This is a genomic window from Cedecea selenatireducens (assembly GCF_042138895.1).
GTDB lineage: Bacteria > Pseudomonadota > Gammaproteobacteria > Enterobacterales > Enterobacteriaceae > Cedecea > Cedecea selenatireducens.
The window spans coordinates 451735-509405 of record NZ_JBHIKW010000003.1 but is presented as its reverse complement, the minus strand read 5'-3'; the positions used below and the strand labels follow the sequence as shown (position 1 = coordinate 509405).

Annotated in this window: 48 protein-coding genes and 1 riboswitch (1 of these 49 running past the window's edge); of the genes, 31 read left to right on the top strand and 17 right to left on the bottom strand. The window is 55.8% G+C overall.

Going from position 1 to position 57671, the window contains the following annotated elements; translation table 11 throughout:
- The first annotated feature begins 46 nt into the window (after positions 1-46).
- Genes aceB through aceK form a run of 3 tightly spaced genes read left to right on the top strand, consistent with a single transcriptional unit; the run spans position 47 to position 4783 of the window.
- On the top strand, positions 47-1645 hold the full coding sequence (gene aceB, locus ACE38U_RS07845; RefSeq protein ID WP_375529438.1) for a malate synthase A: 1599 nt from the start codon (positions 47-49) through the stop codon (positions 1643-1645).
- A gap of 30 nt (positions 1646-1675) precedes the next feature.
- Entirely contained in the window at positions 1676-2983 is a 1308-nt protein-coding gene (gene aceA / locus ACE38U_RS07840) for an isocitrate lyase (RefSeq protein WP_038476747.1), read from the top strand.
- A 57-nt stretch (positions 2984-3040) separates the two neighbouring features.
- Positions 3041-4783, top strand: coding sequence for a bifunctional isocitrate dehydrogenase kinase/phosphatase (gene aceK, locus ACE38U_RS07835; RefSeq protein ID WP_375529437.1), 1743 nt, complete (start codon positions 3041-3043; stop codon positions 4781-4783).
- On the opposite strand, the gene iclR is transcribed toward aceK, so the two are convergent.
- Positions 4780-5613, bottom strand: coding sequence for a glyoxylate bypass operon transcriptional repressor IclR (gene iclR, locus ACE38U_RS07830; RefSeq protein WP_038476742.1), 834 nt, complete (start codon positions 5611-5613; stop codon positions 4780-4782). The two genes, aceK and iclR, sit on opposite strands and share 4 nt — an antisense overlap.
- Positions 5614-5804: 191 nt before the next feature.
- Here iclR and metH point away from each other — a divergent pair, with 191 nt between their 5' ends.
- Together metH and ACE38U_RS07820 are read left to right on the top strand one after the other, a co-directional pair.
- A complete protein-coding gene (metH, locus tag ACE38U_RS07825) occupies positions 5805-9488 on the top strand; it encodes a methionine synthase (protein WP_375529436.1) in 3684 nt (1227 codons plus the stop codon).
- Positions 9489-9630: 142 nt separating this feature from the next.
- A complete protein-coding gene (locus ACE38U_RS07820; protein WP_038476740.1) occupies positions 9631-11262 on the top strand; it encodes a Na/Pi cotransporter family protein in 1632 nt (543 codons plus the stop codon).
- A 28-nt stretch (positions 11263-11290) separates the two neighbouring features.
- Here the strand turns inward: ACE38U_RS07820 and ACE38U_RS07815 are convergent, their stop codons facing one another.
- Positions 11291-11566: an addiction module antidote protein gene (locus tag ACE38U_RS07815; RefSeq protein WP_038476738.1), complete on the bottom strand. Its 276-nt coding sequence runs from the start codon at positions 11564-11566 to the stop codon at positions 11291-11293.
- Positions 11559-11876 (bottom strand): type II toxin-antitoxin system RelE/ParE family toxin, encoded by a 318-nt coding sequence (locus tag ACE38U_RS07810; RefSeq protein WP_375529435.1) that lies wholly within the window; start codon positions 11874-11876, stop codon positions 11559-11561. Before ACE38U_RS07810 ends, ACE38U_RS07815 begins: the two co-directional genes overlap by 8 nt.
- A 207-nt stretch (positions 11877-12083) precedes the next feature.
- Between ACE38U_RS07810 and rluF the strand changes: the two genes are divergently transcribed.
- On the top strand, positions 12084-12962 hold the full coding sequence (gene rluF, locus ACE38U_RS07805; protein WP_375529434.1) for a 23S rRNA pseudouridine(2604) synthase RluF: 879 nt from the start codon (positions 12084-12086) through the stop codon (positions 12960-12962).
- 1 nt (position 12963) lies between these two features.
- Here rluF and ACE38U_RS07800 read toward each other — a convergent pair whose 3' ends face one another.
- The 3 genes from ACE38U_RS07800 to lysC all read right to left on the bottom strand — a co-directional run bounded on the left by ACE38U_RS07800 (position 12964) and on the right by lysC (position 15704).
- Positions 12964-13236, bottom strand: a complete 273-nt coding sequence (locus ACE38U_RS07800) for a YjbD family protein (protein ID WP_038483020.1) — start codon at positions 13234-13236, stop codon at positions 12964-12966.
- 92 nt (positions 13237-13328) lie between these two features.
- Positions 13329-14261: a ketopantoate/pantoate/pantothenate transporter PanS gene (gene panS, locus ACE38U_RS07795; protein ID WP_176983101.1), complete on the bottom strand. Its 933-nt coding sequence runs from the start codon at positions 14259-14261 to the stop codon at positions 13329-13331.
- 93 nt (positions 14262-14354) lie between these two features.
- Positions 14355-15704, bottom strand: a complete 1350-nt coding sequence (gene lysC, locus ACE38U_RS07790) for a lysine-sensitive aspartokinase 3 (protein WP_375529433.1) — start codon at positions 15702-15704, stop codon at positions 14355-14357.
- Positions 15705-15808: 104 nt separating this feature from the next.
- Positions 15809-16030: riboswitch (Lysine riboswitch) on the bottom strand.
- A 239-nt stretch (positions 16031-16269) separates the two neighbouring features.
- Between lysC and pgi the strand changes: the two genes are divergently transcribed.
- The 6 genes from pgi to psiE all read left to right on the top strand — a co-directional run bounded on the left by pgi (position 16270) and on the right by psiE (position 22563).
- Positions 16270-17919, top strand: coding sequence for a glucose-6-phosphate isomerase (pgi, locus tag ACE38U_RS07785; protein WP_375529432.1), 1650 nt, complete (start codon positions 16270-16272; stop codon positions 17917-17919).
- Between the two features lie 368 nt (positions 17920-18287).
- Positions 18288-18539, top strand: a complete 252-nt coding sequence (gene yjbE, locus ACE38U_RS07780) for an exopolysaccharide production protein YjbE (protein ID WP_038476726.1) — start codon at positions 18288-18290, stop codon at positions 18537-18539.
- A 62-nt stretch (positions 18540-18601) separates the two neighbouring features.
- Positions 18602-19240, top strand: coding sequence for a YjbF family lipoprotein (locus ACE38U_RS07775; protein ID WP_375529431.1), 639 nt, complete (start codon positions 18602-18604; stop codon positions 19238-19240).
- Positions 19237-19974, top strand: a complete 738-nt coding sequence (locus ACE38U_RS07770; protein ID WP_375529430.1) for a capsule biosynthesis GfcC family protein — start codon at positions 19237-19239, stop codon at positions 19972-19974. The genes ACE38U_RS07775 and ACE38U_RS07770 overlap by 4 nt, the downstream gene beginning before the upstream one ends.
- A complete protein-coding gene (locus ACE38U_RS07765; RefSeq protein WP_176981242.1) occupies positions 19974-22070 on the top strand; it encodes a YjbH domain-containing protein in 2097 nt (698 codons plus the stop codon). Before ACE38U_RS07770 ends, ACE38U_RS07765 begins: the two co-directional genes overlap by 1 nt.
- An 85-nt stretch (positions 22071-22155) precedes the next feature.
- A complete protein-coding gene (gene psiE / locus ACE38U_RS07760) occupies positions 22156-22563 on the top strand; it encodes a phosphate-starvation-inducible protein PsiE (RefSeq protein WP_038476718.1) in 408 nt (135 codons plus the stop codon).
- 103 nt (positions 22564-22666) lie between these two features.
- On the opposite strand, the gene malG is transcribed toward psiE, so the two are convergent.
- From malG to malE, 3 genes are all read right to left on the bottom strand, one after another.
- Positions 22667-23557, bottom strand: coding sequence for a maltose ABC transporter permease MalG (gene malG / locus ACE38U_RS07755; RefSeq protein ID WP_038476716.1), 891 nt, complete (start codon positions 23555-23557; stop codon positions 22667-22669).
- 12 nt (positions 23558-23569) lie between these two features.
- Positions 23570-25114, bottom strand: coding sequence for a maltose ABC transporter permease MalF (gene malF / locus ACE38U_RS07750; RefSeq protein WP_038476714.1), 1545 nt, complete (start codon positions 25112-25114; stop codon positions 23570-23572).
- A gap of 181 nt (positions 25115-25295) precedes the next feature.
- Positions 25296-26486: a maltose/maltodextrin ABC transporter substrate-binding protein MalE gene (malE, locus tag ACE38U_RS07745; protein WP_038476712.1), complete on the bottom strand. Its 1191-nt coding sequence runs from the start codon at positions 26484-26486 to the stop codon at positions 25296-25298.
- A 373-nt stretch (positions 26487-26859) separates the two neighbouring features.
- Here malE and malK point away from each other — a divergent pair, with 373 nt between their 5' ends.
- The 5 genes from malK to ubiA all read left to right on the top strand — a co-directional run bounded on the left by malK (position 26860) and on the right by ubiA (position 31988).
- Positions 26860-27969, top strand: a complete 1110-nt coding sequence (malK, locus tag ACE38U_RS07740; protein WP_038476710.1) for a maltose/maltodextrin ABC transporter ATP-binding protein MalK — start codon at positions 26860-26862, stop codon at positions 27967-27969.
- Positions 27970-28011: 42 nt separating this feature from the next.
- Positions 28012-29334: a maltoporin gene (locus tag ACE38U_RS07735; protein WP_038476708.1), complete on the top strand. Its 1323-nt coding sequence runs from the start codon at positions 28012-28014 to the stop codon at positions 29332-29334.
- Between the two features lie 99 nt (positions 29335-29433).
- Positions 29434-30384: a maltose operon protein MalM gene (gene malM, locus ACE38U_RS07730; RefSeq protein WP_038476706.1), complete on the top strand. Its 951-nt coding sequence runs from the start codon at positions 29434-29436 to the stop codon at positions 30382-30384.
- Positions 30385-30606: 222 nt separating this feature from the next.
- Positions 30607-31116, top strand: a complete 510-nt coding sequence (ubiC, locus tag ACE38U_RS07725; RefSeq protein WP_038476704.1) for a chorismate lyase — start codon at positions 30607-30609, stop codon at positions 31114-31116.
- Positions 31116-31988 carry a 4-hydroxybenzoate octaprenyltransferase gene (gene ubiA / locus ACE38U_RS07720; RefSeq protein ID WP_038476703.1) on the top strand — a complete coding sequence of 291 codons (873 nt, stop codon included), beginning with the start codon at positions 31116-31118 and terminating at the stop codon, positions 31986-31988. Before ubiC ends, ubiA begins: the two co-directional genes overlap by 1 nt.
- 66 nt (positions 31989-32054) lie before the next feature.
- Here ubiA and plsB read toward each other — a convergent pair whose 3' ends face one another.
- Positions 32055-34484 carry a glycerol-3-phosphate 1-O-acyltransferase PlsB gene (plsB, locus tag ACE38U_RS07715; protein WP_375529429.1) on the bottom strand — a complete coding sequence of 810 codons (2430 nt, stop codon included), beginning with the start codon at positions 34482-34484 and terminating at the stop codon, positions 32055-32057.
- Positions 34485-34615: 131 nt separating this feature from the next.
- Between plsB and ACE38U_RS07710 the strand changes: the two genes are divergently transcribed.
- The 4 genes from ACE38U_RS07710 (at position 34616) to ACE38U_RS07695 (ending at position 37557) form a co-directional block, all read left to right on the top strand.
- Positions 34616-34984 carry a diacylglycerol kinase gene (locus ACE38U_RS07710; RefSeq protein WP_038483017.1) on the top strand — a complete coding sequence of 123 codons (369 nt, stop codon included), beginning with the start codon at positions 34616-34618 and terminating at the stop codon, positions 34982-34984.
- A 109-nt stretch (positions 34985-35093) separates the two neighbouring features.
- The gene (lexA, locus tag ACE38U_RS07705) at positions 35094-35702 is read left to right on the top strand and encodes a transcriptional repressor LexA (RefSeq protein ID WP_038476699.1); all 609 of its coding nucleotides are present in this window, start codon (positions 35094-35096) and stop codon (positions 35700-35702) included.
- A gap of 75 nt (positions 35703-35777) precedes the next feature.
- A complete protein-coding gene (gene dinF, locus ACE38U_RS07700; protein ID WP_176981237.1) occupies positions 35778-37112 on the top strand; it encodes an MATE family efflux transporter DinF in 1335 nt (444 codons plus the stop codon).
- 235 nt (positions 37113-37347) lie between these two features.
- Positions 37348-37557 (top strand): CsbD family protein, encoded by a 210-nt coding sequence (locus ACE38U_RS07695; RefSeq protein ID WP_038476694.1) that lies wholly within the window; start codon positions 37348-37350, stop codon positions 37555-37557.
- Between the two features lie 71 nt (positions 37558-37628).
- On the opposite strand, the gene zur is transcribed toward ACE38U_RS07695, so the two are convergent.
- Positions 37629-38141 carry a zinc uptake transcriptional repressor Zur gene (gene zur, locus ACE38U_RS07690; protein ID WP_038476691.1) on the bottom strand — a complete coding sequence of 171 codons (513 nt, stop codon included), beginning with the start codon at positions 38139-38141 and terminating at the stop codon, positions 37629-37631.
- Between the two features lie 95 nt (positions 38142-38236).
- Here zur and ACE38U_RS07685 point away from each other — a divergent pair, with 95 nt between their 5' ends.
- From ACE38U_RS07685 to dusA, 3 genes are all read left to right on the top strand, one after another.
- Complete coding sequence (locus tag ACE38U_RS07685) at positions 38237-38740, top strand: cupin domain-containing protein (protein WP_176981236.1); 504 nt, start codon at positions 38237-38239, stop codon at positions 38738-38740.
- A 171-nt stretch (positions 38741-38911) separates the two neighbouring features.
- Entirely contained in the window at positions 38912-40219 is a 1308-nt protein-coding gene (locus tag ACE38U_RS07680; protein WP_176981235.1) for a conjugal transfer protein TraF, read from the top strand.
- An 85-nt stretch (positions 40220-40304) separates the two neighbouring features.
- Entirely contained in the window at positions 40305-41309 is a 1005-nt protein-coding gene (gene dusA, locus ACE38U_RS07675) for a tRNA dihydrouridine(20/20a) synthase DusA (protein ID WP_038476682.1), read from the top strand.
- A 209-nt stretch (positions 41310-41518) separates the two neighbouring features.
- Here the strand turns inward: dusA and ACE38U_RS07670 are convergent, their stop codons facing one another.
- Positions 41519-42502 carry a quinone oxidoreductase gene (locus ACE38U_RS07670; RefSeq protein ID WP_038476679.1) on the bottom strand — a complete coding sequence of 328 codons (984 nt, stop codon included), beginning with the start codon at positions 42500-42502 and terminating at the stop codon, positions 41519-41521.
- Positions 42503-42581: 79 nt separating this feature from the next.
- On the opposite strand from ACE38U_RS07670, the gene dnaB reads away from it, so the two are divergent.
- The 5 genes from dnaB to ACE38U_RS07645 all read left to right on the top strand — a co-directional run bounded on the left by dnaB (position 42582) and on the right by ACE38U_RS07645 (position 47836).
- Entirely contained in the window at positions 42582-43988 is a 1407-nt protein-coding gene (dnaB, locus tag ACE38U_RS07665; RefSeq protein WP_038476676.1) for a replicative DNA helicase, read from the top strand.
- Positions 43989-44080: 92 nt separating this feature from the next.
- Entirely contained in the window at positions 44081-45160 is a 1080-nt protein-coding gene (gene alr, locus ACE38U_RS07660; protein ID WP_038476673.1) for an alanine racemase, read from the top strand.
- Between the two features lie 58 nt (positions 45161-45218).
- Positions 45219-46412 (top strand): amino acid aminotransferase, encoded by a 1194-nt coding sequence (locus ACE38U_RS07655; RefSeq protein ID WP_375529428.1) that lies wholly within the window; start codon positions 45219-45221, stop codon positions 46410-46412.
- A 216-nt stretch (positions 46413-46628) separates the two neighbouring features.
- Positions 46629-47342, top strand: a complete 714-nt coding sequence (gene aphA / locus ACE38U_RS07650; RefSeq protein ID WP_038476667.1) for an acid phosphatase AphA — start codon at positions 46629-46631, stop codon at positions 47340-47342.
- Positions 47343-47482: 140 nt separating this feature from the next.
- The gene (locus ACE38U_RS07645; RefSeq protein ID WP_038476663.1) at positions 47483-47836 is read left to right on the top strand and encodes an MmcQ/YjbR family DNA-binding protein; all 354 of its coding nucleotides are present in this window, start codon (positions 47483-47485) and stop codon (positions 47834-47836) included.
- Here the strand turns inward: ACE38U_RS07645 and uvrA are convergent, their stop codons facing one another.
- Entirely contained in the window at positions 47837-50668 is a 2832-nt protein-coding gene (gene uvrA, locus ACE38U_RS07640; protein WP_038476660.1) for an excinuclease ABC subunit UvrA, read from the bottom strand.
- 235 nt (positions 50669-50903) lie between these two features.
- On the opposite strand from uvrA, the gene ssb1 reads away from it, so the two are divergent.
- Positions 50904-51434 carry a single-stranded DNA-binding protein SSB1 gene (gene ssb1 / locus ACE38U_RS07635; RefSeq protein WP_038476657.1) on the top strand — a complete coding sequence of 177 codons (531 nt, stop codon included), beginning with the start codon at positions 50904-50906 and terminating at the stop codon, positions 51432-51434.
- Between the two features lie 48 nt (positions 51435-51482).
- Here the strand turns inward: ssb1 and ACE38U_RS07630 are convergent, their stop codons facing one another.
- Positions 51483-52385: a LysR family transcriptional regulator gene (locus ACE38U_RS07630; protein WP_375529427.1), complete on the bottom strand. Its 903-nt coding sequence runs from the start codon at positions 52383-52385 to the stop codon at positions 51483-51485.
- 144 nt (positions 52386-52529) lie between these two features.
- Here ACE38U_RS07630 and ACE38U_RS07625 point away from each other — a divergent pair, with 144 nt between their 5' ends.
- Complete coding sequence (locus ACE38U_RS07625; RefSeq protein WP_038476651.1) at positions 52530-53465, top strand: aromatic alcohol reductase; 936 nt, start codon at positions 52530-52532, stop codon at positions 53463-53465.
- Between the two features lie 192 nt (positions 53466-53657).
- Here the strand turns inward: ACE38U_RS07625 and ACE38U_RS07620 are convergent, their stop codons facing one another.
- The 3 genes from ACE38U_RS07620 to ACE38U_RS07610 form a co-directional block, all read right to left on the bottom strand.
- Positions 53658-55130, bottom strand: coding sequence for a pyridoxal phosphate-dependent decarboxylase family protein (locus tag ACE38U_RS07620; protein ID WP_375529426.1), 1473 nt, complete (start codon positions 55128-55130; stop codon positions 53658-53660).
- 14 nt (positions 55131-55144) lie between these two features.
- Complete coding sequence (locus tag ACE38U_RS07615) at positions 55145-56530, bottom strand: diaminobutyrate--2-oxoglutarate transaminase (protein WP_375529425.1); 1386 nt, start codon at positions 56528-56530, stop codon at positions 55145-55147.
- Between the two features lie 414 nt (positions 56531-56944).
- Positions 56945-57671 carry the 3' portion of a LysR substrate-binding domain-containing protein gene (locus ACE38U_RS07610; RefSeq protein WP_375529424.1) on the bottom strand. The gene runs 134 nt beyond the window's last position, so the window shows 727 of its 861 coding nt (coding positions 135-861); the start codon falls outside the window, past its right edge; it ends in the stop codon at positions 56945-56947.

Here is a 57671-nt window from a genome sequence, read left to right as displayed (position 1 = left end):
ATTCACTTTTGGCCGTCTCGACGGGATAAGACGAAGGAGTAACCGAATGACACAACAGACAGTTAGCGAAGAGCTGGCCTTTAGCCAGCCGTTTGGTGACCAGGAGAGACAGATTCTCACCCCTGAAGCCGTTGATTTCCTCAGCGACCTGGTAGCCCGCTTTACCCCACAGCGCAATAAGCTGCTGGCGGCTCGTATTGCGGAGCAGCAGGCTATTGATGCAGGAAAGCTGCCTGATTTTAATTCGGAAACCGATTCCATTCGAAAGAGTGACTGGCAAATTCGCGGCATTCCACAGGATCTTCTCGACCGGCGGGTTGAAATTACCGGGCCGGTTGAACGCAAAATGGTTATCAATGCCCTGAATGCTAACGTAAAAGTATTTATGGCCGACTTTGAGGATTCCCTGGCACCGAGCTGGAGCAAGGTTATCGATGGCCAGATCAACCTGCGCGATGCGGTTAATGGCACCATCAGCTGGACCAACGAAGCGGGAAAAATTTATCAGCTAAAGCCCGACCCGGCGGTACTGGTTTGCCGCGTACGCGGCCTGCACCTGCCTGAAAAACACGTGACCTGGCGTGGGGAAGCCATTCCGGGCAGCCTGTTCGACTTCGGGCTCTATTTCTTCCACAACGTTGATGCCTTGTTGGCCAAAGGCAGCGGCCCTTACTTCTACCTGCCGAAAACGCAGTCGTGGCAGGAAGCCGCCTGGTGGAGCGAAGTATTCAGCTTTACGGAAGATCGCTTCGATTTGCCGCGGGGCACCATCAAGGCCACTCTGCTGATCGAAACGTTACCGGCAGTCTTCCAGATGGACGAGATCCTGCACGCGCTGAAAGATCACATTGTCGGCCTGAACTGTGGGCGCTGGGACTACATCTTCAGCTACATCAAAACCCTGAAAAACCATCCGGATCGCGTCCTGCCCGACAGACAGTCCGTGACGATGGACAAACCGTTCCTGAATGCTTACTCGCGCCTGCTGATTAAAACATGCCATCGCCGGGGCGCTTTTGCGATGGGCGGTATGGCGGCCTTTATCCCAAGCAAAGACAGCGCGCGTAATGAATGGGTGCTGAATAAAGTCAAAGCGGACAAAGAGATGGAGGCCAACAACGGCCACGACGGCACCTGGATTGCTCACCCAGGCCTTGCGGACACGGTTGTCGAGGTATTTGGCAAAGCGCTGGGTGAGCGTCAGAACCAGCTGGACATCAGCCGCAGCGAAGATGTTCCCATTACCGCGGCCCAGCTGCTTGAGCCTTGCCCTGGGGAGCGTACCGAAGAAGGCATGCGCGCCAACATCCGCGTTGCAGTGCAGTACATCGAGGCGTGGATCTCCGGCAACGGCTGCGTGCCTATCTATGGGCTGATGGAGGATGCCGCGACCGCTGAAATTTCCCGTACTTCCATCTGGCAATGGATCCATCACCAGAAGACGCTGAGCAACGGCCAGACCGTCACTAAATCGCTGTTTCGCCAGATGCTTGCCGAAGAGATGTTGGTGATTCAGGCCGAGCTGGGGGACCAGCGTTATAGCCAGGGGCGCTTCGATGAAGCCGCACGGCTGATGGAACAAATTACCACCTCAGAAGAGTTAATCGACTTCCTGACGCTGCCGGGCTACCGCCTGCTTGCCTGAACCTAACCCTATAAAAATGGAGCATCTGCAATGAAAACCTCTCGTAGCCAACAGATTCAACAAGTACAACAAGAATGGACACAACCGCGTTGGGAAGGCATTGAGCGTACCTACAGCGCAGAAGACGTGGTGAAACTGCGCGGTTCGCTGAACCCGGAATGCACGCTGGCGCAGCACGGGGCGGCGAAGCTCTGGCGTCTGCTGCACGGCGAGTCGAAAAAAGGCTACGTAAACAGTCTGGGGGCGTTAACCGGTGGCCAGGCTTTGCAGCAGGCTAAAGCGGGTATCGAAGCTATCTACTTATCCGGCTGGCAGGTGGCGGCGGATGCTAACCTGGCCTCCAGCATGTATCCGGATCAGTCGCTCTACCCGGCTAACTCCGTTCCTGCGGTAGTCGACAGGATCAACAACAGCTTCCAGCGCGCGGATCAGATCCAGTGGGCGTCGAATATTGAGCCGGGCGACCCGCGCCACGTTGACTACTTCCTGCCGATCGTTGCCGACGCTGAGGCAGGCTTTGGTGGCGTGCTAAACGCCTTCGAGCTGATGAAGTCGATGATTCAGGCCGGTGCAGCGGCGGTACACTTTGAAGACCAGCTTGCCTCGGTGAAAAAGTGCGGTCATATGGGCGGCAAAGTATTGGTCCCGACCCAGGAGGCTATCCAGAAATTAATCGCCGCTCGTCTGGCGGCGGACGTGATGGGCGTTCCTACACTGCTGATTGCCCGTACCGATGCCGATGCGGCAGATCTGATCACCTCCGACTGCGACGAATATGACCGCGAGTTCGTCACCGGCGAACGTACGCAGGAAGGTTTCTATCGCACTCGGGCTGGCATTGAGCAGGCTATCAGCCGTGGCCTGGCCTATGCCCCTTATGCCGACCTGGTCTGGTGTGAAACCTCTAAACCCGATCTGGACCAGGCCCGTCGCTTTGCCGAAGCGATCCACGCTCGCTTCCCTGGCAAGCTGCTGGCCTACAACTGTTCGCCATCGTTCAACTGGAAGAAAAATCTCGATGACAAAACCATCGCTTCCTTCCAGCAAGAACTGTCGGACATGGGCTACAAGTACCAGTTCATCACCCTGGCGGGGATCCACAGCATGTGGTTCAACATGTTCGACCTGGCGCACTCTTATGCTCAGGGCGAGGGGATGCGCCACTATGTTGAGAAGGTACAGCAGCCTGAGTTTGCTGCGGCTTCCGAAGGTTATACCTTCGTCTCTCATCAGCAGGAAGTGGGTACCGGCTACTTCGACCGCGTCACTACCATCATTCAGGGCGGCGCCTCTTCCGTAACCGCGTTGACTGGTTCTACCGAAGAAGAACAGTTCTGAACAAACTTTATTTTCCCCCTCTCCTTTGGGAGAGGGCCGGGGTGAGGGGAGAAATAAATGTCACACAGGCTGGAGCTGTTAATTGCCCACACCATCCTGCAAGGGTTCGATGCGCAATACGGTCGATTTCTTGAGGTCACCGCGGGTGCGCAGCAGCGCTTTGAACAGGCCGACTGGCACGCCGTTCAGCAGGCGATGAAAAGCCGTATCAATCTTTACGATCATCACGTAGGGCTCGTCGTAGAGCAGCTTCGCTGTATTACCGGCGGCCAGAATACCGATGCGGCCTTTTTGCTGCGCGTGAAAGAGCAGTACACCAGGCTTTTGCCGGATTATCCGCGTTTTGAAATTGCCGAAAGCTTTTTTAATTCCGTCTATTGTCGGCTCTTCGATCACCGCTCGCTTACTCCCGAGCGGCTTTTTATCTTTAGCTCGCAGGCTGGCAAACAGCTCCGGCCGCTGCCTCGTCCGCTGGCTAAAACCTTTTTCCCGGAGCAGGGCTGGACGACATTGCTCACCACCTTGCTCTCCGATCTCCCGCTGCGTCTTCCCTGGCAGGATATTGCGCGGGACGTTGGTTTTATTCTTGCCCATCTCCATGAAACGTTCGGCGCAGAAGCATTGCGTACGGCCACGCTCGAAGTCGCCAACGAGCTGTTTTATCGCAATAAAGCCGCCTGGCTGGTTGGCAAACTGGTACTGCAGGGGAGAACAATTCCATTTTTGCTGCCGATCCACCGCACAGATGATGGCCGCTTAATGGTGGATACCTGCCTGACCAGTTCACCTGAAGCCAGCATCGTTTTTGGCTTCGCCCGTTCTTACTTTATGGTTTATGCCCCTTTTCCCGCCGCGCTCGTCGAGTGGCTGCGCGAGATTTTACCGGGCAAAACCACCGCCGAACTGTATATGGCAATCGGCTGCCAGAAGCACGGCAAAACCGAAAGCTATCGCGAATATCTGACCTACATTAACAACACGCCCGAGCAGTTTATTGAGGCGCCGGGCATTCGTGGCATGGTGATGCTAGTCTTCACGCTGCCGGGCTTCGATCGTGTTTTTAAGGTGATAAAGGACAGGTTCGCGCCGCAGAAAGAAGTCACCGCCGAAAGGGTTCGTGCCTGCTACCAGCTGGTAAAAGAGCACGATCGCGTGGGGCGCATGGCGGATACCCAGGAGTTTGAAAACTTCGTGCTGGATAAGCAGCAAATTAGCCCTGAACTGATGGCGCTGCTGCGTGAAGAAGTCCCGGAAAAACTCACCGATCTTGGCGACCGCATTGCCATAAGTCATCTTTATATAGAACGGCGAATGGTGCCGCTCAACCTGTGGCTTGAGCAGGTTGAAGGTCAGCAGTTGAGGGATGCGGTGGAAGAGTACGGCAACGCCATTCGCCAACTGGCGGCGGCTAATATTTTCCCCGGTGACATGCTCTTTAAAAACTTTGGCGTGACGCGCCACGGGCGAGTGGTGTTCTACGATTACGATGAAATTTGCTATATGACCGAGGTAAATTTCCGGGATATTCCGCCGCCACGTTACCCAGAGGATGAGTTGTCCTCCGAGCCCTGGTACAGCATCTCGCCGGGCGATGTCTTCCCGGAGGAATTCAGGCACTATCTTTGCGCGGACAGGCGTATTCGCCCGCTATTCGATGAAATGCACGCTGACCTGTTCCGCGCCGACTTTTGGCGAGCTTTGCAAACCCGCATCCGCGAGGGCTATGTCGAAGATGTCTTCGCCTACCGCCGCCGCCAGCGTTTCAGCCAGCGGTTTGGCGAAGTGAAGCGGGCGGGTTAGCGCCCGCCGCCGTATGCCAGCGTTATTTCCTTCGCTGCCTTAATGACCAGTGCGCCAATCTCCGTCACCCGGTCATCGGTGATGCGCGAAATCGGGCCAGAAATGGAGATGGCAGCAAACGCCTCGTGGTGCTCGTCGTAGATGCAGGAGGCCACGCAGCGTAGCCCCAGCGCATGTTCTTCATCGTCAAACGAGTAACCCCGCTTGCGCGTTTGCGCTAAATCTTCTTTTAAATGCAGCGGTGAAGTCAGCGTTGCGGGCGTGTAGCTGTGTAAGCCCTTGCGGTGCAGCAGGCCCGCCAGTTCGTCATCGTTGAGATGAGCCAGAAACGCCTTGCCTGCGCCGGAAGCGTGCATAGGCAACTTGCCGCCAATGGGGGCCGACATGCGCATCAACTGCGTGCACTGAACCTGGTCGATAATAATCGCCTGATGATCGCTCTTGTCGAGCACCGCGAGGTTAACGGTTTCGCCGGAGGCTTCCATCAGCTTGCGCAGAATTGGGTGCACGATAGCCAGCAGGTTGCGGCTTTGCAGGAAGCTGCTGCCGACGACAAAAGCGTGAGCGCCAATCGTCCAGTGGCCCAAATCGCCTACCTGGTGAACGAAGCCTAACTGCTGCATCGTGGTCAGCAGACGGTGGGTCGTGGAGTTTGGCAGGCCGGCCTGCTGGGCAAGCTCGGTCAACGCCACGCTGCCGTGAGATTCGGCAATCCACTCCAGCAGTTTGAGGCCGCGAGTGAGTGATTGAACCTGCCCGGTGACCTGCGGGGCAGCAGCGGCTGCGGCGCGGGGTTTCTTACCTCGTTTAGCGGGGACTGTAGCAACCATACCGGACTCCTTTTTCGTATCGTGGAAATCATTTTCGTTTTATTTGGCGAATTTGCAACCGCTCACGGACTGATCGGATGAGTGATGCTGAACATCTCTCATGTTCCTGACGTGCGGCTTTTACGACCCTGTAGTTTGTGCAAGTATGGGGCTGCAGGTCCGTCAGTCAGGGAAAAAAGGTGGGAGTGAGCGTGAGTAACAACGTAGAGAAGCTGAAGCAACAACTGAGTGAACGCATTCTGGTGCTGGACGGTGGCATGGGGACCATGATCCAGAGCTATCGTCTTGATGAGAACGACTTCCGCGGGGAGCGTTTTGCCGACTGGCCGTGCGACCTCAAGGGCAACAATGACCTGCTGGTGCTCAGCAAGCCGGAAATCATCACCGCGATTCACTACGCCTACTTTGAGGCTGGCGCAGACATCGTTGAAACCAACACCTTCAACTCCACCACGATTGCGATGGCTGACTACCAAATGGAATCGCTGTCGGCGGAAATTAACTACGAAGCCGCGAAGCTGGCTCGTGCCTGTGCCGATGAATGGACGGCACGTACGCCGGAAAAACCACGCTATGTCGCCGGTGTGTTAGGCCCAACCAACCGCACGGCTTCAATCTCCCCGGACGTGAACGACCCGGCTTTCCGCAACATCACTTTTGATCAACTGGTCGCCGCTTACCGTGAATCGTCCAGGGCGCTGGTGGAAGGCGGGGCCGACCTGATCATGATCGAAACGGTGTTCGACACCCTGAACGCCAAAGCCGCCATCTTCGCCGTAAAGGCTGAGTTTGAAGCGCTCGGCGTTGACCTGCCGATTATGATTTCCGGCACGATTACCGATGCGTCAGGCCGCACGCTTTCCGGTCAGACGACGGAAGCTTTCTATAACTCCCTGCGCCATGCCGATGCGCTCTCCTTCGGGCTTAACTGCGCGCTGGGGCCGGACGAGCTGCGCCAGTACGTGGCTGAGCTGTCGCGTATTGCCGAGTGCTACGTAACCGCTCACCCTAACGCTGGTCTGCCAAATGCTTTCGGCGAGTACGATCTCGATGCGAAAGTGATGGCCCAGCAGATTGGCGAATGGGCGCAGGCCGGATTCCTGAACATTGTTGGCGGCTGCTGCGGGACAACGCCTGCGCACATTGCTGCGATGAGCAAAGCGGTGGCTGGCGTTGCGCCGCGTAAGCTCCCCGAACTGCCGGTTGCCTGCCGCCTGGCCGGACTTGAGCCGCTGAACATTAGCGCGGACAGCCTGTTTGTGAACGTAGGCGAACGCACCAACGTCACCGGCTCGGCTAAATTCAAGCGGCTGATAAAAGAAGAAAAATACAGCGAGGCGCTGGACGTTGCGCTGCAGCAGGTCGCCAGCGGCGCGCAGATAATTGACATCAACATGGACGAGGGGATGCTCGACGCCGAAGCGGCGATGGTGCGCTTCCTCAACCTGATTGCCGGCGAGCCGGATATCGCCCGCGTGCCAATCATGATCGACTCCTCGAAATGGGACGTCATCGAGAAAGGGCTGAAGTGCATTCAGGGCAAAGGCATCGTCAACTCCATCTCGATGAAGGAAGGCATTGAGCCGTTTATTCATCACGCGAAGCTGGTGCGTCGCTACGGTGCGGCGATGGTGGTGATGGCGTTCGACGAAGCGGGCCAGGCGGATACCCGCGAGCGAAAAATCGAGATTTGCCGGCGGGCCTACAAAATTCTTACCGAAGAGGTGGGCTTCCCGCCGGAAGACATCATCTTTGACCCGAACATCTTCGCGGTGGCGACCGGCATCGAAGAGCACAACAACTACGCGCAGGACTTTATCGGCGCCTGCGAAGACATTAAGCGCGAGCTGCCGCACGCGATGATTTCCGGCGGCGTGTCTAACGTCTCCTTCTCCTTCCGCGGCAACGATCCGGTACGCGAAGCCATTCACGCGGTATTCCTCTATTACGCGATCCGCAACGGCATGGACATGGGGATCGTGAACGCCGGGCAGCTGGCGATTTACGACGACCTTCCGGCCGAGCTGCGTGATGCTGTAGAAGACGTCATTCTTAACCGGCGTGATGACAGCACCGAACGGCTGTTAGAGCTGGCTGAAAAATATCGCGCCAGCAAAAGTGATGAAGCCGCCAATGCGCAACAGGCCGAGTGGCGCAGCTGGGACGTCGTTAAGCGGCTTGAATATTCGCTGGTGAAAGGGATCACAGAATTCATCGAAGCAGATACCGAAGAGGCTCGCCAGCAGTCGGCTCGCCCAATCGAAGTGATTGAAGGCCCGCTGATGGCGGGGATGAACGTGGTGGGCGATCTGTTTGGCGAGGGGAAAATGTTCCTGCCGCAGGTGGTCAAATCGGCCCGCGTCATGAAACAGGCGGTGGCTTATCTTGAGCCTTATATCGAAGCCAGCAAGGAAAAAGGGTCGACTAACGGCAAGATCGTCCTCGCGACGGTGAAAGGTGACGTGCACGACATCGGCAAGAACATCGTCGGCGTGGTACTGCAGTGTAACAACTACGAAATTATCGACCTTGGCGTGATGGTGCCCGGCGAGAAAATTTTGAAAACTGCCCGCGAAGTGGGCGCGGATATTATCGGCCTCTCTGGCCTTATTACGCCTTCGCTGGATGAAATGGTCAACGTCGCCAAAGAGATGGAGCGCCAGGGCTTTACGCTGCCGCTGCTGATTGGCGGAGCGACGACTTCCAAAGCCCATACCGCGGTGAAAATCGAGCAGAACTACAGCGGCCCAACGGTATATGTGCAAAACGCCTCCCGTACCGTAGGCGTTGTCTCTGCCCTGCTTTCAGAAACCCAGCATGATGAATTTGTGGCCCGTACCCGCAAAGAGTACGAAGTGGTTCGCACCCAGCACGCACGCAAAAAACCTCGCACGCCGCCTGTTACGCTGGAGATAGCGCGGGATAACGACCTTCCTTTTGACTGGGAAAGTTACACGCCTCCGGTTCCGCATCGGCCTGGCGTGCAGGAGGTTACCGCCAGCATTGAGACGCTGCGAAATTACATCGACTGGACGCCGTTCTTCATGACCTGGTCGCTGGCCGGCAAATACCCACGCATTCTGGAAGATGAGGTTGTTGGCGAGGAAGCAAAACGGCTGTTTAAAGACGCCAACGATATGCTCGATATGCTCCACCGCACGAAGACGATGACGCCGCGCGGCGTAGTAGGCCTGTTCCCGGCGAACCGTGTTGACGACGACGTAGAGGTTTATACCGATGAAACGCGGACCCAGGTTAAAGCCGTCAGCCGTCATCTACGCCAGCAAACCGAAAAAAGCGGCTTCCCGAACTACTGTATTGCCGACTTTGTCGCGCCTAAACACAGCGGTAAAGCGGACTACATCGGCGCTTTTGCGGTCACCGGCGGTATTGAAGAAGACGCGCTGGCGGATGCCTACGATGCGCAGCACGATGATTACAACAAAATCATGGTGAAAGCCGTTGCCGATCGCCTGGCCGAAGCTTTTGCTGAATACCTCCACGAGCGCGTACGTAAAGTCTACTGGGGCTATGCGGCGACGGAAAACCTCAGTAACGAGGAGCTTATTCGCGAAAATTACCAGGGGATTCGTCCGGCGCCGGGTTATCCGGCCTGCCCGGAGCACACCGAAAAGGCGGCTATCTGGGCGCTGCTGGACGTAGAAAACGTGATTGGCATGAAGCTCACCGAATCTTACGCCATGTGGCCCGGCGCGTCGGTTTCCGGCTGGTACTTCAGCCACCCCGACAGCAAGTATTTCGCGGTCGCACAAATTCAGCGCGACCAGGTCGAGGACTATGAGAGGCGCAAAGGTATGCCGGTAAGCGAGGTTGAACGCTGGCTGGCGCCAAACCTGGGTTATGACGCCGACTAGCCGCTAAAAATAACCTTTCCTTACAACTTACAAGGCGCTCCGTGAGCGCCTTGTCTCTTTATTGAAGTTAACCCCTTATACTGAAGAAGGGTGACTATTTTTGCCTCAGGAACCCTAAAAACGATAAGGAGAATAAAAATCCGTGCTGACCTTGTTACACCTGCTTTCCGCCGTTTCACTGCTGGTCTGGGGCACGCACATCGTGCGTACCGGTATCATGCGCGTTTACGGCGCCAACCTGCGCAGCGTACTTAGCCGCAGCGTAGAAAAGAAACCTCTCGCCTTCTGCGCCGGGATCGGCGTGACCGCTCTGGTGCAGAGCAGTAATGCCACCACGATGCTGGTCACGTCCTTCGTTGCTCAGGACCTGGTGGCGCTTACCCCTGCGCTGGTGATTGTGCTGGGGGCCGACGTGGGTACGGCGCTGATGGCGCGTATCCTGACCTTCGATCTTTCGTGGCTTTCGCCGCTGCTGATTTTTATCGGCGTTATCTTCTTCCTCAGCCGCAAGCAAACGCGCGCCGGGCAGCTTGGCCGCGTGGGGATTGGCCTTGGCCTTATTCTGCTTGCGCTTGAGCTGATTGTCGGGGCCGTCACGCCGATTACCCAGGCGAACGGTGTCCAGGTCATCTTCGCTTCTCTGACCGGCGATATCATGCTCGATGCGCTGATTGGCGCGATGTTCGCCATCATCAGCTACTCCAGCCTGGCGGCCGTTTTACTGACGGCCACGCTGACGTCCACTGGAGTAATTTCGTTTGATGTGGCGCTATGCCTGGTGATTGGCGCTAACCTCGGCTCCGGTCTGCTGGCGATGATCAACAACAGCGCCGCGAATGCCGCAGCGCGCCGTGTGGCGCTTGGCAGCCTGCTGTTTAAGCTGGTGGGTAGCCTGCTGGTGCTGCCGTTTGTGCACATTCTTGCCCGACTGATGCACCACCTGCCGCTGCCTGAGTCAGAGCTGGTTATCTACTTCCACGTGTTCTACAACCTGATCCGCTGCCTGGTGATGGTGCCTTTTGCCGAGCCGATGGCGCGCTTCTGCCGCCGGGTTATCAGCGAAGTGCCCGAAGTCGATGCCCGCATGAAGCCGAAGCACCTCGACCCTACGGCGCTGGATACGCCTGCGCTGGGGTTATCTAATGCGGCGCGCGAAACCCTCAGAATGGGGGACGTGCTGGAGCAGATGCTGGAAACCTGGAGCAAGGTAATGCACGGCGAGCCGCGTCAGGAAAAAGAGCTGCGCAAGCTGGCCGACGACGTGGACGTGCTGTATACCGCCATCAAGCTTTATCTGGCGCAGATGCCAAAAGAAGATCTGGCGGAAATGGAGTCCCGCCGCTGGGCGGAAATCATCGAAATGTCGCTTAACCTGGAACAGGCGGCAGACATCATCGAGCGTATGGGCAGCGAAGTGGCGGATAAATCGCTCGCCGCGCGCCGGGCTTTCTCGCCGGATGGCCTGACCGAGCTGGACAACCTGCTTCAGCAGCTGATAAGCAACCTGCAGCTCAGCCTGTCGGTATTCTTCTCAAGCGACCTGGGCAGCGCCCGCCGCCTGCGCCGCAACAAGCACCGTTTCCGCATTATGAACCGCCGCTACTCTCACGCTCACGTTGACCGTCTGCACCAGCAAAACGTGCAGAGCATCGAAACCAGTTCGCTGCACCTTGGGCTGCTGGGGGATATGAAGCGCCTCAACTCGTTGTTCTGTTCCGTCGCCTACAGCGTGCTGGACCAGCCGGACGATGACGACGAGCGGGATGAGTATTAGAAAAATGGCGCCTTAATGGGCTGGGCGCCTACTTTACGGTAAGGGTAATACCCAGCGCTTTCATCACGGCAAGCGTGCTTTTAAGCGTTGGGTTTCCTTCTGCACTAAATGAACGGTACAGCTGTTCGCGAGACAGGCCCGTTTCAGTGGCTACTTGCGACATCCCTTTTGCACGTGCAACTACGCCCAGCGCCTTTGCTATATAGGCTGCATCTCCGGTTTCCAGGGCATCCGCCATGAAAAAAGCAATTTCCTCGTTGTCGACCAATGCAGATGCAGGATCGTAATCTGTTAATTTATTCATCGTCGAAATCTTCCTCATGTTCCCAGTCTTTCGCCAGCAATTTCGCTAAAACTATATCCTTGTGCTGAGTATTTTTGCTCCCTCCACAGAGAAGCAAAATGATTAGCTTCCCACGCTGCTGGTAGTAAAGGCGATAGCCCGGCCCAAAATGGATTCTAAGTTCGCTGATGCCTGCCCCAACGGGTTGCACATCGCCAGGTAAACCATTCGCTAGCCTTAAAAGCCGGGCGGCAATAACGGTTTTTGCCCTTTTATCTCTAAGTGAACTTAGCCAGGTGCTAAAAGCACTCGTTTGTTTGAGTTTATTCATTGTAGTTTATAAAGCACATCAGAAATAGGTGTATAAAAAATATTCATGCGGCTAAAGCGGCGCAATGGCCGTCGCCGCAGTCTGGAAAGTCATTCGCAGCACGTTTTCAATATTTACGAGGAAGCTTCCAGAGATGCAGGTTAATGTGAGAAAGGCGGTTCGCAACGCCCTGCGGGTAAGGTATAGTCCTGGGTTTTCGGAGGAGCCATGCTGACTAATTCATCTATTCGTCTTAACAAATACATCAGCGAGAGCGGGATCTGCTCACGCCGTGACGCCGATCGCTACATCGAACAGGGCAACGTTTTTATTAACGGCAAGCGCGCCAAAATTGGCGATCAGGTCTTTGCCGGCGACAGCGTGAAGGTGAATGGTCAGCTTATTGAGCCTCGTAATGAAGACGATCTGGTGCTGATTGCCCTGAATAAACCGGTGGGGATTGTGAGCACCACGGAAGACGGCGAAAGAGACAACATCGTCGACTACGTGAACCACAGCAAGCGCGTGTTCCCTATTGGCCGCCTGGACAAAGACTCTCAGGGCCTGATTTTCCTCACCAACCACGGTGACCTGGTAAACAAAATTCTGCGCGCCGGTAACGACCACGAGAAAGAGTATGTGGTCACGGTGAACAAACCGGTCACCGACGAGTTTATTCGCGGTATGGGCGCGGGCGTGCCGATTCTTGGCACCGTCACCAAAAAATGCAAAGTCAAAAAAGAGGCGCCGTTTGCGTTTCGTATTACCCTGGTTCAGGGGCTGAACCGCCAGATTCGCCGCATGTGTGAGCACTTTGGCTATGAAGTGACGAAGCTTGAGCGCACGCGCATCATGAACGTTAACCTGACCGGGATCCCGTTGGGAGAGTGGCGTGACCTGACGGATGATGAACTGATTGAGCTGTTTAAGCTGATTGAGGACTCGTCCTCTGAGGCCGCACCGGCTAAAAAAGCGAAGCCAAAAGCGGCCACGCCAGCGTTGAAAAAGCCGCTGGTCAGCGGGCCGAAAAGCTCAGCAAAAACGCCCGCTGAGCTCGCCTCTCGTAAACGCTTTGCTTCTCCCGGCCGCAAGAAGAAGGGCCGTTAAGCTAGCGTTTCCCCCGCGTATGGTTATTGGCTGACCACGAATAGGTGGTAGAAGTATCCGGTTTTAATGCATTTTGTTTCTTCAGCTGGCGAGCTTTCTTAGCCGCCAGCGCGCGTTCCGCCATCAGCTTATCGATGTACTCTTTTTTTACCTGATTGGTTTCTGAGTTGGTCAACGTACGACCGTGGGCAATGCGGGCGCGATCCAGCAGTGTTTTAAGCTCACGCTGTTCGCTTTCCGTCATGTCTTGCTGTGTCAGTCTGGCTGTAGCCATCGTTGCAATCTCCCAGGAAAGGACGTTCAGTGTAAAGCAAACCTCCAGCGTCGACGAGACAAAAAAGCCTGCGTTTGCAGGCTTTTATCGTTCTATTTTTTCTCATTTTGCTGCGATTTTATCGCTTTACCTGACCAGTAACCTGCCAGCAGGGAGCCCGAAAGGTTATGCCAGACGGAAAACAATGCGCCAGGCAGCGCCGCCAGCGGCGAGAAGTAAATTTTACCCAGCGTAGCCGCGAGACCCGAGTTCTGCATACCGACTTCAATGGCCAGCGTCCGGCAGGTGGACTCGTCGAAGCCAAAGAGACGCCCGCCCCAGTAGCCGCCGAGCAGGCCAATAGTGTTATGCAGAATCACCGCGATAATCACCACCAGGCCAACGGAGGCGATGTGTGACGCCGAGCCTGCGACAACTGCGCTAATGATGGCGAGAATGCAGAGCATGGAAAATGCGGGCAGCCACGGCTCCACGCGCTTAACGAGGCGTGGGAACAGATGGTGCACAATCAGGCCCAGACCAATCGGGATAATGACGATTTGCAAAATGCTGACCAGCATGCCCATCACATCGACTTTGATATCGGCATCCACATACAGACGGGTCAGTAGCGGAGTGGCGAAGACGCCGACCAGCGTGGAAACAGAAGAGATGGTAACGGAGAGCGCAACGTCGCCCCTGGCCAGGTAAATCATGACGTTGGAAGCCGTGCCGCTGGCTACGCTGCCGACCAGCACCATCCCGGCGGAAAGATCGGGGGGCATATGGAACAGCATCGCCAGTAGCCACGCCGCCAGCGGCATTACCAGGTAGTGCAGAAAAATCCCTGCGGCCACCGGTGCCGGGCGCGACAGCACGCGTTTAAAGTCTTCAAGTCGCAGATGTACGCCCATACCAAACATAATGAGCATCAGCAGCGTGCTGACCCAGGGGCCAATTGGGGTAAAGGTTGAAGGGGTATAATACGCAGCGACGGAGAGCAGCAGCGCCCAAAGCGGGAACAGCCGGGTTAGGGTGGCTATCATAGCGATGTCCTTGCAGAGTTTGTGTTGTTTTATGGTTATAAAAAAAGCCGGGTGCGAGCCCGGCTTTCTGTATTCATGGCATGAATTTGTCTGTTATTCAAACAGGTTGCGGTGCAGCTTCTGCACCACCTGCTCGGCATCGTTGCCCGGCACCAGGAAGCACAGGTTGTAGCTGGATGCGCCGTAGCAAATCATGCGGATGTTGAACGGGTCGAGCACGCCGAACACTTCTTTGCCTACGCCACAGGCCTGGGACAGCTTATTGCCGATGATGGCAACCAGCGCCAGGTTTTCTTCGACTTCCACGCGGCACAGAGACGACAGCTCGGTGAGTAGCGAGGTGGTCAGCAGGCTGTCGCCGGTAGACGTTGAGCCGGTGGTATCCATCGTCAACGCCACGCTCACTTCGGAGGTGGTTATCAGGTCCACGGAGATATTGTGGCGAGCCAGAATGCTGAACACTTCCGCGAGGAAACCGCGTGAATGCAGCATATGCAGGCTGTGCAGCGTCAGCAGCGTTTGCTTACGGCGTACCGCAAGGGCGCGGAAGAGCGGCGGATTCTCGGTTTTTTTGCACACCAGCGTCCCCCCTGCGGCCGGATCTTTACTGGAGCCAACAAACACCGGGATATCACAGCGTACGGCGGGCAGCAGCGTGGCAGGGTGCAGGACCTTCGCCCCGAAGGTGGCCATTTCAGCGGCTTCTTCAAAGGCGATGCGATCGATACGTTTTGCCGCTGGCACCATGCGTGGGTCGGTGGTGTAGATGCCCGGCACGTCGGTCCAGATATCCACACGAGCGGCATTCAGCGCTTCACCGAGCAATGCCGCGGTATAGTCGCTGCCGCCGCGGCCAAGCGTGGTCGTTCTGCCTTTTTCTTCGCTGCCGATAAAGCCCTGAGTGATCACCAGGGATTCCGCCAGGCGCGGCAGCATTTGCTGGCTTGCCAGCTCCGCCAGCGCGGCGATATCCGGCTCGGCGCGGCCAAAGCGGTCATTGGTACGCATGACTTTACGAATATCGAACCACTGCGCTTCAACGCTACGTTCACGCAAGATCTCAACAAACAGCAGGGTGGACATCAGTTCGCCGTGGCTGACCAGTTCGTCGGTCAGCGCGGTTGAGGTCGCAAGAGAGGCGGCTTCCGCAAGCGTCGTGATGTTTTCCAGCAGGCGGTCGATCTCTTCACGGATCACTTCCGGGCTCGCCAGGCGTTCAACGATGTTGTACTGGATTTTGCGAATGGCATCGAGCTTGACGAAGCGCTCGGTTGCTTCGAGCCCTTCGGCCAGAGCAACCAGCAGGTTAGTCACGCCGGCGGAGGCGGAAAGGACCACGACGCGGACATGGCTATCGGCCAGTACGACATCGGCGCTGCGGTTCATCGCGTCAAAATCGGCGACGCTGGTACCGCCAAATTTGGCGACTACGGTTTGAGACATAACTACCTCGTGTCAGGGGGCCATTCAACTGGCAAAAAAGTATTCAGCCTTGGCACAAGGGAAGAGCGGTAAACGGGTGGGCGCAGAGCAGGAGAACTACGATATCACCCAGAAGTGCTCCACCTTGTTTATCCGGCTTTGTGAGCCGAACATGAAACGCTCGACTGCGAACGTTTCCTGGTGACAACCCAGAGGATTCAGCCCCTGCAGCCGACAATAAGCGTGACCAGCCGCTTCATCATCTCGGCGTTGCACCCCCTCACGTATCTTCTTAGTTACTGGTTTCTCAGATACGATTTTCTGGGCAACGCGCCTCTTCTGGCCTGCGCAAGCGCAGGTAGCGCCTAATAAATAAAGCTTCAGCGAAGGCATGTCAACCGCGGGGTTATGCGGATTTTTCATGTTAAATCCGTAATCAGGAATTTAACTTATAAGAGGGTATTTTTGCCGCTTTTTAGGGGGTTACGGGAAACAGTCGGTTAATGGCATAAAATCAATCACAATTTTTGCCTGCAGGCGCTACAATCGACCGAAGTCACAATTCTCAAATCAGAAGAGTATTGCTATGAAAAACATCAACCCGAAGCAGACCTCTGCCTGGCAGGCGCTCCAGAAACACTACGATGAGATGAAAGACGTTACGCTTTCCGACCTGTTCGCGAAAGATAACGACCGCTTCAGCAAGTTCTCCGCAACCTTCGATGACCTGATGCTGGTGGATTTCTCCAAAAACCGCATCACCACCGAAACCCTCGAAAAACTGCAGGCTCTGGCGAAAGAAACCGACCTGCAGAGCGCGATCAAATCCATGTTCGCCGGCGAAAAAATTAACCGTACCGAAGACCGTGCCGTGCTGCACGTTGCCCTGCGTAACCGCAGCAACACGCCTATCGTGGTCGACGGCAAAGACGTGATGCCGGAAGTGAACGCGGTGCTTGAGAAGATGAAAGCCTTCTCTGAAAGCATCATCAGCGGCAGCTGGAAAGGCTACACCGGCAAGGCCATCACCGACGTGGTTAACATTGGTATTGGCGGCTCTGACCTCGGCCCGTTCATGGTCACCGAAGGGCTGCGCCCTTACAAAAACCACCTCAACATGCATTTTGTGTCCAACGTTGACGGGACCCACATTGCCGAAGTGTTGAAAAAAGTGAACCCGGAAACCACGCTGTTCCTGGTCGCGTCTAAAACCTTCACCACTCAGGAAACCATGACCAACGCCCACAGCGCGCGCGACTGGTTCCTGCGTGCGGCTGGCGATGAAAAACACGTGGCGAAACACTTTGCCGCGCTGTCCACCAACGGCAAAGCCGTCGGCGAATTTGGCATCGACACCGCCAACATGTTCGAGTTCTGGGACTGGGTTGGCGGCCGCTACTCTCTGTGGTCCGCAATTGGCCTGTCCATCATCCTGTCCGTTGGCTACGACAACTTCGTTGAGCTGCTGTCCGGCGCGCACGCGATGGATAAACACTTCGCCACCACGCCTGCCGAGCAAAACCTGCCGGTTCTGCTGGCGCTGATCGGCATCTGGTACAACAATTTCTTCGGCGCTGAAACTGAAGCGATTCTGCCATACGACCAGTACATGCACCGCTTTGCGGCCTACTTCCAGCAGGGCAACATGGAGTCCAACGGTAAGTACGTTGACCGCAACGGCAACACCGTGGACTACCAGACTGGCCCAATTATCTGGGGCGAGCCGGGCACCAACGGCCAGCACGCGTTCTACCAGCTGATCCACCAGGGGACCAAAATGGTACCTTGCGACTTCATCGCGCCGGCTATTAGCCACAACGCGCTGTCGGATCATCATCCAAAACTGCTGTCTAACTTCTTTGCTCAGACCGAAGCGCTGGCGTTCGGTAAATCCCGCGAAGTAGTAGAGCAGGAATACCGTGACCAGGGTAAAGATCCTGCCACGCTGGACCACGTTGTGCCGTTTAAGGTGTTCGAAGGCAACCGCCCGACCAACTCCATCCTGCTGCGTGAAATCACCCCGTTCAGCCTGGGCGCGTTGATTGCGCTGTATGAGCACAAAATCTTCACCCAGGGCGCAATCCTGAACATCTTCACCTTTGACCAGTGGGGCGTGGAGCTTGGCAAACAGCTGGCTAACCGCATCCTGCCGGAGCTGGGCGACGACAAACAAATCGCCAGCCACGACAGCTCAACCAACGGCCTGATTAACCGCTATAAAGCATGGCGTGATTAATTACCCCGCGTGATTGATAATATGCCAGCCTCGTGCTGGCATATTTTTTATAAGAGTAATCCCCTTGTCGTCATAATTTCTGATATTGCCACCCTGAGGTAAATCTGAAAATTATCTTTCCCGCGCCGAATCTACGTCTTTAATTTAAGATTATCTTGAAGTTGAGATTGCCTTTTTATTCCTTAGTTATTTGTTTTTAATTGTTTTTTTGTAAAATAAATAGGTCTATCAATTTAATTTTTACTCTTTTTCTTAAAGTTCACTCCTTATTTCCCGCAGGCCAATTCATCACATTGTGTTGTGTATACTCGATCGCGCCTGAAACCTTTTCGGGTAAATCTCCATTCATTCAATGAAGGGAAATTGTAATGAGAAAAACCCTTTATGGCGCTTTAGCCATATTAACGCTGGCAGCCGCCGGCGCGGCGAATGCTGACCCTGTAGCAGTGGGTGACGCGGCCGGCGCGCAGGCGACCTCTGTGTCTGCAGGCAGTTCTGCTGCAACCAGCGCCAGCACTGTTGGGTCAGCGGTCGGTGTGGCGTTAGCCGCAACCGGTGGCGGCGACGGTTCTAACACCGGGACCACCACAACAACCACGACCAGCACCACCACCCGTTAACGTTAGGGTGTTTTTAACCATAACCACACTTCGGTGTGGTTATTTTAAACCGGGGAATCACCGTGCAGCGACTCGCAATACTCTTTGTCTGTCTGTTACTCCAGGCGTGCTCAGCGACCACCAGAGGGCTGGGTACCTCGCTTTGGAACAGTATTGCCGGAGGCGGTGGCGTACAGCTTACCGATGATGAAATTGCCGAGATGCGCTACGCGAGCCAGTACATGAGCATCAACAACGGCCCGCAGCTGTTCGTGGTGCTCGCTTATAACGAAGACGGCCAGCAGAAATGGGTGACGCAGGACAGAGCGGTCATCGTCACGCAAAATGGCCGCATCGTGAAAACCTCCGGGCTGGGCGACAACCTGACGGAAGTCACCAACCTGGGCAGCGACCCGCTGGCGAAAGTGAAACAGATTACGGAGGGTGCGAGCTGGACCCGGCAGATAGCCTGGACAGAACACCAGCAGGTGCGTTACGCCACCGCCACATCCAGCTTTGAATTTGACGGTACCGATACCGTAAAAGTCGGCAGCAGCCTGACCAAAGTGCGCGTTCTTGAAGAAGAGGTCACCGCGGCAGGGAAAAGCTGGACCAACCGCTACTGGGTGGACGACGAAGGGCAAATCCGCAAATCAAAACAGTATCTGGGCCCGGGCTACTGGCCTGTCACCACGCTTCTTGTGAAGGCGGCAAAACAATGAAAAAAATCCCCTTTCCCCTGATAGCCCTGCTTTTCGCCAGCGCCTTAAGCCACGCAGAAAGTACCGTGACGGTTTATGCCAAACCGCAAACGCAGCCGCAGGTGATTAAAGACGCTGAGCGGCTGGCGGATTTAGTGACGCGCCCTGAACTCAGCCGCAGCTGGTGGCCGGGAGCGGTTATCAGCGAACGGCAGGCCAGCGCGGCAGAAGAACAAAAACAGCAGCAGCTTTTGGCCCGGCTCGGCGAAGTCGCTGCTGATGAAGGCGGAGACGACGGCGCGGCAATCAACGGATTGCGCCAGCAGCTCAGCGCAATCCACGTCACGGGGCGGCAGTTTGTCAATCTGGATCCCGACTGGGTTCGACTTCGCCCGCAGGCGAACGTGCCGCTGCAGGGAGAATACAGCCTGTGGACTGGCCCACAGCCCACGACGATTACGCTGGTGGGGTTAGTCAGCTCACCCGGCATTAAACCCTTCACGCCCGGGCGTAGCGTCGATGAATATCTGGACGACATCAGCCTGTTGAGCGGGGCCGAAAGAAGCTATGCCTGGGTGATTTACCCGAATGGCAAAACCGAAAAAGCGCCGGTGGCGTACTGGAATAAACGCCATATCGAACCCTCGCCGGGCAGCCTCATTTTTGTTGGTTTCTCCGACCGCCTTTTCAGCTCCACCTTTGACGAGCTGAACCAGCAAATTCTTAATACCCTGACCCATCGGATACCGGATTAATGAAAAAACGTTACCTGTATAGCCTGATTGCGCTGGCGGTGACCTCCGCCTGCCGCGCCGAAACGTATCCGGCACCCGTTGGCCCCTCTCAGGCAGACTTTGGTGGCGTAGGCCTGCTGCAAACGCCCACGGCGCGAATGGCGCCAGAAGGGGAATTCAACCTCAACTATCGCGATAACGATCAGTACCGCTTCTACTCCGCCTCCATGCAGCTTTTCCCCTGGATGGAGGCCACGCTGCGCTATACCGACGTGCGTACTCGCCACTACAGTAGCGTGCAGGCGTTCTCGGGCAATCAGACCTACAAAGACAAAGCGTTTGACGTGAAATTCCGCCTTTGGGAAGAAGGGTACTGGCTACCTCAGGTGTCCGCTGGTATTCGGGATCTGGGCGGTACGGGGCTGTTTGACGGTGAATATGTGGTGGCGAGCAAAGCCTGGGGGCCGTTCGATTTTAGCCTCGGCATGGGCTGGGGATATTTGGGTACCAGCGGCAATATCAAGAACCCTTTGTGTGAATACAGCGACAAATATTGTCACCGCGATAACAGCTACAACATGGCGGGCTCCTTCAACTTTAGCGGCATGTTCCACGGCCCGACGTCGCTGTTCGGGGGCGTAGAGTACCAGACGCCGTGGCAGCCGCTCAGGCTGAAGCTTGAGTACGAAGGCAACAACTACAGCCATGAATTTGCCGGGAAAATAGATCAGCGTAGCAGCGTCAACGTCGGGGCAATCTACCGGGTGGCCGACTGGGCCGATGTGAACGTGAGCTATGAGCGCGGCAATACCTTTATGTTCGGCGTGACGCTGCGCTCCAATTTTAACGACCTCAAGCCGGGGTACGGCGACTCCCGTCGCCCTGAATACCAGCCTCATCCGCAGGATGAAATTCTGCAGCACAACGTGGTGGCAAACCAGCTGACCGATCTGAAGTACAACGCCGGGCTGGTCAACCCAAATATTCAGGTTAAAGGTGACACGCTTTATGTCACGGGCGAGCAGGTGAAATACCGTAATTCTCGCGAAGGTATCGAACGAGCCAACCGCATTATCATGAATGACCTGCCGGATAATATTCGTACTATCCGCATAACCGAAAGCCGCCTCAATTTGCCGCAGGTGACCACAGAAACGGACGTGGCCAGCCTGCGCAATCACCTTGCAGGCGAACCGCTGGGGCATGAAACTACGCTGGTGCAAAAACGCGTTGAGCCCGTGGTGCCTGAAAGCACCGAGCAGGGGTATTACATCGAGAAGTCGCGCTTCAACTACTCGATAGATCCGATTCTCAATCAGTCCATCGGCGGCCCGGAAAGCTTTTACATGTACCAGCTTGGGGTGATGGGGAACGTCGATTACTGGCTGACGGACCACCTGTTAACCAGCGGCAGCCTGTTTGCCAACGTCGCCAATAACTACGACAAATTTAACTACACCAATCCGCCAATGGATTCCACGCTGCCGCGCGTGCGTACCCACGTTCGCGAGTATGTAGAAAACGATGTTTACATCAACAACCTGCAGGCTAACTACTTCCAGTACTTCGGACATGGGATCTACGGCCAGGTTTATGCGGGTTATCTGGAAACCATGTATGGCGGCGCAGGGGCCGAGCTGCTGTACCGTCCGGTGGACAGTAACTGGGCGATCGGCGTCAACGGCAACTACGTCAAACAGCGTGACTGGCGCAGTTCGCAGGACATGATGAAATTTACCGATTACAGCGCCAAAACCGGGCATATCACCGGCTACTGGACGCCACCGTTTGCTCAGGATGTGCTGGTTAAGCTCAGTATTGGCCAGTACCTGGCGCAGGATAAGGGCGGCACGCTGGAGATCTCTAAACACTTTGACAGCGGCATTGTGGTGGGCACCTACGCCACTATCACCAATGTGTCGAAGAAAGAATACGGGGAAGGGGACTTTACCAAGGGCTTCTATATCAATATTCCGCTGGATATCTTCTCGGCGTACCCAACCCGAAGCCGTGCTCAGGTAACCTGGACGCCGCTGACGCGTGACGGCGGGCAGATGCTGGGCCGTAAGTTTGACCTGTACGGCATGACCGGCGATCGCAGTGAAAATTTTCGCTAGTGAAGGTAAGTAAATAAACTAGATCAAGATCACATTTTCAAAGTATAACAGCCTCTCAATACCACAATAATAATGAGGGGCTGTTATGCCTGCGACACCGCGTTTTGCCTGGATTTCTACCGTCATGCAGACGGTGCTCAATCTGGGTTTATTAGCCCTGGGGCTGATCCTGATTATCTTCCTGGGCAAAGAAACCATTCACCTGGCCACCGTGCTGTTCACGCCGGGGGATGACGCCAGCTCGTATCTGTTTATCGAGGGGCTGGTGGTTTACTTCCTCTATTTCGAGTTTATCGCGCTGATTGTGAAGTACTTTCAGTCGGGCTATCACTTCCCGCTGCGCTACTTCGTCTACATCGGCATCACCGCGATCGTGCGCCTGATTATCATCGATCATAAATCGCCGCTCGACGTGCTGATTTATTCGGCGGCGATTCTGGTGCTGGTGATAACGCTCTGGCTGTGCAACAGCCAGCGCCTGAAACGAGAATAAAAAAGGGCGGCCCTGGGGCCGCCTGAATAAAGTGCTAAGGTCAAAGTTGAGGGTTGCAGTGGTACGACATAAAGATGAAGCCAATGACTTTCAGGGATAAACGTTAACCTTTCACCCCGCCGGCGGTCAGGCCGCTTACCAGCCAGCGCTGGGCCAGCAGGAAGACCACGGTAATCGGTATCGCGGAGAGCACCGCCGCGGCGGCAAAATCGCCCCACAGGTAGTTTTGCGGGTTGAGGTATTGCTGCATGCCTACGGCCAGCGTATAGCTGTCCACGTCGCGCAGCAGTAAAGAAGCCACCGGCACTTCGGTAATCGCGCCGATAAACGACAGAATAAACACCACCGCCAGAATCGGCACCGACAGCGGCAGCAGCACCAGTCGGAACGCCTGCCACGGCGTTGCTCCGTCCAGCGCGGCGGCTTCTTCAAGCGAACCGTCGATGGTTTCGAAGTAGCCTTTAATCGTCCAGACGTGCAGCGCAATCCCGCCCAGATAAGCAAAGATAACCCCGCCGTGGGTATTCAGGCCGATAAACGGAATGTACTGGCCCAGGCGATCAAACAGGGCATACAGCGCCACCAGTGACAGCACCGCAGGGAACATCTGGAAAATCAGCATGCCTTTCAGCAGCGTCGCTTTCCCCGGGAAGCGCATACGGGCAAAGGCGTAAGCGCAGGTGGTGGAAAGGGCGACGATGCTAATCGCCGTAATGCCGGCAATTTTTACCGAGTTCCACAGCCACAGCAGGACCGGGAACGGCGGCGGCGTCACGCGGCCGTCGGCATGCTCGACGCTAAAGCCCAGCGCCAGTTTCCAGTGTTCCCAGGACACCTGGTCCGGGATCAGGCTGCCGGTCGCAAAGTTACCCGGACGCAGGGATATGGCGATAACCATCAGCAGCGGGAACATGATTGCCGCGATAAACAGCAGCAGCAGAAAGTGCGTGAGAAACAGACGCAGCTTTTGAGATTTGGGTTGCACCATAGCCATAGGTCAGGTTCCTTAATCAAACTTCATGCGGGTGGCTTTCAGGTTCACAATAGCCAGCGCCCCAACCAGCAGGAAGATAAGCGTAGCGATAGCCGCGGCGAGGCCGAAGTCCTGGCCGCCGCCGCCTTCAAAGGCGATGCGGTAGGTGTAGCTCACCAGCAGGTCGGTATAGCCTGCCGGCGTGGTCGTCCCGAGCCGGTCCGGCCCGCCGTTGGTCAACAGCTGAATCAGCACAAAGTTGTTAAAGTTAAACGCAAAGCTGGCAATCATCAGCGGCGTTAGCGGCTTAATTAGCAGCGGCAACGTGATTTTAAAGAAGTTCTGGAATGGACCAGCGCCGTCCATCGCCGAGGCTTCATAAAGGTCGTCAGGAATGGCCTTCAGCAGTCCCATGCACAAAATCATCATGTACGGATAGCCAAGCCAGGTATTGACGATGATGATCATCGAACGGGCGGTTATCGGGTCAGTAAACCATGCCGGTTTAATGCCAAACAGCGCGCTCAGCATCATGTTGATTTCGCCGAAGCTTTGGTTGAACAAACCTTTGAAAATCAAAATCGAAATAAACGACGGTACCGCATACGGCAGGATCAACAGCAGGCGGTAAGCGGCTTTGCCTTTCAGCGATTCCCACTGCACCACGCAGGCCAGCACCATGCCGACCGCAACGGTCAGAATCACCGTCAGCACGGAGAAGATAACCGTCCAGACGAAGATGGCGAGGAACGGTTTCTGGATGCCGTCGTCGTGGAACACGCGCAGGAAGTTTTTCCAGCCGATGGTAACGGTATAGCCGGGGCTTAGCTGTTCACCGGCCCAGCTGCCGTCGGCGTTAATCGCCTGGTAATAGCCGATGTGCTCATTTGGCGCGTATTTTACGCCGCTTTGGTTATTGGTCAGCTCACCGTTTTCCGCCAGGGTGTAGAGCGGGCGCGTGCCGGAGAACTGGCGCAGCGAGCTCATCACTACTTTGCTTTCATCCGGCAGGACGGCGGTTATCTGGCCGAGCGCCTGGCGGTTTTGGGTGATAACACGCAGGTTGCCGCGCTCGCCTTCCGGCAGGGCGTCTGCCTCTTTCAGCTGGATTTTTTGTGCGCCGCCAAAAGTGAATTTGTCCGAAACATAGTTTTTACCGCTCTCCCCGTCGGTGAGCGCCAGCGTCCACTCGTTACCGTTCGGGTAAAGCCCAAAATTGAACGTTTTACCCGCCTGATACTGGCGGTCCATCAGCACCTGCTGCGCGCGTTCAAACGTCAGTTGGTTGGTGCTGCTGTAGTTGGTAAAGGCGATAGCAATGGTGCAAATGAGCGGGAACAGGACGAACAGCCCCATGCCGGCCATGCCGGGGTACACATAGCGCCAGGCGTAGGCCTTGCGGTTCGCAAAAATATAGAGGCCAAGTGAGCTTAAAATCAGCGTCATAATGGCGAACAGGTACTCCCCCTGGGCGTACATTAAAACCACAAGATAGCCAACCAGCAGGCCCAACGCGCCGATGACTGACCATTTCAGCCCCTCGCTTTGCCACCAGCGGCTCTTTTTAACTGCATCCATGGGGTGTTCCTCTACAGCGAATTATTTCCCCTCACCCTAACCCTCTCCCCACAGGGGAGAGGGGATAGAAGGGCCAGGCTGAATCTGAACCACTCGTCTCCCTTGGGGATAGAAAGGGCCGGACTCAATTCAAATTCCCCCCTCTCCCCTATGGGGAGAGGGCCGGGGTGAGGGGCAAGCTTTACTTAGTGATACGTCCCTGAGCATCCTTCAGCGCAGCATCAACGGTCTGGCGACCGCTAACGGCGTTGATAACTGCGGTACGCACGGCATACCAGAAGGCAGACATCTGAGGAATATTCGGCATGATCTCGCCTTTTTGGGCGTTATTCATGGTGGCAGCAATACGTGGATCTTTAGCCAACTGCTCCTGGAAGGATTTCAGCGCCACGGCACCGAGCGGTTTGTCCTTGTTTACGTCTGCCAGACCCTGGTCGGTCAACAGGTAGTTTTCAAGGAACTCTTTCGCCAGTTCTTTATTCGGGCTGGCGGCGTTGATACCGGCGCTGAGTACGCCCACGAACGGTTTAGACGGCTTGCCTTTAAAGGTTGGCAGCAGCGTCACGCCGTAGTTGATTTTGCTCTTATCGATATTGGACCAGGCCCACGGGCCGTTAATCGTCATCGCCGTTTCGCCCTTGTTGAACGAGGCTTCAGCGATGGAGTAGTCGGTGTCGGCGTTCATCTGCTTGTTCTTGATCATATCGACCAGGAAGCCGAGGCCCGCTTTTGCGCCCGGGCTGTCTACGCCCACATCTTTCACATCATATTTGCCGTTTTCGAACTTGAAGGCATACCCGCCGTCGGCGGCAATCAGCGGCCAGGTGAAGTACGGCTCCTGCAGGTTGAACATCAACGCGCTCTTACCTTTCGCCTTCAGCTGTTTATCCAGGGCTGGGATCTCCTCCCAGGTTTTCGGCGGGTTTGGCACCAGGTCTTTGTTATAAATCAGCGACAGCGCTTCTACCGCAATCGGGTAAGCGATGAATTTGCCGTTGTAACGCACCGCGTCCCAGGTGAACGGATAGAGCTTGTCCTGGAAAGCTTTGTCTGGGGTGATTTCGGCCAGCAGGCCGGACTGGGCATAGCCGCCAAAGCGGTCATGAGCCCAGAAGATAATATCCGGGCCATCGCCGGTTGCTGCCACCTGAGGGAATTTTTCTTCAAGTTTATCAGGATGTTCGATGGTGACTTTAATACCGGTATCTTTCTCAAACTTCTTACCGACTTCGGCCAGGCCGTTGTAGCCCTTATCGCCGTTAATCCAGATGACCAGTTTGCCTTCTTCGATTTTTGCCAGTGCAGAGGCGGAAAGCATCATCGTCGTCAGGGCTGACAGAGCGAGGATACGGGCGCCGGTTTTAATTTTCATGTTCCCATCCTTTGAGTGGTGGTGTGCGCTTTATAGGGTAGTGCAGATTAACGTTGTTAAGTCTGCGGAGATGGCAAGCGCTTCTCATCCTCCTTTGCTCTACGCCCCTGGGTGGTTATCTGTGATCTGCTTTGCATAACTGGCCGTTATGTGTCCTGGCGCACATAAAAACGCACTGAAAACTGAAGCCGCGATCACGAAAATCCCTTGTGGTACCTGCAACCGGTTGCAGATGCCCCTTCCTCATCCTCCCGCCTCCTCCCCCACAAAAAAGCGTTAGGGTGGAGGATTTACCAAATGTAGCGATCCCTCATAGTCGGACACATATTGAATCACCTGCCCAGCGGCAGGCGGCAGTAATGAGGGAGTGGTAATGGCAAGCGTACAGCTGCGGAACGTAACAAAAGCCTGGGGTGACGTGGTGGTATCGAAAGATATCAACCTCGACATCAATGAAGGAGAGTTCGTGGTTTTTGTCGGACCTTCAGGCTGCGGTAAGTCAACGCTGCTGCGAATGATTGCGGGCCTCGAAACCATCACCAGCGGCGAACTGATGATTGGTGAAAAGCGCATGAACGACATTCCACCCGCTGAACGCGGCGTTGGCATGGTGTTTCAGTCGTACGCCCTCTATCCCCACCTCTCTGTCGCGGAAAACATGTCCTTTGGCCTGAAGCTGGCCGGGGCAAAAAAAGACGATATCAACCAGCGCGTCAATCAGGTTTCTGAAACCCTGCAGCTCGCGCACCTGCTGGAAAGACGCCCAAAAGCGCTCTCCGGGGGGCAACGCCAGCGCGTGGCCATTGGCCGAACCCTGGTAGCGGAGCCACGCGTATTCCTGCTGGATGAACCACTTTCAAACCTCGATGCGGCGCTGCGCGTGCAGATGCGTATCGAGATATCCCGTCTGCACAAGCGCCTGGGCCGCACGATGATTTACGTGACCCATGACCAGATTGAGGCGATGACCCTGGCCGACAAAATCGTCGTGCTGGACGCCGGACGCGTCGCGCAGGTCGGGAAACCGTTAGAGCTGTATCACTACCCGGCAAACCGCTTTGTGGCGGGCTTTATCGGGTCGCCAAAAATGAACTTCCTGCCGGTAAAAGTGACCGCGACGGCCATTGATCAGGTGCAGGTGGAATTGCCTAACCGTCAGCATGTCTGGCTGCCGGTAGAAAGCCGCAACGTTCAGGTAGGCGCCAATATGTCTCTTGGCATCCGCCCGGAACACCTGCTGCCGAGCGACATTGCTGATGTCACCCTTGAAGGGGAAGTGCAGGTCGTTGAGCAGTTGGGACATGAGACTCAGATTCACATCCAAATCCCCGCCATTCGTCAGAACCTGGTCTACCGCCAGAATGACGTGGTGTTGGTAAAAGAGGGTGCCACATTCGCTATTGGCCTGCCGCCAGAGCGTTGCCATCTGTTCCGAGAAGATGGCACCGCATGTCGTCGGTTGCATCAAGAGCCCGGCGTTTAAGCATTCCCATAAAAAAGAAAAGCAATGATCTCAGGAGATAGAATGATGATTACTCTGCGCAAACTCCCACTGGCGGTCGCCGTTATTGCAGGCATTGTGTCTGCACAGGCTGGCGCCGTTGATTTCAAGGGTTATGCACGTTCAGGTATTGGCTGGACAGGTAGCGGCGGCGAGCAGCAGTGTTTTAAAGCGACAGGTGCTGGCTCTAAATACCGTCTGGGTAACGAGTGCGAAACTTATGCTGAAGTTGAGTTAGGTCAGCAGGTTTGGCAAGAAGGTGAAAAAAGCTTCTACGTTGACACCATGATTGGTTACGCCACCGACCAGCTGAACGATGACGAGGACACCAACGGTGGTCCGCGCGTGCGCCAGATGAACGTGGTGGGTAAAAACCTGATTGACGCGCTGCCGGGGGCCAACATCTGGGCAGGTAAGCGTTACTACAAACGTCATGACGTGCACATGATCGACTTCTACTACTGGGACGTTTCAGGTCCGGGTGCCGGTCTTGAAGACATCAACCTGGGCTTCGGTAAACTCTCCCTGGCCGCAACCCGTAACGGTGAAGCTGGCGGTTCTCAGGCCTTTATCGACGGCGAAACCCGTAAGAAAAACAAGTCGAATGACATCTTCGATATCCGTTTAGGCCAGATGGAAGTGAACCCAGGCGGTTCTCTGGAAGTCGGTTTTGATTACGGTCGTGCAAATAATACCGATCACTACGATTCAGTCGATCAGAATGCTACCTCCAATGGCTGGCTGGGTACCGTGGAACATACTCAGACCTTCCTTGGCACCAGCCTGAACAAATTTGTGGTGCAGTACGGCACCAATGCGATGGCACAAACCAACGGTACCGGACGTCCTGATACCTCCAAAAACAACGACGGCAAAATGCTGCGCGTGATCGACCACGGTGCTATCGACTTCAACGATACCTGGGGCCTGATGTATGTGGGTATGTACCAGGATATCAACCGCGATGATAGCAACGGCACCAAGTGGTGGACCGTGGGCGTTCGTCCTATGTACAAATGGACGCCAATCATGAGCACCCTGCTGGAAGTTGGCTATGACAACGTGAAGTCTCAGCTGACCGACAAGAGCAACAACCAGTACAAAATTACCCTGGCACAACAGTGGCAGGCGGGGAACAGCATCTGGTCTCGTCCGGCCATCCGCGTCTTCGCGACCTACGCCAAGTGGGATGAGAAGTGGGGTTACTCTTCCGGCAATGTGGGTGATGCCAACTACGTGGCAAATGCCTCATCCGGTACTGCTTTCAGCGATACCAGCGCCCGTACTTTCAGCCGTGGCAACGACAGCGAAGTGACCTTCGGTGCTCAGATGGAAGTCTGGTGGTAAGTTAACCCGCTGTGCGGGTGCATAGCGCCCGCCAGTTTCACATGCCTGACCCGTCTCTTTTTTGCCTGAAGGAGGCGGGTTCGCTTCGAGGATAAAACAATGAAAAAACATCTTCTCGCGCTTTGCCTGCTTCCCGTCCTGGGCTTATCGTCCGTGCCGGCCTCATTTGCCGCCAACGCGGCGATTAACCCGCAAAACGTCTCAACCGCACCGTCTATTCCTGCGGAAAAATTACAGAGCCTGCCGTGGGTCCCGCTGATGCCGCCCGTCAGCCAGGATGTGGTCCTGAGTGCCTCTTCGGCCAGCCTTAACGTAGGTGAACTCTCCGGTAGCGTGGCGGCATTCATACTGCCAGCCGATCAGGGCTCACTGGAAATCACGCTGACCAGCCTGGTAAAAGACTTAAGCGTTTATGCGCCAAACGTCCTGATTCTCGACGGGCAGATGCAGCCTTCTGCTTTCTTCCCGAGCAGTTACTTCCAGTACCAGAAGCCGGGTATGACCTCCGGCAACCGTCTGGAAAACGTCATGAAGCTGACCCCGATGATGGGGCAGAAACAGATCTATATGCTGGTGTACACCACCAAACACGATCTGACTGAAACTACCCGCATGATTAACCCGGCGAAGCTCTACGCCGAAGGGGCAAGCAACGCCATTCCTGATGTTGCCGACCCGGTTGCCCGTCACAGTGGGCAAGGTACGCTGACGGTGCAGGTCAAAACCGAACAGAACAGCGGCAACATCATGATCGGCAAAATCTTCGGTGGTTCCGATGCGAAACCTGTTGTCGTGGGCAACGTAGCGCCGCCAACGGCTTACTCCGCACCGGCTGCCGCTCCAGCGCCAGTGGCCGCGCCTGCTCCGGCACCGGCCGCGAAGAGCGAGCCGATGCTCAATGATACGGAAAGCTATTTTAACCGCGCGATTAAACAGGCTGTGGATAAAGGCGACATCGATAAGGCCCTGAAACTGCTGAATGAAGCCGAGCGTCTGGGTTCCACCTCCGCCCGTAAAACTTTTATCAGCAGTGTAAAAGGCAAGGGGTAACCATCTCCCCACGTTGCTGATGCTTGAAGTATTGGTGCGCTCAGGCGCACCTTTTTTTTCCCCGTCATAATTCGAGCCACAGGGGGGTTGTACTCCCTTACCTAAGATTGCTCTTCTGTTGCTCAATTGTTGCGATATTTGCCGCGGGTGCTGCCATTGTCTGCCCCCACGGGGATGTTCTGCGTTACAATGCCTCCAGGTTATATATCGGAGAGTATTCCCATGTCCGACGCGCTGTCGCCGTTGCGCGCCCTGAATTTCTTTACGGAGGTCCCGCAAGGGCTTAGCTCCGCTTATCTTGACTGGCTCTTGCTGGAAGATTCGATGACGAAACGCTTCGAACAGCACTGCAGCAAAGTCACCGTCCGCATTGTGCGCGAAGGTTTTTTCCCGGCCGGCAGTGATATGCCTGAAGTCGGGCTATTGCCTGCTTCTGAGCGCTACTGGCTGCGGGAAATTATTCTCTGTGGTGATGATGAACCCTGGCTACTTGGGCGCACCGTTGTGCCTGAAACCACGCTAGAGGGTCCCGAGTTGGCCTTGCAAAAGCTTGGCAATACGCCGCTCGGGCGTTACCTGTTTAGCTCATCAACCCTGACGCGCGACTACATCGAAATTGGCCGCAGCGCTGAACTTTGGGGGCGTCGCTCCCGGCTGAGACTCTCCGGCAAACCGCTGCTGCTGACCGAACTGTTTTTGCCAGCGTCTCCGCTGTACGAAGAGGAAAAATAATGGAGTGGAGTCTTAACCAGGGAAAGCTTCTGGCCTACCACCGGTTGATGCGCACCGATAAGCCAATCGGCGCTCTGCTGTTGCTGTGGCCAACATTGTGGGCGCTTTGGGTTGCAACGCCGGGCCTGCCGTCGCTGATGAACCTGATTGTCTTTATCGCTGGCGTCTGGCTGATGCGCGCCGCAGGCTGCGTCGTGAATGATTATGCCGACCGTAAGTTCGACGGCCACGTTAAGCGCACCGCGCAGCGCCCGTTGCCCAGCGGGGCGGTTTCAGAGAAAGAAGCGAAGATCCTGTTTGTCGTGCTGGTGGGCCTTGCCTTCCTGCTGGTGCTGACGCTCAACACCATGACTATCCTGCTGTCGATAGCAGGGCTGGCGCTGGCATGGGTGTATCCGTTTATGAAGCGCTACACGCATTTGCCTCAGGTGGTGCTGGGGGCGGCTTTCGGCTGGTCTATACCAATGGCCTTTGCCGCGGCTAGCGAGTCTGTGCCGCTCAGCTGCTGGCTGATGTTCCTGGCGAATATTTGCTGGACCGTGGCGTATGACACACAGTATGCAATGGTCGATCGTGACGATGACCTGAAGATTGGCATTAAGTCGACGGCTATTCTGTTTGGCCGTCACGACAAGCTGATTATCGGCCTGCTGCAAATCGCGACCATGGTGCTGATGGGAGTAGTTGGCTGGCTAAACGGCCTGGGTGGCGCGTTCTACTGGTCAATTTTACTGGCGGGTGGATTGTTTATTCATCAGCAAAAACTCATCGCCAGGCGCGAGCGTGAAGGCTGCTTTAAAGCGTTTATGAACAACAACTACGTGGGCCTGGTACTGTTTATTGGGCTGGTACTGAGCTACCTGCATTTCTGAGTGCTCAGGCAATAAAAAAGGCGGGTCGACGCATAATGCCGACCCGCCTTTTTAGTTTCTATCGAATCAGGAAACAGCGTCCTGGGAGGCTGAGCTCTCGATAGTCAGACGTACATCCGAGGTCACCAGGTCTGCCAGCATCTGGTACACCTTGATGGTTTCGGTCGCGTCTGCATCTCCGGTATCGCTAATGTAGCCCTCATCGCGCAGGGTCAGTACCAGCGAGGTAAAGACGGCTTTATCAAAGAACTCTGGGGCGTTAATGCCGTGCAGAACGGACAGACGCTGCGCCACCGTACGGCTTTCACGCTCCAGCGTCCCGCGGTTGATCGACGGGTTGGCGCTCAGCTGCCAGAAGGTAATGGCATAACGCTGAACCGTCTCGCGCACGCCCGCTGCCAGAAGCTGCAGAGTGCGAGAACGGTTAGGGTTGATCTGCACTTCATCGTCAACAACCATCACCAGCCCCTGACGTTCCATCTCCGCGATCAGCGCATCAATTTCTCTGCCCAGCTCGCTTTTTTCCCAGCGCAGGAACAGCTCGGCCTTCAGCATCGGATAAACGACTTCTATCTGACGAAGCAGCTCGGCACGTGAGATATGGCGATGCTGGGTGATGATGGACGCCATCAGCGACGGCAACACCAGCATATGCATGATGTTGTTGCGGTAATAGGTCATCAGCACGGCCTGCTCGCGCGGCAGAATGATGATGTCACCGATGGTGTCTTTCTCCACCTCGAACTTGTTCATCTGCAGGGCGTGGTCGATCAGCGCATTTGCGGAGACCGTTGGGGCGGTAGCGTCCGGAGAATATGGGACGTTGCGCAGCAGGTTCAGGTAGCAGTCCAGCTGTTCGGTGAGCTGTTCACGGGTCAGTGAGCGCTGGCGTGAGGCAAGCAGCGCGGTACAGCACAGGTTCATGGCGTTGGCCGCCCCTGCGTTGTTGATTCTCACCATCAGGTCAGCGGCGATATTGTTCACCGTCGGCGTTAACCAGGCGGGACGAATCGCTTCAATCGGATCGATAGAATCTTTCCATTCCGGCACATGCTGGTTCAGGTAGGCCATCAGCGGCAGCGGTTCACCGAAGTTAACGTAGCCCTGACCCAGGTTACGCAGCTTACTCAGGCCGCGAACCATCTGCATGAAGCTCTCTTTTTCTTTTGTCGCACCGCGCAGTTCTTTCGCGTAAGTGCCCACTTCCATTACGTGCTCGTAGCCGATGTAAATCGGCACCAGGGTAATCGGACGGGTGCCGCCGCGCAGCATTGCCTGAATCGTCATCGACAGCGTGCCGGTCTTCGGATCCAGCAGGCGACCGGTACGGGAACGGCCACCCTCGACAAAGTACTCCACGGAATAGCCACGGCTGAACAGCTCGCCGAGGTACTCGCGGAACACCGTAGAGTAAAGCTTGTTGCCCTTGAAGGTACGACGAATAAAGAAGGCGCCCAGGCGGCGGAAAATCGGGCCGGCCGGCCAGAAGTTCAGGTTAATCCCGGCGGCGATATGCGGCGGAACCAGCCCCTGGTGATAAAGCACGTAGGAGAGCAGCAGATAATCCATGTGGCTGCGGTGGCAGGGCACATAGACAATTTCGTGGCCGTCGTGGGCAAGCTGGCGCACGCGCTCGGCGTTGTGCACGTTAATGCCCTGATAGAGGCGGTTCCAGGTTAAGCCTAAAACCCGGTCCGTTAAACGTACGGCTTCGTAGGAGAAGTTGGCGGCAATCTCTTCCATCAGCGCGACGGCGTTTTGCTGCGCTTTTTCGTGGGAGATTTTCTTGCTGCGGGCTTCGTCTTCTACCGTGCGGGCAATCGCTTTTGACGCCAGCAGCTTGTTGAAGAGATCCTGGCGAACCGGCAGACGTGGGCCTACTGCGGCCAGGCGCTGGCGGGCAAAGTGGGTACGCGCCACGCGAGCCAGTTTTTGGGCGATAATTTTGTCGGTGCCGTGTTCGGTCGCCATGCGGCGCAGCGAAACCGGCGGAGAGAAACGGACAAAGCTATCGCGGCCCAGCCACGAAACCGCAAAGAATTTCTGGACGCCGTTCAGGGTACGTAAAGGCGGATTGATTTCCCCTTTCTCGCGTCCTGGGGAGCGGCCAAACATCACGGAAACCGGCACCATCTGCACATCGAGATCCGGGTTGCTGCGGTGCAGATCCAGATAGTCGTGGAACAGTTTTACCGACTCTTCTTTTGGCGTGTAGTAGGTAAAGACGCGCGGGCCGCCGTGGATAAACACGTAGCGCGGCAGCAGTACGCCGTCAATTTCCAAAGGTTCCAGCGGGTCCGGCAGGTCGTGATCCAGGCATTGGGCACGCAGCGTCAGTAGGTCTGCCTTAGAATTGTAGGGCAGGACGTACATAATCGGGCGTGAGGGATCCAGACCGAGCTCGGTTTGCGGATCGGCCGGGATAGACTTGCTTTTTACCAGAACGCTTAATGGTAAATTCAGTAATTTGTAGTAAATTCTTGGCCAGCCTGACATAGATGATGTAAAGCCTCAGGTTAATAATGCAAATGCGCCGCAAGGATATCAGAAACTCTGGGGAATTTCTGTGGCGCTGCGATTTAGACTCAATGAGCATTGACGCTCAATATTTAAAAAGGTTTCCTTTAATGGCGAATAATACCACCGGCATCACCCGCATTATTAAGGCTGCAGGCTACTCATGGAAGGGACTGCGAGCGGCCTGGATCAACGAAGCTGCATTTCGTCAGGAAGGCGTTGCGGCGGTTATTGCCATCGGCATTGCCTGCTGGCTGGACGTTGATCCTATCACCCGCATTTTACTGATTGGCTCGGTGGTGCTGGTGATGATTGTCGAGATCCTTAACAGCGCCATTGAAGCGCTGGTCGACCGTGTGGGCACCGACTACCACGAGCTTTCAGGGCGAGCCAAAGATATGGGTTCAGCCGCGGTATTGATAGCGATTATTCTTGCGGTTGCGACCTGGGCCACCTTGCTTTGGTCACATTTGCGATAGTCCTTCCAGAATAGTTTAAGTCGCTGGTTTTTTGCTTAATTTGTGGTTTCAAATTCGCCCGGGGCTGTATATACTCACAGCATAACTGTATAAACACCCAGGGGGCGGAATGAAAGCACTAACTACCAGGCAGCAAGAGGTGTTTGATCTCATTCGGGATCATATCAACCAGACCGGCATGCCACCTACGCGCGCCGAAATTGCACAACGTCTGGGGTTCCGTTCTCCAAACGCCGCTGAAGAGCATCTCAAAGCGCTGGCGCGTAAAGGTGCCATCGAGATTGTTTCCGGTGCATCACGCGGCATTCGTTTGCTGGTTGAAGAAGAAAGCGGCCTGCCGCTTGTAGGCCGTGTGGCCGCCGGTGAGCCGCTGCTGGCACAGCAGCACATCGAAGGCCACTACCAGGTTGACCCGTCGCTGTTTAAACCGAATGCCGATTTCCTGCTGCGCGTCAGCGGCATGTCGATGAAAGATATCGGCATCATGGACGGCGATTTGCTTGCGGTTCACAAAACGCAGGACGTGCGTAACGGCCAGGTCGTTGTCGCGCGTATCGACGATGAAGTCACCGTGAAACGCCTGAAAAAGCAGGGTAACACCGTGCATCTGCTGCCTGAAAACAGCGAATTCCAGCCTATTGTGGTCGATCTTCGCGAGCAGAACTTTAGCATTGAAGGTCTGGCCGTCGGGGTGATCCGCAACGGTGAATGGCTGTAACACGTCTTCTGGTGGTGCGGTAAACCTGCTGTACCACCCGCTTTAAACCCCTCTATTTTCCTCTGGATCATTCCCATGCGATTCTTCTCGTCAACGGATGGTGCGCTTTGGCGACTGGCGCTGCCGATGATTTTTTCCAATATTACCGTGCCGCTGCTGGGCCTGGTTGACACCGCCGTCATCGGCCATCTCGACAGCCCGACCTATCTCGGCGGCGTGGCTATCGGCGCTACGGCGACCAGCTTCCTGTTTATGCTGCTGCTGTTTCTGCGTATGAGCACCACCGGATTAACGGCGCAGGCGTTTGGCGCAAACGATCCACAGCGGCTGGCGCGCGCGCTGGTTCAGCCGCTGATGCTGGCGCTGATCGCCGGGCTTGCCATCGTGCTACTGCGTTATCCACTGATCACCCTCGCGCTGCACGTCGTTGGCGGCAACGAAGAGGTGCTGTATCAGGCTCGTCGTTTCCTGGAGATCCGCTGGCTGAGTGCCCCCGCATCGCTGGCTAACCTCGTGCTGTTGGGCTGGCTGCTGGGCGTTCAGTATGCGCGGGCACCGGTGATCCTGCTGGTGGTGGGAAACCTTATCAATATCGTGCTCGATCTTTGGCTGGTGATGGGGCTGCACATGAACGTGCAGGGGGCGGCGCTGGCGACGGCGGTGTCTGAATACGCCACGTTTTTCATCGGCCTGCTGATGGTGCACAAAGTCCTGAAGCTGCGCGGCATTAGCTGGGCACGCCTTAAAACGGCCTGGCAGGGGGATCTACGCAAGCTGCTGGCACTGAACCGCGACATCATGCTGCGTTCGCTGCTGCTGCAAATATGCTTTGCCTCCATCACCATCTTTGGCGCACGTCTCGGCAGCGAAATTGTGGCGGTGAACGCCGTGCTGATGACGCTGCTGACCTTCACCGCCTACGCGCTGGACGGCTTCGCTTATGCGGTGGAAGCTCATTCTGGCCAGGCCTACGGCGCACGTAACCGTGGGCAACTGCTGGAGGTTTGGGGCGCAGCGTGCAGGCAGGCCGGGTTGGTCGCGGTGGCGTTTGCCGCTCTCTATGCCGTTGCCGGAGAACACATCGTCGCGCTGCTGACATCCTTGCCGGAGCTGCGTCAGCAGGCCGACCGCTACCTTGCCTGGCAGGTGATATTGCCGATGGTGGGCGTCTGGTGCTACCTGCTGGACGGGATGTTTATTGGTGCCACGCGCGGGGCCGAGATGCGAAACAGCATGGCGGTTGCCGCCCTGGGCTTTGGCGTGACGCTGCTTACGCTGCCGCTGTTTGGCAACCACGCTTTATGGTTGTCGCTGGCGGTATTTTTGGCTTTGCGCGGCCTGTCGCTCGGTTATATCTGGCGGCGCCACTGGCGCAATAACACCTGGTTTGCCGCGCATGGCGACCATTGATCGCGTTTTCTGATCCTCGTTAACTTCTCATCTATCATGCTGATTTCCCGCTTTTAAGGCGGGGAGTCCGCGTGCCGCTGATTTTGAAAATGGTTAAAGATTCTGAGTTTTATATGTAACCCGAAATCCTTGACTACAATTATTTCTACATCCAGCAGATATTGGATGTTTTCCAGAAATTCAGCATCCGACAATGAGGATGCAAAACCCTAAACCGAACGATGAGGAGATGACAATGAATAAGGACGAAATCGGCGGTAACTGGAAGCAGTTCAAAGGTACGGTCAAAGAAAAATGGGGTAAGCTGACCGATGACGACATGACCGTCATTGAAGGGAAGCGTGACCAACTGGTGGGTAAAATCCAGGAACGTTATGGTTACGCCAAAGACCAGGCAGAGAAAGAGGTTAAGGACTGGGAGTCCAGGAACGAATACCGCTGGTAACCTGGCGGCCCCTCAAATGTGCTAATCCGTAAAACCAATCCTGCCCGGGTACAAGGATGTACCTACCCTTCTTAACGCTTTTTCTTCGGCTGTATCGTATGGTCGTGATTGCAGGCGCCGTGGTGGCGACAGGCTTCAACTTCCGAACAGTCTGAACACAGCCCGTGGGCTTCAATCACGTTGTGGCGCAGGGCAAAACCCATTTTTGACGCCAGCTTCTGCATAATATCTTCCACACCTTCAGCCGCCTGTTCTTTGACGGCACCGCATCTGTCGCAAATAAACATTGCGGAAGAGTGGGTGGGGTGGTCGATAAAATTGCACAGCACATAGCTGTTGTTTGATTCCACGCGATGCACAAAACCCTGCTCCAGCAGGAAGTCCAGTGCACGGTAAACGGTGGGCGGCTTTGCCTGTGGCTCGCTGACGCGCAGGAGATCCAGCAGGTCGTAGGCGCTGATGGCGCCAGTTTGCTCGGACATAAGGCGCAGCACCTCGAGACGCTGCGGCGTCAGGCGTACATTGCGTTGCAGACACAGCTTTTCAGCCTGTGCTAACACGTTTTGCGAAGTCGTGGTGTCCATCTGCCTCTCCCGGTCATTGACTCAATACTTTACCATAATGCGGATAAAACGCCGAATCCTGGTACATAATGACCCTATCTACCCAGGAGGAAGTAATGCAAAAACCCGATTGTATTCGCCACTGGCGCGAGCTGGAAGGCAGGGATAATTCAACCTACCCGGACAGCCCGGAGCTGTTTTCTATTGGTGCCCCGCTGGCCCGCAGTTTTGGCTTATCCCGTCTTGGTATTCACCACGAACGCATTCCGCCTGGGCGCAGAACCTCTTATCCCCACGCTGAGAGCAGCGAAGAAGAGTTTGCCTATGTGCTCGAAGGGCACCCGGAAGTGTGGATCAATGGCCACCTTTGGCAGCTTGAACCCGGCGATAGCGTAGGTTTTCCTGCCGGAACAGGCATTTGCCATACCTTTATCAATAATACCGGGCAGGACGTTCGGCTATTGGTCGTTGGGGAAGCGAATAAAGCCGAAAATAAAATTTATTATCCGCTAAATCAGTCTTACGCCATGCAGCGTAAGGATCGCTGGATAGATCATCCCCCGCAATTCTTTGGCCCGCATAACGGTCTGCCTTCACGAAAGCCAAAGGGTAAACTATAAATTAATTAGCAAGGAAACGATGAGACGCTAACCCTATGGATATATTTGGGTTCCCGATGGTTCAAATATCCATCTTTTTATCGCGCTATTCACAGCAATAGTCTGCCTCTGTTCAGTCATAACTGTCAGGGGCGAATTACTTCATCTGACAATCAGACAGGCGTGCTGTGAATGAATAAAATAAAATCTTCGGTGGCGACACTCGCCGCAACGTTATTTATTGCCCATCAGGCCGGGGCGGCAGGAACCTGGTCCGAGGCGCGTAACGATGCGATGGGGGGAACAGGCGTGGCTTCTGCTAATTATGGCAGCGGCGTATTAATCAACCCGGCGCTATTAGCGCGCTCCCAGCCAGATGACAATATTACCGTTATTCTGCCGACGGTTGGCGCACAAATAACGGATAAAGATAACCTCCAGGACCGCATAGATGATATCAGCGATAAAGTTGATAACTATAAACAATCCATTGGATCGCTAACGCCGCGAGATATTCTTTTAAATCCGAACGGTACGTTAAATCAGTTCCGTAGCGCGGCCGGGGATTTAGCCGGGGAGCTTGAAGATTTACGAGGTGAAACGGCGCATGCCAAAGCCGCGGCGGGTATTGCGGTGAGTATTCCAAATGACACACTCTCAGTGGCTTTTGTCACCAGGGCTTATGCTCGTGCGAAGGTCAGCTCCTCAATCGATCAAAATGATATCGATTATCTGCACAGCATCCAGAATTCCAGCCTGGTGGCGGGCAGCGTAGCGATTGATGCGGCGCTAAACGGCTCAGACCGTATCACCCGTAACTTGAACTCCACCGCATCCGGGCGTGCGGCTATCGTTTCTGATTACGGCATTGCGCTGGCCCACAAGTTTGACGTCGGGGGCGTGCCGGTCTCCGTTGGCGTCACGCCAAAGCTGCAGAAAACCTGGCTTTATAACTACACCACCTCCATTTACGACTACCGCAGCGGAGACTGGAAAAACAGCCAGTACCGTAACGATGACACCGGATTTAACCTCGATGCCGGCGTTGCGGCGGATCTGGGTGAAAACTGGACCGTCGGCCTGAGCGGCCAGAACCTGGTTTCCCGTGATATCGACACCAAAGATATCCGCATCACTAACGGGCGCACCGGTGAGATCCGCAACTATAAAGATACTTATCAAATCAGTCCGCTGGTTACCGCTGGCGTGGCCTGGCACAACGAGCTGGTGACGCTGAGCGCCGATGGGGATTTGACCGAAACGAAAGGCTTCAAAAGCGAGGCTAATTCCCAGTACGTTGGCGTAGGTGCCGAAGTGAGGCCACTGTCATGGCTGGCGCTGCGTGCCGGTTACCGCGCCGATGTGAAAAATAACGACAGCAACGTCTTTACCGGCGGCGTGGGCTTCGCGGCGGGTAAACATGTGAACGTCGATTTGATGGGATTGTATGGCCAGGATCAGACCTGGGGCGCTGGTGCACAGCTGAGCGTAGCCTTCTGAGGCTGAATGCCGGGGCAGCCTGATGCCCCGGCGCAGCTTTATGCTATAGTAGCGACCCTTTTTTAATCGTAGCCTGCGTAAACGTATGTCCTCACAAAGCAACCAGACTCCTTTCCAGCCGCACCGCTTCTCCATTGCACCGATGCTCGACTGGACCGACCGCCACTGTCGCTATTTCCTGCGTCAGCTGTCTCGCCACACGCTGTTGTACACCGAAATGGTGACCACCGGGGCGATCATTCACGGCAAAGGGGACTATCTGGCCTATAGCGAAGATGAGCATCCGATTGCGCTGCAGCTGGGCGGAAGTGACCCGCAGGCGCTGGCACATTGCGCGAAGCTTGCCGAAGCGCGCGGTTACGATGAAATCAATCTTAACGTTGGCTGTCCTTCCGATCGTGTGCAGAACGGGCGCTTTGGTGCCTGCCTGATGGGCGAAGCACAGCTGGTTGCCGACTGCATTAAAGCGATGCGCGACGTGGTTTCTATTCCGGTGACGGTGAAAACCCGCATCGGCATTGATGACCAGGACAGCTACGAATTTCTCTGTGATTTCATCGGCACGGTGGCAGGTAAGGGCGAATGCGAGATGTTCATCATCCACGCGCGTAAAGCCTGGCTTTCTGGCCTGAGCCCGAAAGAAAACCGTGAAATCCCGCCGCTGGATTACCCGAGGGTATATCAACTCAAGCGCGATTTCCCGCACCTGACGATGGCCATTAACGGCGGTATCAAAACGCTGGAAGAAGCCAAAACGCATCTTCAGCATCTGGACGGCGTGATGGTCGGGCGTGAGGCTTATCAAAACCCAGGCCTGCTGACCACGGTCGATCGTGAGATTTTCGGGGCTGATGTGGTGGACAGCGACTCTGTCGCCGTAGTGCGTGCGATGTACCCGTACATTGAACGCGAGCTGGCGAACGGGACTTATCTGGGCCATGTCACTCGCCATATGCTCGGCCTGTTCCAGGGCATTCCTGGGGCGCGACAGTGGCGTCGCTACTTAAGTGAGAACGCCCATAAAGCCGGGGCAGGCATTGACGTGGTTGAACATGCGCTGTCTTTGGTGGCCGATAAACGCCAGCTTTAGCCGTAAAGCCGCCGGGATAATTTAGGTATTGAGGAGCAGATCACAAGCCTGAACTTAAACCCGGCAGCGTCATTTCATTTACTTATTAAATCTGCGAATATCCTTTGGCAGTAACAAGAATTCATCGCGCTGTACCCTACATACGGCACGAACAAAAAAAGAAAGGGCTTCCTACGGGAAGCCCTAATTCTTTCCGGAATTTCAATCAGTTATGGGATCAACAAACTTGAACCCTGCGTCGCCCGGCTTTCCAGCGTCTTATGGGCGAGCACCGCGTCCTTAAGCGCAAACTTCTGGTTCTCTTCAACATCCACCTTTATTGCGCCGCTGGCGATCAGCGAAAACAGCTCGTTGCAGGCCTCATCGAACTCCGCTCGGGTGGTGAGATAGCCATTAAGAGAAGGGCGCGTCACATAAAGCGAACCTTTCTGGTTCAGAATGCCCAGGTTCACGCCGGTCACCGGCCCGGAAGAGTTGCCAAAGCTCACCATCAGCCCACGGCGCTGCAGGCAATCGAGCGAAGCTTCCCAGGTCTCTTTCCCTACCGAGTCATAAACCACCGCAACTTTCTTGCCGCCGGTTAGCTCTTTGACGCGCTCAGAGATGTTTTCATGCTGATAGTTAATGGTCTGCCAGGCGCCAGCCTGCTGGGCGCGATCGGCTTTTTGTGCCGAGCCCACGGTGCCAATCAGTTTTGCTCCAAGCGCTTTCGCCCACTGGCAGGCGATCAAGCCCACACCACCGGCCGCCGCATGGAACAGGAAAATTTCATTCGCTTTGACTTCGTAGGTTTTACGCAGCAGGTAAAACACGGTCAGCCCTTTCAGGAACGAGGCCGCGGCCTGCTCGAAGGAGATTGCGTCCGGGAGTTTTGCGACCTTATCGGCTGGCGCATTGTGTACGCTGCTGTAAGCGCCGAGACCGGATTGCGCGTAAACAACGCGATCGCCAACTTTCAGGTGAGTGACGCCGCTGCCGACCTTGCTGATAACGCCGGCGGCTTCGGTGCCCAGCCCGCTCGGTAGCGCCGGAGGCGGGTAGAGCCCGCTGCGGATATAGGTATCAATGTAGTTAATACCAATAGCCTTGTTCTCAACCTGAACTTCGTTTTCTGCCGGATCTTTCGGCGTAAACTCAACGGCTTTCAGTACTTCTGGCCCGCCGTGTTGGCTAAATTCGATGCGCGTTGCCATGGAAACTCCTTGTGTCGAAGAGTGACAAGAATGGTTATACTTCCCGGTCTCTCACTATGAATTTGGTAGCTCCCTCACTATGGCAGGAAATAAACCCTTCAACAAACCGAAAGAACCCCGCGACCGTCAGGTAGAAGGGCTGAAGATGCCGCCGCACTCGCTCGAGGCGGAGCAGTCGGTGTTGGGCGGTTTAATGCTGGATAACGAACGCTGGGACAACGTCGCCGAGCGCGTGGTCGCTAACGACTTCTTCAGCCGTCCGCACCGCATGATCTTCACCGAAATGCAGCGTCTGCTCGAAATGAGCAAACCCATCGACCTGATTACGCTTTCAGAATCTCTGGAACTTCAGGGGCAGCTCGAGAGCGTCGGTGGTTTTGCTTATCTCGCAGAGCTTTCTAAAAACACGCCAAGTGCGGCGAACATCAGCGCTTATGCCGATATCGTGCGCGAACGTGCAGTTGTGCGTGAAATGATTGCTGTTGCCAATGAAATCGCCGATGCCGGCTACGACCCGCAGGGACGTAACAGTGAAGATTTGCTGGATCTCGCCGAGTCCCGCGTCTTCCAGATTGCGGAAAACCGTGCCAACAAAGACGAAGGTCCGAAAAGTATCGACCAGATTCTTGAAGCCACGGTGTCGCGTATTGAGTCCCTCTACCAGACGCCGCACGACGGCGTCACGGGCGTGGATACCGGTTACCAGGATCTGAACAAGAAGACCGCTGGCCTCCAGCGCTCCGACCTGATAATCGTGGCGGCTCGTCCGTCGATGGGTAAAACCACCTTTGCGATGAACCTGTGTGAAAACGCCGCCATGACGCAGGACAAACCGGTGCTGATCTTCAGCCTTGAGATGCCCGGCGAGCAGATCATGATGCGTATACTGGCCTCCATGTCTCGCGTCGATCAGACTAAAATTCGTACCGGCCAGCTGGACGACGAGGACTGGGCGCGTATCTCCAGTACCATGGGTATCCTGCTGGAGAAGCGCAACATGTATATTGATGACTCCTCCGGCCTGACGCCGACCGAAGTTCGCTCCCGCGCCCGCCGTATTTATCGCGAGCATGAAGGCCTAAGCCTTATCATGATCGACTACCTGCAGCTTATGCGGGTGCCGTCCCTGTCCGACAACCGTACGCTGGAAATCGCCGAGATTTCTCGCTCGCTCAAGGCGCTGGCGAAAGAACTTCAGGTACCAGTTGTGGCGCTGTCGCAGCTTAACCGCTCCCTGGAGCAGCGTGCTGAAAAACGCCCGGTTAACTCCGACCTGCGTGAATCCGGCTCTATCGAGCAGGATGCCGACTTGATCATGTTTATTTACCGCGACGAGGTTTACCACGAGAACAGCGACCTGAAAGGCATCGCGGAAATCATTATCGGTAAGCAGCGTAACGGCCCCATTGGCACCGTGCGCCTGACCTTTAACGGCCAGTGGTCGCGCTTTGACAACTACACCGGGCCGCAGTACGACGAAGAATAAAAATCCTCGTCATCCTTCAAGCCGCCCTGCTGTGACCTGAATGATTAAGAGGATTGGCACAATTTAATCCAAACATTGAGCAAGGAACGAACATGCAAGCGGCAACCGTCGTGATTAACCGCCGCGCTCTGCGACACAATCTGCAACGCCTGCGCGAACTGGCCCCGAACAGTCGCATGGTGGCAGTCGTGAAAGCAAACGCCTATGGGCATGGTCTGCTGGAGACCGCCCGCACCTTAGAAAACGCCGATGCGTTTGGCGTGGCCCGACTCGAAGAGGCCCTGCGCCTGCGAGAGGGCGGTATCACCAAGCCGCTTCTGCTGCTGGAAGGGTTCTTCAATGCTGAAGACCTGCCCGTTATTGCCACTCAGAATCTTCAAACGGCAATCCACAGCATCCAACAGCTGGAAGCGCTTGAGCAGGCCGAACTGAGCCAGCCTGTTACCGTCTGGATGAAGCTGGACACCGGGATGCATCGCCTCGGCGTGCGTCCGGAAGACGCAGAAGCGTTCTATCAGCGCCTGGCTGCCTGCAAAAACGTGAGCCAGCCGGTGAACGTGGTGAGCCACTTTGCGCGTGCCGATGAGCGGGAATCCGACGCCACGCCGCGTCAGCTCGATATCTTCAATTCCTTTACCGCAGGCAAGCCGGGGCAGCGTTCCATTGCCGCCTCGGGCGGTATTCTTCTGTGGCCTGATTCGCACATGGACTGGGTTCGTCCGGGCATCATTCTGTACGGCGTTTCTCCGCTGGAGCAAAAGCCGTGGGGCGAGGATTTTGGCTTCCAGCCCGTCATGTCCCTGACCTCAAGCCTGATAGCGGTTCGCGGTCATAAAGCCGGTGAGCCGGTCGGCTACGGCGGCACCTGGATTGCCGGGCGTGACACCTGCCTCGGCGTGGTGGCGATGGGCTACGGCGACGGTTATCCGCGCAGCGCGCCGTCGGGGACGCCGGTGCTGGTCAATGGCCGGGAAGTACCGATTGTTGGACGCGTCGCCATGGACATGATTTGCGTCGATTTGGGGCCTGATGCCGCTGAAAAACCGGGCGATAGCGCGGTACTTTGGGGAGACGGGCTGCCGGTCGAGCGCATTGCTGAATACTCAAATGTAAGTGCTTACGAACTTATCACTCGCCTGACTTCAAGGGTGACCATGAAGTATCTGGACTGAGTGTCCTCGCCTGGTTTACAGTGGAAATCCGCGAACTGTAAACCAGGAGAACCTCACCGTGTTTCAAAAAGTTGACGCCTATGCTGGCGACCCGATCCTTTCCCTCATGGAACGCTTTAAAGTCGATCCGCGCAGCGACAAGGTAAACCTCAGCATCGGCCTCTATTACAATGAAGACGGGGTTATCCCGCAGTTACAGGCCGTCGCGGAAGCGGAAGCTCGCCTGAACTCGCAGCCGCATGGCGCCTCTCTCTATTTACCGATGGAAGGCCTGAACGGCTACCGCAGCGCGATTGCACCGCTGCTGTTTGGCGCCAATCATCCGGCGCTGGTGGAAGGCCGTATTGCGACCGTACAGACCCTTGGCGGTTCCGGTGCCCTAAAAATCGGCGCTGACTTCCTGAAAACTTATTTCCCGGATTCGCAGGTGTGGGTCAGCGACCCAACCTGGGAAAACCACGTCGCCATCTTTGAAGGTGCGGGCTTCACCGTTAACACCTATCCGTGGTTCGACAGCGAAACCAACGGCGTTCGTTTTGATGCGCTGCTGGAAAAACTGAATACGCTGCCTGAGCACAGCATCGTGCTGCTGCACCCTTGCTGCCACAACCCAACCGGCTCAGACCTGATCGACAGCCAGTGGGACGCGGTGGTAGAAATCCTTAAAGCTCGCAACCTGATTCCGTTCCTCGACATCGCCTATCAGGGCTTTGGCGCCGGCATGGAGCAGGATGCTTATGCAATCCGCGCTATCGCCACATCCGGCCAGCCAATGCTGGTGAGCAACTCCTTCTCTAAAATCTTCTCCCTGTATGGAGAACGCGTTGGCGGGCTCTCCGTGGTTTGCGAAGATAGCGACGCCGCAGGGCGTGTGCTGGGTCAGCTGAAAGCCACCGTGCGCCGGAACTACTCCAGCCCACCGTGCTTTGGTGCGCAGGTTGTGGCCACCGTCCTGAACGACGAGAAGCTGAAAGCCAGCTGGCTGGCCGAAGTAGAAACCATGCGCGTGCGTATTCTGGAAATGCGTCAGGTGCTGGTGGAAGTACTGACCAAAGCCGTGCCGGGGCGTAATTTTGACTACCTGCTGAAACAGCGCGGCATGTTTAGCTACACCGGGCTAAACGCAGCTCAGGCCGACCGCCTGCGCGATGAGTTTGGCGTTTACCTGCTGGCCAGCGGCCGTATCTGCGTGGCTGGGCTTAACCACGGCAACGTCCAGCGTGTGGCGCAGGCGTTTGCTGCTGTAATGTAAGTGCTCGCTAACAATATTTGATTTTTAACGTTCCCTTTTTCCTCTCCCGGCAGGGAGAGGAAATCACACCGCCATTCTGTGACTCTGCCTGTTTTCTGCGACATTAAACTGAAAAAAACCTTTGTAGATCGGTCCCCGACGGGTATGGTCGGAATGTTTTATGGCAAGGCTGCTCATTTAAACAACAATTAAAAACAGAAAATAAAAGGGAAAACAATGCGTAAGATCGCCCTGGCACTCAGTGCCGCCTGCCTGCTGGTAGGCCTTAATCATGCCGCGCTGGCAACTGAATCCGCACCCGCTCCGCTTAACCCTGGCGTCACCGTTGCTCAGCTGGCGCAGCAGATGCCAATCCACTGGGTCTCCGTGGCACAAATTGAAAACAGCCTGCTTGGCCGTGAACCTATCGCGGTTGGCTTTGATATTGACGATACCGTACTGTTTTCCAGCCCTGGCTTTTACCGCGGGCAAAAAGAGTTCTCACCGGGCAAACAGGATTACCTGAAAAATCCCGCGTTCTGGGAAAAAATGAACAACGGCTGGGACGACTTCAGCATGCCAAAAGAGGTGGCGAAGAGCCTGATCACCATGCACCTCAAACGTGGCGACAGCGTTTACTTTGTCACCGGGCGTAGCCAGACCAAAACCGAAACCGTCACCAAAACCCTGCAAAACGACTTCCTGATCCCAGAGCCGAGCGTAAATCCGGTGATTTTTGCCGGGGATAAAGAAGGCCAGAACACCAAAACGCAGTGGCTGAAAGATAAGAAAATCAAAATCTTCTACGGCGACTCCGATAACGACATTACCGCCGCGCAGGACGTTGGCGCGCGCGGGATCCGCATCCTGCGAGCCTCGAACTCCAGCTATCAGCCGCTGCCAAAAGCAGGCTCGTTTGGCGAAGAAGTCATCGTCAACTCCGAGTATTAATCCCGGTATCAAACACGGCAGTTAACGCAAATTAACTGCCGTTTTTTTAATCAATTTTCCTCGTCGATTATGCGCTTTTGGCGCACACTTAATCCTGCCGCGAATGCTTCCGGCCAGACTATCAGGACGAGGAAATCGAGATGACGAATTCGGAACTTCTAGAGTACTGCATGAAGAAACCAGGCGCAGAGCAGAGCGTGCATAGCGACTGGAAGGCTACACAAATCAAAGTCGGCGATGTGCTGTTTGCGATGGTGCATGCGGAGAATCAGCGCCCGGCGGTCTCCCTCAAGGCGACGCCAGACCTGGCAGAGCTTCTGCGCCAGCAGCATCAGGATGTGTTCCCCAGCGCCCATTTGAATAAGACGCACTGGAGCACGCTATACCTGGACGGCTCGCTGCCCGGTTCGCAAATTTACTATCTGGTGGATGCTTCGTATCAGCAGGCGGTGACATTGCTGCCTGAGCAGGTCAGGCAGCAATTATCGGTTTGACTATTTCAGCTTCAGCAACGGTTTGAGGAACCGCGCGGTATGGGATGCTTCACAGCTTGCGACGGTTTCCGGCGTGCCGGAGACCAGAATCTCGCCGCCGCCGCTGCCGCCTTCAGGACCCAGATCCACAATCCAGTCTGCGGTTTTAATCACGTCGAGGTTGTGTTCAATCACCACGATGGTGTTGCCCTGATCCCTGAGCTGATGCAGCACTTCCAGCAGTTGCTGAATGTCCGCAAAGTGCAGGCCGGTGGTCGGCTCGTCGAGGATATACAGCGTCTGGCCGGTGCCGCGCTTGGACAGCTCACGCGCCAGCTTAACGCGCTGCGCTTCACCGCCCGACAGCGTGGTGGCTGACTGGCCAAGACGGATGTAGGACAGGCCCACGTCGATCAGCGTTTGCAGCTTGCGCGCCAGCGCCGGCACGGCGTCGAAGAACTCACGCGCGTCTTCAATCGTCATATCCAGCACTTCGTGAATGCTTTTGCCTTTGTACTTAATCTCCAGCGTTTCACGGTTATAGCGTTTGCCTTTGCACTGGTCGCACGGCACGTAGATATCCGGCAGGAAGTGCATTTCGACTTTGATGACGCCGTCGCCCTGGCAGGCTTCGCAGCGCCCGCCGCGAACGTTGAAGCTAAAGCGCCCCGGCGTATAGCCGCGTGAACGCGCTTCCGGTACGCCTGCAAACAGCTCACGCACTGGCGTAAACACGCCGGTGTAGGTAGCCGGGTTGGATCGTGGCGTACGGCCAATCGGGCTCTGGTCAATATCGATAACCTTATCGAAATGCTCCAGACCCTGAACGTCGCGGTACGGTGCAGGTTCTGCGATAGTGGCGCCGTTCAGCTGGCGCTGGGCAATCGGGAACAGCGTATCGTTGATCAGCGTCGATTTCCCGGATCCGGAAACCCCGGTAATACAGGTAAACAGTCCCACTGGCAGCGTCAGCGTGACGTCCTTCAGGTTGTTACCTTTCGCACCGGAGAGCTTGAGCACTTTTGACGGATCGGCGGCAACGCGCTGTTTCGGCACCGCAATTTCGCGTTTGCCGCTCAGGAACTGCCCGGTCAGGGACTCCGGCACCGCAATAATGTCCTTCATGGTGCCTTCCGCGACCACCTGGCCGCCGTGAACGCCCGCGCCAGGGCCAATATCGATAATATGGTCGGCGGCGCGAATGGCGTCTTCGTCGTGCTCTACCACAATCACCGTGTTGCCGAGGTTACGCAGGTGAATCAGGGTTTCCAGCAGGCGTTCGTTATCGCGCTGGTGCAGGCCGATAGACGGCTCATCCAGCACGTACATCACGCCGACCAGCCCGGCGCCAATCTGGCTTGCCAGGCGAATACGCTGGGCTTCGCCGCCGGACAGGGTTTCTGCCGAGCGGGAGAGAGAAAGATAGTTCAGGCCGACGTTCACCAGGAACTTCAGGCGGTCGCCGATCTCTTTCAACACTTTTTCCGCGATTTGCGCGCGCTGGCCGCTCAGCTTCATGTTCTGGAAGAATTCCATCGCATGGCCGATGCTCATGTCAGAGATGGTCGGCAGCGCGGTGTTTTCGACAAACACGTGGCGGGCTTCGCGGCGCAGACGGGTGCCTTCGCAGCTGGTGCAAGGACGGTTGCTGATGAACTTCGCCAGCTCTTCACGAACGGCGGAAGATTCCGTCTCTTTGTAGCGGCGCTCCATGTTGTGCAGCACGCCTTCGAACGGATGGCGGCGCACGGAAGTGTCACCGCGATCGTTCATGTATTTGAATTCGATAGTTTCTTTGCCGGAACCGTGCAGCACCACTTTCTTCACCGTGTCGCTCAGCTCGTTCCATGGAGATTCCACGTCAAACTTATAGTGCTCGGCCAGCGAGCGCAGCATGGTGAAGTAATAGAAGTTACGGCGATCCCAGCCGCGAATTGCCCCGCCGGCCAGAGACAGCTCACCGTTTTGTACCACGCGATCTGGATCGAAATACTGCTGAACGCCCAGGCCGTCACAGGTTGGGCAGGCGCCGGCCGGGTTGTTAAAGGAAAACAGACGAGGTTCCAGCTCGCGCATGCTGTAGCCGCAAACCGGGCAGGCAAAGTTGGCGGAGAACAGCAGCTCTTCCGCTTTTTCATCGTCCATATCGGCGACAACGGCAGAGCCGCCGGACAGCTCCAGCGCGGTTTCAAACGACTCGGCCAGGCGCTGGGCGATATCTTCGCGCACTTTAAAGCGATCCACGACCACTTCAATGGTGTGCTTCTTCTGCAGCTCAAGCTTGGGCGGATCGGACAGGTCGCATACTTCGCCGTCGATACGCGCGCGGATATAGCCCTGGCTGGCGAGGTTTTCCAGCGTTTTAGCGTGCTCGCCTTTGCGATCTTTAATGATCGGCGCGAGCAGCATCAGGCGTTTGCCTTCCGGCTGCGCCAGCACGTTATCCACCATCTGGCTGACGGTTTGCGCCGCGAGCGGGATGTCGTGATCCGGGCAGCGCGGTTCGCCTACGCGGGCGTAAAGCAGACGCAGGTAGTCATGAATTTCCGTGATGGTGCCGACGGTGGAACGCGGGTTATGGGATGTGGATTTCTGTTCAATAGAAATCGCGGGCGACAACCCTTCGATATGGTCGACATCCGGCTTCTCCATCAGCGACAGGAACTGGCGCGCATAGGCGGAGAGGGACTCAACGTAGCGGCGCTGCCCTTCTGCGTAAAGGGTATCGAATGCCAGTGAGGATTTGCCTGAACCCGAAAGCCCGGTGACAACAATCAGTTTGTCGCGCGGGATGACGAGATTGATATTTTTGAGATTGTGGGTGCGGGCGCCCCGAACTTCGATCTTATCCATTCACCTTTCCCGGAATAATGACTGCATGCGCCTGGTATGTATGTAGAGGTACAACCGACGGCCAGAAACGGCTAATTATGACACAATAAAACCTGAATGAATATCCAGTGTTTTAATGAAACGAGCTATACTTAGCCGAGATTCTGGAATGTCCCTCGCAGCTATAAACATTGTGGGTGGCATAGTGTAGAATCCCCGGTTTAGACTATTTAAAACCGTTTCAGGAGACACGAACATGGCCAGCAGAGGCGTAAACAAGGTGATTCTCGTTGGGAATCTGGGTCAGGACCCGGAAGTACGCTATATGCCAAATGGTGGCGCAGTTGCCAACATTACACTGGCCACGTCAGAGTCCTGGCGTGATAAGCAAACCGGCGAAACCAAAGAAAAAACCGAGTGGCACCGCGTAGTGCTGTTCGGCAAACTGGCAGAAGTGGCCGGCGAATACCTGCGTAAAGGCTCTCAGGTTTACATCGAAGGCGCACTGCAAACCCGTAAATGGACCGACCAGGCTGGCGTAGAAAAATACACCACCGAAGTCGTGGTTAACGTTGGCGGCACCATGCAGATGCTCGGCGGCCGTCAGGGCGGCGGTGCACCGGCAGGCGGCAACGGCGGCCAGCAGCAGGGCAGCTGGGGTCAGCCTCAGCAGCCACAGGGCGGCAACCAGTTCAGCGGCGGCGCGCAGGCTCGTCCGCAGCAGCAGAGCGCGCCAGCGCCATCTAACGAACCACCAATGGACTTCGACGACGACATCCCGTTCTGATAATGTCCGTTCGTAGCTAAAGCGAAAAAGCTCCCTTTGGGAGCTTTTTTATTGCGCGTAGTGCCTGGTCAGGGTGGCTTTACTCCAGTCATAAAACGCCCGTACCGCCGGGGAAACATGGCGGCTTTGCGGGTAAACCAGAAACAGCGGCATATCGACGGCGTACTCTTCCAGGCAGGAAATTAACACCCCGGAGGATAAATAATCACTCACCAGGTAGCTGGCCACACGAATTAACCCCATACCCTGAAGGCCGGCCTGGATATAGGCGTCGGTATCATCCACAACCAGCGTCTCTTTCATTCTTACGGATACGTCACGGCCTTGCCGATCAAAATGCCATTCGCTTGTTTTGCCGGTGGCGTGGGAGAGGTAGCCCACGGCGTGATGATGTTGCAAATCCTCTAAGGTCTTAGGCGTTCCGAATTGAGATATGTATTGCCCGGAAGCCAGTACCGACCACCTGAAGCGCGCGATCTGGCGGGCAACCAGCGTGGTGGAATCTTCTACCGCACCCGCCCGAATAACGCAGTCAAATCCCTCCTGCACTAAATCAGTAACTCGATCGCTTGAGCAAAGCACCAGTTCCAGTTCAGGGTAGCGTGCCATAAAGCTCTGTATTTCCGGCAAAATACAATGTCGGGCCAGCGACAGCGGCATACCAATCTTAAAGCGCCCTCGCGGCTGCCCGGTTTTTCCGGGGAAGGAGGATTCCAGGGCGGCTATATCACCGAGGATTTTTTTACATTCGGCGTAATAGTTCTGGCCGTCGGTCGTGATGCTTAATTTCCTCGTCGTACGTTGAAGTAGCTGCACCGCCAGATAGTTTTCAAGATCTTTAATCATGCGGGAGACGGTTGATCTCGGTAGTCCGAGTAGCTCGGCAGCTCTGGCGAAACTTTGCGTTTCAACCACGTGGCGGTAGACCCGCATGGCTTCCAGCTTATCCATTGAATCCTCCGTCAATTCGGCAAAATTATCCCATTTTTGCGAACAGTCTAACCTGGTCAGGGCGGCTTATCGCTCCTTAATCACGCCGGTAGACTGTCCAATAATGTAGCAATTCTGCTGCAAGTAAAGGGGAACGAGAGTGATATGAATATCATTACTGAGAAGGCAGGTGAAAAGATATTGGTGCTGGGCGTGGGACAACTGGGCGCGGCAATTCTGGATGCGCTGCAGCCAGCCGTCTTGGGTTTGGGAAGGGCTATAACCGCCAGCGTGTCGCCGGGATCTCTCAATGAGCATGGACGGCCGGTTTCGCCGCGTCATAAAAAGTATGCCGAAGCCGGGATCGATTTTATCGCTCTGGATATCGCGACCAGCGAGAGCGACGCTTTGGTGCCGCTGTTCCAGCAATTCGACACCGTCATCAACTGCATGGGGTTTGTCGCAGGCGAAGGTACGCAGCTTAAAATTACCCGCGCGGTGATTCAGGCAGGCGTCAGCCGCTATTTCCCGTGGCAGTTTGGCGTCGATTACGATGTGGTAGGCAAAGGCAGCGGGCAGCCGGTATGGGACGAACAGCACGATGTCAGAACGCTGCTGCGAAGCCAGAGCGTGACCGAATGGGTGATAGTCTCCACCGGGATGTTCACCAGCTTCCTGTTTGAGCCAGCGTTTGATGTGGTCAATCTGGATAAGCAAACCGTCAACGCGCTGGGTGGCTGGGAAACTCAGGTTACCGTCACCTCGCCGGAAGATATTGGCCGACTTACGGCCGCCATTTATCTTGAACAGCCTCGCGTGGCTAACCAGGTGGTGTTTATCGCCAGCGAAACGCTCACCTATGGCAGACTGGCAGAGATTGTCGAGCGCACCAGCGGTAAATCATTTAGCAAAGCTGTCCTGAGCCTGCCGTACTTACAGGCCGGGCTTAGTCGCCATCCTGATGACGTCATGCTGCGCTATCGTACCGCTTTTGCGCGCGGCGAAGGTGTCTGGTGGCCGATGGAAAAAACCTATAACTTCAGTAAAAAAATCCCGGTTCAGGATGTGGCGCACTGGCTGCAGTTGCATCTGAAGGAATAAATTAAGTACAGGTCAGGCAATGAAAGACAAAATTGATGGCGTTCTGCGCCCCGAGCACATTATCCCGTTCCCTGAATCCATTAGTGATGAGGCAAAGGCGGCTCTGCGTCGGCAGCTCAGGCTGGTGAACTAAAGGCAATAAAAAAGCCGGTGGCGAAGGTTCGCGACCGGCTTTTCTTCATACGTAAAAAATTACGCGTTCAGCAGCGGCTCTGCGGTTTTCTCAACCAACGCCAGCAGGACTTTGACGTCCTCCAGGGTAACGGTTGGGTTCAGCAGGGTCAGCTTCAGGCAGGTGACGCCGTTATGCTCGGTCACGCCGACGTTCGCGCGGCCGGACTCCAGCAGCGCATCGCCAATTTTCTGGTTCAGCAGCGCGATTTCCGCATCGCTACGGCCAGCCAGGCTTGCCGGACGGAAGCGGAACAGCACGCTTGCCAGCTGCGGCTGCATTACCAGCTCCAGCGAAGCGTGGTCAGCCACGTAAGCCGCCACGTTCTGCGCCATGGTTACGCCGTGATCGATGATTTCGGCGTACTGTTTTTGGCCCAGCGCTTCCAGGCCCATCCACAGCTTCAGTGCATCAAAGCGGCGGGTGGTTTGCAGCGACTTGGAGACCAGGTTTGGCACGCCTTGCTCTTCGTCGAACTCGGAGTTCAGGTAGGCCGCCTGGTAGCGCATCAGCTCGTAGTGGCGAGCGTCTTTCAGCAGGAACGCGCCGCAGCTGATGGTCTGGAAGAACTGCTTGTGGAAGTCCAGGGTAACGGAATCCACCAGCTCCAGGCCGTTCAGGTAATCGCGATACTTCTCGGACAGCAGCAGCGCGCCGCCCCAGGCTGCATCAACGTGTACCCAAATCTGGTGCGCAGCGGCCAGCTTCGCGATGTCGCTCAGCGGGTCGATAGCGCCAGCGTCGGTCGTACCGGCAGTGGCGACGATAGCCATGATCTGCTCGCCGTTCGCCTTCGCCTGGGCGATTTTAGCCGCCAGGTCGTTAACGTCCATGCGGGCGAACTCATCGGTTTTCACCAGCGTGACTGACTGGTAGCCCATGCCCATCAGCGCCATGTTTTTCTGCACGGAGAAGTGGGCATTTTCAGAGCACAGCACCCGGATTTTGCGGATATCGCCGGTCAGACCGTCCTGCTGGACGGAGTGGCCCTGACGCGCAAAGTAAGCGTCACGCGCCAGCATCAGGCCCATCAGGTTACTCTGGGTACCGCCGCTGGTGAACACGCCCGCGTCGCCAGCCGGGTAGCCAACCTGCGCGCGCAGCCATTCGATCAGCTTCATCTCGATGATGGTTGCCGACGGGCTTTGATCCCAGGAGTCCATGCTCTGGTTGGTGGCGTTGATCAGCACTTCCGCGGCCTGGCTAACCACCAGGCTTGGGCAGTGAAGGTGCGCCACGCACTGCGGGTGATGCACCAGCAGGCTGTCTTTTAAGAAATACTCAATCGCGCGTTCAATCGCAGCCTGGTTGCCCAGGCCCTGTGGATTGAAGTCGAGCTGAATACGTTCTTTCAGCTCGGCGACGGTTTTGCCCTTGTACATCTGGGGCTGCTGCAGCCATTCCACTACGGCCTGGCTGGTCTGGGCGATCGCCTGCTGGTATTCCTCAATGCTCTGCGCAGAGGAGGCCAGAATCGGGTTAGATCGGGACATATTTTTTACTCCAGTCAGACAGCTTTTGCGCCAGCGGCTAACAAGGCTTTTTCAAATTTGCTCAGGAAAATTTCCAGCTCGTCGTCGCTGATAAGCAGGGACGGCAGCAGGCGTAGCACGCAGCCGTTACGGCCACCGCGCTCCAGAATCAGGCCCGCTTCGAAGCATTTTTTCTGGATCAGGGCAGACAGCGCGCCGTCCGCAGGGTAGCAACCCATATGATCCTGCGCCTCGTCTGGCTTCACGATCTCAATGCCGAGCATCAGGCCCAGGCCGCGAACGTGGCCGATAGCCGGGTAGCGTTTCTGCAGCGCGATCAGTTTGCCTTTCAGCCATTCGCCCTGAGCGGCAACTTTGTCAGCGACGTTGTTGTCTTTCAGGTACTTGAGGGTGGTCAGGCCGGTAGCCATCGCCAGCTGGTTGCCGCGGAAGGTGCCGGTGTGGTGACCTGGTTCCCAGGCATCGATCTCTTTTCTCAGGCCCAGCACGGCCAGCGGCAGGCCGCCGCCAACGGCTTTGGACATCACGATGATGTCTGGCTCAATGCCAGCGTGTTCGTAGGCGAACAGCTTGCCGGTACGGGCAAAGCCAGCCTGAACTTCATCGATGATCAGAACGATACCGTGCTCTTTGGTCACTTTACGGATGCGCTGCAGCCACTCGGCAGGCGCCGGGTTCACGCCACCTTCGCCCTGTACGGCTTCGAGGATCACGGCCGCAGGTTTGCGCACGCCGCTTTCAACGTCGTTGATCAGGTTGTCGAAGTAGTAGGTCAGCGCTTTCACGCCAGCGTCACCGCCAATGCCCAGCGGGCAGCGGTACTCGTGCGGGTAAGGCATGAACTGCACTTCCGGCATCAGGCCGTTGATGGCCGCTTTCGGAGACAGGTTGCCGGTCACGGATAGCGCGCCGTGGGTCATCCCGTGGTAGCCGCCGGAGAAGCTAATAACGGCGCTGCGGCCGGTGTGTTTCTTCGCCAGCTTGATAGCGGCTTCTACCGCGTCCGCGCCGGATGGGCCGCAGAACTGCAGGCAATATTCTTTACCCTGGCTCGGCAGTAAAGAGAGCAGGTATTCTGAGAACTCGTCTTTTAACGGGGTAGTCAGATCCAAAGTATGTAACGGCAAGCCGCTGGTAATGACGTTTTGGATGCTTTGCAGGATGTCAGGGTGGTTGTGGCCAAGCGCCAACGTGCCCGCACCGGCCAGACAGTCAAGGTAACGGTGACCTTCAACGTCGATGATCCAGGCGCCCTGGGCTTTGGCTATAGCGAACGGTAATTTGCGCGGGTAACTTCTGACATTCGATTCGAATTCAGCCTGTCGTGCCAAATAGGTTTCGTTGGTAGCGTTTGCAGATTGTGCATCTAAAGTATCAATACGGACTTTATCCGTCATCATATCTCTCCTACAACCGTCGGCATGAGCGCAGCGGCTGAATTAAGTAAACATACTCGTCATGCTTCAAGTTGAAACTCGAATTATCCAGAGTATAAATGTCGTTTAGGGTGCATAAAACGCCGCCAATATATGGCTTTTTACCCCCCCGCTCAACGATTAATTTTTTCCGATTTTTTTAATTTAAAATCAATGTATTGGAGATGCTTTTGACCGGTATCCAGACATCCGATCTCTTTACTATTGGCAATGGCAGGAAAAAAAGTCCCGTTAAAGGCCTAATTTGGCGTATTGAAACGGTCTGGACAGACCAGATTTCGAGGATTAGAAATAATTAACAACAAAAAATTACTCCGGGACATTCATTGGCAACAGGGGTTTCACTTTTTGTGCATAAGCAGGCCGTTGCCGGGGGCTTTAACGGCAAAAAGCCATCACCTGTTCTTCAATAATGGTCGCCAGAAAATCCAGAACCGGGTTAGGTGCCGGTGAAGATCGTTGCAGGCAAATACCCAGGGGCGGCAGCGAAGGGAGCGAGCGGAGAGTTGTCAGGTCAGCAGGTTTCCCTACCAGCGTGCGTGGCGTCACGCCTAACCCGGCTCGTGCTGCCGCCCAAAGGCCGTTCAGGCTGCTGCTGGTAAAGGCTATTCTCCAGGGGAGTCCCGCAGCATCTAAGGCTTCAATAGCACGACTTCGCAGAATACAGGGCGTATCAAAAGTCACTAAAGGTAGCGGTTCACCCTGGACGATACAGTCTTCCATCCGTGCTGCGGAACCTATCCAGTGCAGCGGAATTTTACCTATTTCATTCTCTACGGGAGCCGACGGCGTTTGCCAAAACAAGGCCATATCCAGCTGCGAATGACCTACCGCAGACTCCAGCTCTGCATTTCGTGCGATGCGTGCCTCAACCATCACCGCGGGATGAGCCCGGCTAAATGAGCCGAGGATCTCAGTCAATATGCCTTCACCAAAGTCCTCCTGAAAACCGACGCGCACATGCCCACTCAATGGCGTGCCGACGATCGCCGCCATCGCCGCGTCATTCAGTTCCAGCAGACGTTTGGCGTAGCTCAGGACAATTTCGCCTGCTGGCGTCAGCGCCAGGCCCCGACCCGCTTTTTTGACCACGGGCGTGCCGACC

What these genes read in the sequence shown, in the direction of transcription:
- aceB (WP_375529438.1), top strand. Translation starts at nt 47, where the DNA reads ATGACACAACAGACAGTTAGCGAAGAGCTGGCCTTTAGCCAGCCGTTT.
- aceA (WP_038476747.1), top strand. Translation starts at nt 1,676, where the DNA reads ATGAAAACCTCTCGTAGCCAACAGATTCAACAAGTACAACAAGAATGG.
- aceK (WP_375529437.1), top strand. Translation starts at nt 3,041, where the DNA reads ATGTCACACAGGCTGGAGCTGTTAATTGCCCACACCATCCTGCAAGGG.
- iclR (WP_038476742.1), bottom strand. Translation starts at nt 5,613, where the DNA reads ATGGTTGCTACAGTCCCCGCTAAACGAGGTAAGAAACCCCGCGCCGCA.
- ACE38U_RS07815 (WP_038476738.1), bottom strand. Translation starts at nt 11,566, where the DNA reads ATGAATAAATTAACAGATTACGATCCTGCATCTGCATTGGTCGACAAC.
- ACE38U_RS07810 (WP_375529435.1), bottom strand. Translation starts at nt 11,876, where the DNA reads ATGAATAAACTCAAACAAACGAGTGCTTTTAGCACCTGGCTAAGTTCA.
- rluF (WP_375529434.1), top strand. Translation starts at nt 12,084, where the DNA reads ATGCTGACTAATTCATCTATTCGTCTTAACAAATACATCAGCGAGAGC.
- ACE38U_RS07800 (WP_038483020.1), bottom strand. Translation starts at nt 13,236, where the DNA reads ATGGCTACAGCCAGACTGACACAGCAAGACATGACGGAAAGCGAACAG.
- panS (WP_176983101.1), bottom strand. Translation starts at nt 14,261, where the DNA reads ATGATAGCCACCCTAACCCGGCTGTTCCCGCTTTGGGCGCTGCTGCTC.
- lysC (WP_375529433.1), bottom strand. Translation starts at nt 15,704, where the DNA reads ATGTCTCAAACCGTAGTCGCCAAATTTGGCGGTACCAGCGTCGCCGAT.
- pgi (WP_375529432.1), top strand. Translation starts at nt 16,270, where the DNA reads ATGAAAAACATCAACCCGAAGCAGACCTCTGCCTGGCAGGCGCTCCAG.
- yjbE (WP_038476726.1), top strand. Translation starts at nt 18,288, where the DNA reads ATGAGAAAAACCCTTTATGGCGCTTTAGCCATATTAACGCTGGCAGCC.
- ACE38U_RS07770 (WP_375529430.1), top strand. Translation starts at nt 19,237, where the DNA reads ATGAAAAAAATCCCCTTTCCCCTGATAGCCCTGCTTTTCGCCAGCGCC.
- ACE38U_RS07765 (WP_176981242.1), top strand. Translation starts at nt 19,974, where the DNA reads ATGAAAAAACGTTACCTGTATAGCCTGATTGCGCTGGCGGTGACCTCC.
- psiE (WP_038476718.1), top strand. Translation starts at nt 22,156, where the DNA reads ATGCCTGCGACACCGCGTTTTGCCTGGATTTCTACCGTCATGCAGACG.
- malG (WP_038476716.1), bottom strand. Translation starts at nt 23,557, where the DNA reads ATGGCTATGGTGCAACCCAAATCTCAAAAGCTGCGTCTGTTTCTCACG.
- malF (WP_038476714.1), bottom strand. Translation starts at nt 25,114, where the DNA reads ATGGATGCAGTTAAAAAGAGCCGCTGGTGGCAAAGCGAGGGGCTGAAA.
- malE (WP_038476712.1), bottom strand. Translation starts at nt 26,486, where the DNA reads ATGAAAATTAAAACCGGCGCCCGTATCCTCGCTCTGTCAGCCCTGACG.
- malK (WP_038476710.1), top strand. Translation starts at nt 26,860, where the DNA reads ATGGCAAGCGTACAGCTGCGGAACGTAACAAAAGCCTGGGGTGACGTG.
- ACE38U_RS07735 (WP_038476708.1), top strand. Translation starts at nt 28,012, where the DNA reads ATGATGATTACTCTGCGCAAACTCCCACTGGCGGTCGCCGTTATTGCA.
- malM (WP_038476706.1), top strand. Translation starts at nt 29,434, where the DNA reads ATGAAAAAACATCTTCTCGCGCTTTGCCTGCTTCCCGTCCTGGGCTTA.
- ubiC (WP_038476704.1), top strand. Translation starts at nt 30,607, where the DNA reads ATGTCCGACGCGCTGTCGCCGTTGCGCGCCCTGAATTTCTTTACGGAG.
- ubiA (WP_038476703.1), top strand. Translation starts at nt 31,116, where the DNA reads ATGGAGTGGAGTCTTAACCAGGGAAAGCTTCTGGCCTACCACCGGTTG.
- plsB (WP_375529429.1), bottom strand. Translation starts at nt 34,484, where the DNA reads ATGTCAGGCTGGCCAAGAATTTACTACAAATTACTGAATTTACCATTA.
- ACE38U_RS07710 (WP_038483017.1), top strand. Translation starts at nt 34,616, where the DNA reads ATGGCGAATAATACCACCGGCATCACCCGCATTATTAAGGCTGCAGGC.
- lexA (WP_038476699.1), top strand. Translation starts at nt 35,094, where the DNA reads ATGAAAGCACTAACTACCAGGCAGCAAGAGGTGTTTGATCTCATTCGG.
- dinF (WP_176981237.1), top strand. Translation starts at nt 35,778, where the DNA reads ATGCGATTCTTCTCGTCAACGGATGGTGCGCTTTGGCGACTGGCGCTG.
- ACE38U_RS07695 (WP_038476694.1), top strand. Translation starts at nt 37,348, where the DNA reads ATGAATAAGGACGAAATCGGCGGTAACTGGAAGCAGTTCAAAGGTACG.
- zur (WP_038476691.1), bottom strand. Translation starts at nt 38,141, where the DNA reads ATGGACACCACGACTTCGCAAAACGTGTTAGCACAGGCTGAAAAGCTG.
- ACE38U_RS07685 (WP_176981236.1), top strand. Translation starts at nt 38,237, where the DNA reads ATGCAAAAACCCGATTGTATTCGCCACTGGCGCGAGCTGGAAGGCAGG.
- ACE38U_RS07680 (WP_176981235.1), top strand. Translation starts at nt 38,912, where the DNA reads ATGAATAAAATAAAATCTTCGGTGGCGACACTCGCCGCAACGTTATTT.
- dusA (WP_038476682.1), top strand. Translation starts at nt 40,305, where the DNA reads ATGTCCTCACAAAGCAACCAGACTCCTTTCCAGCCGCACCGCTTCTCC.
- ACE38U_RS07670 (WP_038476679.1), bottom strand. Translation starts at nt 42,502, where the DNA reads ATGGCAACGCGCATCGAATTTAGCCAACACGGCGGGCCAGAAGTACTG.
- dnaB (WP_038476676.1), top strand. Translation starts at nt 42,582, where the DNA reads ATGGCAGGAAATAAACCCTTCAACAAACCGAAAGAACCCCGCGACCGT.
- alr (WP_038476673.1), top strand. Translation starts at nt 44,081, where the DNA reads ATGCAAGCGGCAACCGTCGTGATTAACCGCCGCGCTCTGCGACACAAT.
- aphA (WP_038476667.1), top strand. Translation starts at nt 46,629, where the DNA reads ATGCGTAAGATCGCCCTGGCACTCAGTGCCGCCTGCCTGCTGGTAGGC.
- ACE38U_RS07645 (WP_038476663.1), top strand. Translation starts at nt 47,483, where the DNA reads ATGACGAATTCGGAACTTCTAGAGTACTGCATGAAGAAACCAGGCGCA.
- uvrA (WP_038476660.1), bottom strand. Translation starts at nt 50,668, where the DNA reads ATGGATAAGATCGAAGTTCGGGGCGCCCGCACCCACAATCTCAAAAAT.
- ssb1 (WP_038476657.1), top strand. Translation starts at nt 50,904, where the DNA reads ATGGCCAGCAGAGGCGTAAACAAGGTGATTCTCGTTGGGAATCTGGGT.
- ACE38U_RS07630 (WP_375529427.1), bottom strand. Translation starts at nt 52,385, where the DNA reads ATGGATAAGCTGGAAGCCATGCGGGTCTACCGCCACGTGGTTGAAACG.
- ACE38U_RS07625 (WP_038476651.1), top strand. Translation starts at nt 52,530, where the DNA reads ATGAATATCATTACTGAGAAGGCAGGTGAAAAGATATTGGTGCTGGGC.
- ACE38U_RS07620 (WP_375529426.1), bottom strand. Translation starts at nt 55,130, where the DNA reads ATGTCCCGATCTAACCCGATTCTGGCCTCCTCTGCGCAGAGCATTGAG.
- ACE38U_RS07615 (WP_375529425.1), bottom strand. Translation starts at nt 56,530, where the DNA reads ATGATGACGGATAAAGTCCGTATTGATACTTTAGATGCACAATCTGCA.